A 54,549-nucleotide genomic window follows, 5' to 3' on the forward strand; every position below is an offset into this window, starting at 1 on the left:
CTTGTCGTCAATTTCTTACAGACCGCCCTAAGGCAGACTTTCTTTCCACCCAATGTAGTCGGTTTGATCACGCTCGCAACTGAGGATCGCGTGGAAATCACCGGCAAGTGAGGTCAATGGGTCAAAACCCCAGCTGATAGGCGCCCCAAAGCAGCACAAGACCGCTAACAACACAGAGCAGCCCTGCCAAACGCCGCGCCTGTTCTGGCAGCGTGCGCAAAGCTTCAAGCATACGTTCAATAAGCGAAGGGGCCAGCGCATAGGCCAGCCCCTCGACAATCAGCACCAGCCCGAAGGCCAGAAGGATCATGCCCATTACTGGGTCGCCTGCCCGGTGGGCGATTTCAGGTAGTTGAAGAACTCCGAATCCGGGCTGAGGACCATCGAGCTGTTCCCGCCCTGCAACGCGCGCTCATATGCTGACAGCGAGCGGTAGAATTCAAAGAACTCTGGGTCTTTGCCAAAGGCGTCGGCGAAGATAGCGTTGCGTTCGGCGTCTGCCTCACCGCGAATGATCTCGGCCTCGCGGTTGGCGTCCGAAACCAATTCAACCACGGTCCGGTCGGCCTGCGCGCGGACACGCTGCGCGGCTTCGTTACCACGGGCACGTTCGTCGGTTGCTTCACGTTCCCGCTCGGCTTTCATCCGATCAAAGGTCGCCTCAAGGTTCGCCTGCGGCAGGTCGGTGGCTTTCAGGCGCACGTCGATGACATTGACGCCCAGCGCCCGCGCTTCGGCAATTGCGCTGTTGCGGATCCGCAGCATCAGGGCCGCACGGTCAGAGCTGAGGATATCCCGCGAGGAGACCGAACCCAGAACTTCCCGAGTTTCCGCACGAAGGATACGGTCCAGACGGTCCTCGGCCACCGGAATACCGCCAACACCGACGGCCTGACGGAACTGCTCTAGATCCGAAATCCGGTAGCGTGCGAAGGCATCAACCACCAGACGACGGTCATCAAGAGGCGTCACCTCAAGCGGCTGCACGTCGATCGACAGGATGCGGTCATCATAGCGCACAACCTCTTGAATCAGAGGGATTTTAAACGCCAACCCGGGCTCTTCCTTGACCGCGACAACGCGACCAAACTGCAGAACCAGAGCGCGTTCACGCTCATCCACGATGAAGATCGAGGACAGAACACCGACAATCGCGAGGAAGACGACGGGTAGGATAAATGTCGTTTTACGCATCAGTTGCTCTCCGCTGCAGGGGTACGACGCAGTTCATTCAACGGCAGGTACGGCACAACGCCCTGCCCCGAGCCGCCGGTATTTTCGTCAAGGATGATCTTGTCCACGTCACCCAGAACCTGCTCCATACGCTCCAGGTACAAACGCTTGCGGGTCACATCTGGTGCTTTGGAGTATTCCTCCAGAACCGCGCTGAAGCGGCTGGCCTCACCCTGTGCACTGTTGATCTGCTGGGCGCGATAGGCTTCGGCCTCTTCCAGAACCTGAGCAGCTTCACCACGCGCTTCCGCTAGAACACGGTTGGCGTAGGCATCAGCGACGTTCTGCAGACGATCCCTTTCCTGCGCAGCGGCCTGAACGTCACGGAACGCGGCAATAACGTCCTGCGGCGGGTCAGCCTTGTCGAAGTTCACGCGGACTATGTTCACACCCGAATCGTAGCTGTCCATTGTCGCCTGAATCAGTTCTTGCAGACGTTCTGCGATAATGCCGCGGTCTCTGTTCAGGATCGGAGCAAGTTCGCTTTGCGCGATAATCTCACGCATCGCCGACTCTGACACAGCCTGAATCGTTTGACGCGGGTCGCGCAGGTTAAAGAGGAACTTGGCGGGGTCGTTGATATTCCAAACGACCTGATAGTCGATATCGACCACGTTTTCGTCACCGGTCAGCATCAGACCATCGTCGCTGCCACGCGCGCCGCCCATGTCTTCGTTCTGTTCCCGTGTAACGGGGATGACTTCAGCAGTTACGAACGGCCAAGGTGCAAAGTTCAGACCGGGGTTTCCAACGGCCGAGAATTCGCCAAGGAACAGTTCAACCGACTGTTCTTCCGGTTTGACGGTGTAAAAGCTGGCCGCAGCCCAGAGGCCGATCGCTACCAATGCGCCAATCGCCACGGTGCCCTTGGTAAAGATCGGACCACCGCCGCCACCGCCTGAACCGTTGCTGCCACGGCCGCCGCCACGACCGCCCATGAGGACGCGCAGCTGCTCTTGCCCTTTTTTCATCAGCTCATCGATTTCGGGGATCTGCGGGCTCTCCCCTTCGGGAGGCTTGCGCCCGTCACCGTTGTTACCCCGATTTCCTCCACCACCAGAGGAGCCTCCGCCCCCCCAGGGGCCACCGCTGTTGCCCGCCATATGTGTCTATTCCCTTGTGTTTGACCGTGTGATCACGGTGTTCCTTGTAACTTGGTTGCGCGCAGTTGCAAATCAAGCCGTGCGTACAGGTTGCCGCATTGTCACCAGTTCTTCGGCCATGACCGGGTGAACTGCAACCGTGCGATCGAAATCTTCCTTGGTCGCGCCCATTTTGACGGCAATGCCAGCCAACTGGATCATCTCACCCGCGCCCGGCGCCACGATGTGGCAACCCAACACCTTGCGCGTCGCCTGAGACACGATCAGCTTCATCAGAACCCGCTGAGTGCCACCAGCAAAAGACTTCTGCATCGGCTTGAACGAGGTCGCATAGACCTCAATCGGTTCCTGCGCAGCCGCCTCTTCCTCGCTGAGGCCCACGGTGCCGAATTCGGGCTGGGTGAAAATCGCGGTCGGGATCAGCTCATGATCCACTGGGGTCGGGTTGCCTTTGAAGACGGTCTCGACAAAAGCCATGCCTTCGCGGATCGCAACCGGGGTCAGATTCACTCGGTCGGTCACATCACCAATCGCATAGATCGAAGGCACGCGGGTCTGACTGTATTCATCCACAACGATTTCACCCTTGCGACCCCGTTCGACGCCCACGTCCTCAAGCCCCAGATTGTCCGCGTTCGGAGTGCGCCCGGTGGCATACATGACCACGTCGAAATGATCCTCGGTCCCGTCGGTGGCTTTGACCCGGATCTTGTCGCCCTCTTTCGTCATCTCAAGCACATTGGTGCCCAGACGCACGTCGATACCGTTCTGGCGCATCTCTTCGCAGATCAGGCCACGCGCTTCTTCGTCAAAGCCACGCAGGATCTGCGCACCGCGGTAGAACTGAGTGGTCTTGACGCCCAGCCCGTTCATGATCCCGGCGAATTCACTGGCGATGTAACCGCCGCCGACGATCAGAATGCTTTCGGGCAGTTTCTCAAGGTGGAAGATTTCATTCGAGGTAATCGCCAGATCCGAGCCGGGGAAGTTCGGCACAACCGGACGGCCACCCGTCGCAATCAGGATATGCTTTGCGGTCTTGCGTGTGCCATCGGCCAGTTCAACCGTATGCGGATCAACCACATGGGCACGCTGATCAAAGTTCTCGACACCGTTGTTTTTCAGGATGTTGCGGTAGATGCCTTCCAGCCGATCCAGTTCCGTCACCAGCTTGTCGTGGAAGGTGTTCCAGTTGAACGCTCCGGGCTGAATGTCCCAGCCATAAGCCTGCGCGTCACCGACCATCCCCGAATATTCGCTGGCGAAGACCATAAGTTTCTTTGGAACGCAGCCACGGATAACGCAAGTGCCGCCGTACCGATCCTCTTCCGCCAGAGCCACTTTAGCACCGTTTTCACCCGCCGCTACGCGCGCCGCGCGGACCCCACCCGAGCCTCCGCCGATTACGAAGAGGTCATAGTCAAAGCTCATGCTGGGTTCCTTCATTCAGCTTGCAAAATTCTTTGGATATCTGGGCGCGAAAACCGCCCTGCCAACCCCCAAAGGCGTAAATTTCCAGTATATTCCAACACGTCCTTGGGATGGCGCCTTCCACTCAGTCCGAAAAATCCGAAAACAGGTTGTCCTTGGCGCCCCCGAGGAGCTGGTCCAGTTCAACGGTTCCGGCATTGATGTCGCGCAGCTCGACCCGGCCATCGCCGTAGCCCACAACGACCTTGTCGCAGATGTCTATGAACAGCCCGTTCTCGACGACACCCGGCACCTGGTTCAAAACCAGCGCCATCTGCCGCGCATTGCCGATCCTTTGCAGATGCAGGTCGAGGATATGGTTACCCTCATCGGTCACAAATGGGGCCTCACCATTCATGCGAAGGGCTGAATTGGTGCCAAGCACATCCATCGTATCCAGAACTTCTTCGATCAGCGTTCGAGTGGTCTGCCAGCCAAATGGGATCACCTCGACCGGCAGCGGGAATGCGCCGAGCGTTTCGACCTCTTTCCCGGCATCAGCGATCACCACCATCTGATCGCTGGCCGTTGCCACGATTTTTTCCTGCAGATGCGCCCCGCCACCGCCTTTGATGAGGTTCAGATCACCGTCGAACTCATCCGCGCCGTCAATCGTCAGGTCCAACCATCCGGCCTGATCCAGCGACACGACCTCGATCCCGACTTCACGCGCCAGTTGCGCGGTTCGGGTTGAGGTTGGTACGCCCTTGATGCGCAGGCCTTCTTGTTGGACACGCTCGCCCAGACGGCGAACAAGCCAGGCGGCAGTCGAGCCGGTGCCCAGCCCCACCCGCATTCCGTCTTCGACCATGTCGGCCGCGCGGTACGCCGCAACGTATTTGGCTGTGTCGATTGGCGACAAATCCGCGGTCATTGGCAGTCTTCCCCAAATAGTCTGCAAGACTTATATGCAATGCTCCACCCAACTTCGAGACCCAATTCACGTCGCCCGGATGCGAAAGATGTCGCTCAATTGCGCGTTTCCTATCGGAAACGTCGCAAACAAGGCTTTTCAGGTTTCGGTTGCTGTATATCTAGTCCGTATGATGACGCCCTATCACCTGCACTATGCCCCTGACAACGCCTCGCTGGTGATCCGGCTGGTGCTGGACGAAATGAGCCAGCCCTATGAGACGGTGCTGGTTGATCGTCGTCAGAACGCGCAAGACAGCGCAGCCTACCGAGCGTTGAACCCGAACGGGCTGATCCCGGTTCTCGAAACCCCTCAGGGGCCGATATTCGAGACGGCAGCCATTCTGCTGTGGCTGGCCGACAGCCATGAGCAACTTGCGCCCGCGTCAAACAGCCCTGATCGGGCCGCTTTTCTGAAATGGCTGTTTTTCGCGTCCAACACGCTCCATGCCGATCTGCGTATCCTTTTCTATGCCGCGAAATACATAGACCCAGAACAGGCCGAGACCCTGCGGGCCGGAATACGCCCAAGGCTGCGCACTCATCTGCAAAATCTGGACGCGGTCGCCGCGCAGGCACCGGAATGGCTAAGCGCAAATCAGCCGTCAGTTCTGACATACTATATCGCCTGCATGATGCGATGGATGGCGCTTTACCCATCCAATGCTGACCGCAGCTGGTACCAACTGGCCGATACGCCCTATCTTCAGCGCATCCTGACACAGCTAGAGATGCGCCCCGCAACGCGAACGGCCATAGCCGCCGAAGGTCTTGGGGCCACGCCGTTCACATCACCCATCTATGCCAACCCTCCTGAAGGCTCAGCTATCTGACATGTTCCTCTCTGTCTTCGATATGTTCAAAGTGGGCATCGGCCCGTCCTCATCCCACACCATGGGCCCCATGGTGGCCGCCGCGCGTTTTCTGGACATGATGCGTGCATCGCCGTTTGAATTTGCCGGGCTGCGCGGCTCACTACACGGCTCGCTGGCCTTTACCGGAGTGGGTCATGCCACCGACCGCGCCACCATCCTTGGCCTCGCCGGATTCGTGCCGGACACATATGACAACGACAAGGCCGAGGCCGCGCTGGCCGCAATTGCTGAGACGCACACGGTAACGCCTGAAGGGCTACCGACGCTGACCTTCAACCCAAAGACCGATCTGGTCTTTGACTACGACCACAACCTGCCCGGCCACGCCAACGGTATGATCCTGATGGCAACCGACGCGCAGGGCGATGTGATCCTGCGACAGGTGTTCTACTCAATCGGTGGCGGCTTTGTTCTGACCGAAGAGGAACTGGCCGCTGGCAAGGCCACCGACGAAGGCGCCCCGGTGCCCTTCCCCTTCAAATCCGCCGTCGAGATGTTGGAGATGGCAAAGTCCAGCGGCAAATCCATTGCTGAAATGAAACGCGCCAACGAAATCGCACGTGGCTGTGCGGATAGCTTCGCCAAAGGCTCTGCCCGGCTGTGGCAGGTGATGAACGACTGTATCGAGCGCGGTCTGACCACAGATGGCATCCTGCCCGGCGGCCTCAGCGTGCGTCGCCGTGCCAAGGGTATCTATGATGCGCTGATGGCCGAGCGCGGTATGAACCTGACCGCGCCGCACACCATCAACGATTGGATGAGCGTCTACGCCATGGCCGTGAACGAGGAAAACGCGGCCGGAGGCCAGGTGGTCACCGCACCAACCAACGGCGCGGCGGGCGTTCTGCCTGCAGTGCTGCGCTACTACCTCGACCACGTGCCTGGCGCGGCGGAAAGCCATATCGAGGATTTCCTTCTGACCGCAGCCGCCATTGGGGGTCTGGTGAAGTTCAACGCCTCGATCTCAGGGGCCGAAGCCGGATGTCAGGCCGAAGTGGGCAGCGCGTCAGCGATGGCGGCGGCTGGTCTTTGCGCCGTCATGGGCGGCACGCCTGAGCAGGTCGAGAACGCCGCCGAAATCGCGCTGGAGCATCATCTGGGTATGACCTGCGATCCGGTTGCCGGGTTGGTTCAGGTGCCGTGCATCGAGCGCAATGGCCTTGGCGCGATCAAGGCCGTTTCGGCCGCGTCACTTGCTTTGCGCGGGGATGGTCAACATTTTGTGCCCCTAGATGCGGTGATCGAGACCATGCGTCAGACCGGGCATGATATGCATGAGAAGTACAAAGAAACCTCATTGGGTGGTTTGGCCGTAAACGTCCCGAACTGCTGAGGTCAGAGAGGAGGTGGCGTGATGCGCGGACATTGTTTGTGTGGCAAGGTTGCGTATAAAGTTAATCCTCCGGTCTTGTCCTGTGTCTCCTGTCATTGCGACAGTTGCCGCCGCCAGTGTGCCGCTCCGATGACGACCTATTTCGGGGTGCGCGACGGCCAGTGGCGCTGGACCGGAGAAGAACCGAAGCGCTTCAACTCTTCGCCTGGGGTCGAGCGGAGCTTCTGTCCACATTGTGGAACTCCGATCTCGTTTCGGTCGACCAAGATGTCGGACGTTCTTCACCTTTACGTAGCGACTCTAGAGTGCCCCGAAGTCTTGCAGCCAACACTTCATGTCTCACATGAAGAGAAGTTGGAGTGGCTGAAACTGAGCGATGATTTGCCCACCTGCATCGGCCCGGACTACACCAAGGTCCAACCACTTCCGAACGCTTGAGAACAGAGCTTTTCTCGGCCTTGGGAAACCGCTAGCGTCGCGGCCATGACTCAGGATCGTCCCGTATTCGGCATCGTACTGATGCTTGGTTTCTGTGTGCTCGCCCCGATGGGGGATGCGCTGGCAAAGCTGTTGGGGGAAACAACCCCACTGGCGCTGTTGGTCTTCGTGCGTTTTGCCATTCAGGCGGCGATCCTTGTGCCCTTGGTCGCGATGACCGGCAGGCCATGGCGCATGCGAGGCCGTATTCTGCGACTGACCGTGATCCGCACACTTTTGCACATCGCGGGCATCACCGCGATGTTCTCGGCGTTGCAATTCCTACCCCTGGCTGATGCGGTCGCCATCGCCTTCGTGATGCCCTTCATCATGCTGCTGCTCGGGAAATACATACTGAACGAAGAGGTCGGGCATCGCCGCCTTGCGGCCTGTATCGTCGGGTTCGCCGGAACGCTTCTGGTCATTCAACCCAGCTTTGCCGAAGTTGGTCTACCCGCGCTTTTGCCGCTGATCGTTGCAGTTGTTTTTGCCTTGTTCATGCTGGTAACGCGCCAGATCGCCAAAGAGACCGACCCGATGTCGCTGCAGGCCGTCTCGGGCGTGTTTGCCACAATCCTGCTGCTGCCCCTTCTGATCTGGGGAACGCAGTTTGATATCTGGGAGCTGTCATTCGCCCTCCCCTCGGGCAACGAACACTGGCTGCTTCTGTCGATCGGAGTGCTTGGGACCGTCGCCCATCTGTTTATGACATGGTCGCTGCGCTATGCGCCTTCGGCCACGCTGGCACCGATGCAGTATCTTGAAATCCCCGTCGCCACCCTGATCGGCTGGCTGATCTTTCACGACCTGCCGAACGGTCTGGCCGCGCTTGGCATCCTGATCACGATCGCCGCCGGGCTCTATGTCATTCTGCGTGAGAGGGCCACGGCGCGCTCTGCCCCGACAGAAACGCCTGCATGACCTGATCCAGAGCGCTACGCGGCACCATCACCAGCATGCCCGGGCCGTCCATCTGAAGCTCAATCTTTGAAATGACACGGTTCGAGGTGCCCACCTGCCCGCTCGGATCGAATTGAAGCCCCTCGATCGGCCACTCCAACCCGCGGCTGCGCCCGGTGACGTGTTTCAGCGGAAAGAGAGAGACGACCTCACCCGGCGTCAGATCCAGCGCGATGTTGGGCGGTGCGTGGAATAAGACCTCATTCGAGCCGATCAGAACGCAGGCCTTGTCCGGATATCGGACAAGAGTGTTCAAGACCGCCAATTGATGGTCCAGCCGCCCGCCAAGGAAACCGGCCCCCAACACCAAAGGGGCCTGCACGTTCCGCAGCGCCTTGTCGAAATCCGTGCTGTCCTGTTCCGCAATCGGAAAAAGGCGATCCTGGGGAATACGAGCTCTGATTTCAGGGGACAACGAATCGAAATCACCAATCACGGCATCCGGAATGCGCCCCGAATCGACCAGAACCGAGGCTCCACCGTCGGCCGCGACCGCAAAACTGACGCGATTCAGCATCAAATTCAGGTCTTCAGGGCCGATCTGCCCCCCTCCAAACAACCCGATTGGGCCATTTGAACGTACAATTGCCCCATTTTTTCTAAGATTGATCATTTTTCCCGGATTTGGACACATTGAGACCACAAAATGATAGGTTCATGCAGTTAGTTCCGAGTCGATCGGGTTGCCCCTGTCCGGGCGGATCGGCTCAGTTAGTTTGTAAAGGACGCATGTCTGATGGTACAGAACAACAAGGTATTGACCGTTTCCTATGGGACTTTCTCGTGCACTTTGGAAGGGTTCGACGACTCTTTCGAGACTATGAAAGCCATAGCCGAATACTTCCGCGATCTTGCGGCAGAAGACAGATACTTTGGTTCTGAACCCCCGCAACCTGACGCCGAAATGCTGACACGGATTGCACAGCGCGACAACGCGCAACAAGTCGAAGCGCGCCCGAGCGATACCGGCCTGCTTCTGCGCGCGACGGAAACACCCCCCCGTACTAAAACGCCCCCCGCCCCTGAAGCGACCCTGCCACAGGATAACGCCATGCCCCAATCCCCCGATCTGAATGTTGTCCAGCCGACCCCCTCTGCGACACCTGAAACAGACAGTGCCGCGTCGTTCTTTTCCAAGACTGCGCCGGTCGATGCCGACGCGGACCCGGCGCCCGATAGCCTGGCTGCCAAGCTGCAACGCATCCGCGCGGTTGTTTCCCATTCGGATGTGGACACGGACAACTATGCCGAGGAAGAGGTCGCCCCCCTAACGGCCGACACCCCGGCGCCGATGGACGCTGTCTCAGCCGCCTTTGCAGCAGGTTCGCTGAGCCCCGACGATCTGACCGCTCAGGCCCCGGCCCCTACCGAGGCACCTGCCGTCGAAGCCGTTGAAGAGGCACACGCGCCGGAACTGCCGGATGCGCCAGCCATGGAATCGGCGCCGCTTGATTTGCAAGATGAGACCCCAATGCAGATCGAGTTTAAAGACGCAGAGGAAGAAGAGGCCCAAGAGGTGATCTTCGACGAAGACGTTGAGACGGAAACCGATGACAGCGATGCGGTTGAGAATATCCTTAGCCCGGCAGACAAAGCAGAAGACGACCAGAAAGGTGTTCTGACCGCTGAGGATGAAGAAAGCCTGTTCCTCGAGATTGACGAGATCGAAGAGGAAATGGATGCTCAAGCGACCGTGGCGTCCTCGGATCTGGATCAGGATGTCTCGCGCCTGATGGCAAAAGCAGATGAGCAAATGGACGACCCGGCCGCTAGCGGCACGCGTGAGGCCTATTCCCATCTGCGTACGGCCGTTGCTGCAACCTCGGCGGAAGATGTGGCCCAGCAGGCCGCGACTGATGAAGAGTATCGTGGCGATTTGGCCTCGGTCGTCAGCCCTCGCCGCCCAGACGATGTTCAGGTCACCAGCAAACGCCCTGATACAGACACGGCTGCCCCTCTGAAACTGGTCGCCGAGCAGCGTATTGATGCCCCCAACGCGGATACAGGCCCGGTGACCCCCCGCCGTGTCACCTCGGATCAGTCCGAGGACGCGTCAGAAGAAAGCGGGTTTGCACAATTTGCACAGGATCAGGGCGCGCAGTCTCTGTCCGACCTTCTCGAAGCGGCTGCGGCGTACTTGTCCTTCATCGAAGGGCAGGAACAATTCTCGCGCCCGCAATTGATGAACAAGGTCCGCTCGCTGAAACAGGATGAGTTCAATCGCGAAGAAAGCCTGAAGTCCTTCGGGCAGCTTCTGCGCGACGGCAAAATCGAAAAAGCTGGCGGAGGGCGCTTTGCGGCCTCAAGTGACATCGGTTTTCGCCCGGAAGGTGAGCGCGCCGTAGGCTGATATCCTTCATTTCGCTATCGAGAGTGGGTCGGAGATTTCTTCGACCCATTTTCTTTTTGCACTTACCCTACGGAATCTCGATGCGGACATGATGTCGCTATGCTGCACTGCAGAAAAATGATATCGTCTGAGTAAAGGTAACAGATCTTTCAGTTCGTGTTCAAATCAAGGCTCCGCCATGTATGAACTACCTATTCGACGCCTCAGAGCATTCGACAAACCCAAAATAGAAAGCCATTTCAAGAGTCTCGATGCAGAAGCACTGACATCTCGATTTGGCGTACCGGTCAGCCCGGCCTTTGTTGAGAATTATCTCTCAGGCATATTCAAAAATTCTGCGCTGGTATTTGGCGCATTCCCCGATTCCTGCCTGCGTGGTGTCGGAGAGTTGCGGGCTGTTCCTGACAGCCACAACCATGTGGCTGAACTGGCCTTTACCGTTGAAACAGTCTGGCAGGACCTAGGGATCGGCGATGCACTGCTGTCGCGGATAGTCACTGCAGCCCGCAATCGTGGATTTCGCGAAGTCCACATGTTGTGCCTTGCCACCAATCAAAAAATGCGCCGTCTGGCTGCAAAACACGAGGCCGAGCTGAAACTGACGACAGGACAGATCGAGGCGACCCTGACAGCGCCCTGGCCCACCCCCTTCAGTGTCGCCGAAGAAATCTCGGGCGAGTATCATGCCATGGCCCGAGCGATCCTAAGTTGGTCGGGAAACGATCGGCGAACCGGCTAGGGTCAGACATAGACGCGCAGCGCCTTTGACGACCAAATGCGTTCTTAGAACCGGACCATCCAAAGCTGAAACTTCGGACTTGCCCTCATCTCACTATCTCGGTGGTGCGCAGGGAAATGACGCAAGCCTGTGACCCAAGCAGAGATACTGATCAGTCTGGCTTTTGGTCCGGGTCTTCTTTCCCAACACCCTTGAACACGAACTTGAAGGGCAAAGCCCACAGAATGCCCAGCGCCACGTAAACCAACAGCTCAAGCCAGATCGGAGGACGATCCAGCCAGTTCACCACCGTGACTACGGCGACAATATAGACAGGCAGGCCGATCACCAGAATGAACAGAGACCAACGCCTGCGCGCCTTGTAGCTGAGGCCGGGTGTCTTGTCGTCCGACATCAGTCTGCAAACGGGTCGGTCACCAGAATGGTGTCGTCCCGCTCCGGGCTGGTAGACAGCAGCGCCACAGGGCATTCGATTAACTCTTCGACCCGGCGCACGTATTTGATCGCGTTTGCGGGCAGATCCGCCCAGCTGCGCGCGCCTTCGGTGGATTCGCTCCAACCGGGCATCTCTTCGTAGATGGGCGTGCAGCGCGCCTGCTGATCGGCGGCGGTCGGAAGATAATCCAGACGCTCGCCATCCAACTCGTAGCCGGTGCAGATCTTCAGCGTTTCGAACCCGTCCAACACATCCAGCTTGGTCAGAGAGATCCCATTCACCCCGCTCGTCGCGCAGGTCTGGCGCACCAGACAGGCATCAAACCAGCCGCAGCGACGCTGACGGCCTGTGGTCGTGCCGAACTCATGCCCACGCTCGCCCAGTCGCTGACCATCGGCGTCCTCAAGCTCGGTCGGGAACGGCCCCTCACCCACGCGGGTTGTGTAGGCTTTGACGATTCCCAGCACGAAGTCGATCGAGCCCGGCCCGATCCCCACGCCCGTCGCCGCTTGACCAGCGATCACGTTCGAGGACGTCACGAAAGGATAGGTGCCAAAGTCGATATCCAGCAGCGCACCCTGCGCGCCTTCGAACAAAATACGTTTGCCCGCCTTGCGCTTTTCGTTGAGAACCTTCCAGACCGGAGCCGCAAAAGGCAGAATTTCCGCTGCAATTTCTTTCAGTTGCGCCAAGAGAGCATCCCGGTCGACAGGTTCAATCCCCAAACCCTTGCGCAATGGGTCGTGGTGCTGCAGCGCACGATCAACACGAGCTTCCAAGGTCGCCTCATCGGCAAGATCGGCAACACGCACCGAACGGCGTCCGACCTTGTCTTCATAAGCCGGGCCAATCCCGCGCCCCGTTGTGCCTATCTTGGTTCCCTTGCTCGCGGCTTCCTCGCGCGCGCGGTCCAGTTCACCATGGATCGGCAGAATCAGAGGGGTGTTCTCGGCAATCATCAGCGTCTCAGGCGTGATCTCAACGCCCTGAGCGCGCACAGTCGCGATTTCTTTGACCAGATGCCATGGGTCCAGAACCACGCCATTGCCGATCACGCTGAGCTTACCGCCGCGTACTACGCCCGAGGGCAACGCATGCAGTTTGTAAACCTCGCCATCAATAACCAGAGTGTGGCCGGCATTGTGCCCGCCCTGAAAACGCGCGATCACGTCTGCCCGCTCGCTGAGCCAGTCGACGATCTTGCCTTTTCCTTCGTCACCCCATTGGGCGCCGACAACAACCACGTTGGCCATATCCGGTCCTTTTCGCGAAAAGATATCAAACTCGGCTGATATAACGAGGCTCAGACGGTAGGGAAACCGATATTTCGCCGCATCTGCAAATCGCGCTGCGCGCAATGCCTCCGGCGGGGATATTTTAAGCCAGATGAAGAACGGATCCCCTGCTTCAGCTGGCCGAAAATATCCCGGGGGAGTCGCCAAAGGCGGCGGGGGCAGCGCCCCCAACTCGTTTTACGGCAAACGGACCGGTTTACCATGAGGCGTGGTCAGATAAGCCTCTTCCCAAGCGCGATGCAGCAAGGTGACCTCATCCGAGCGGGCATCTCCTTGTTCAGCCAACAAGGTCTCAAGGGTTTCTAGCCATGCGTGGAAGTAGTCATCCCCGCCATCCAGCTCTTTGTTCAAACCGTTCCGTTTCAACGTGTTCGAAAACCGGTCTGCCCAGTCGGGCCAGTCAAAACGTCCCGCTTCGTTCAGCGCGACGGTGACCGCAAAGACCTGCGCATGCCAGGGTTCTGAGAACACAGGCTCTGGCGCGGAGGCTGTGATGCAGTTGCTCATGTAGGCTCCAGATAGGATTGCCACAGATCAAGCACCACCTCATCGTTGGCGTGTTCCGGATCGGCCCACAGCTCGGACGCCAGGAAAGATACGGCATAGAGAGGTTCTGGGGCCTCTCCCAGCCCGTGGGCATTGGAATCGGGTAGAACATGCGTTCCGTGCAGGCGTACGATCCGGCCTTGGGCCCCAGCGGCGTAGGTCGGCAAACGTGTATGCCCACCATCAACCAAACGGTTCGCGGAGGGACGCACTGTTTGCACCATCTGTCCGACCTCGAACTGCGCCGCGATGTTCGAATTGCGATCAGCAGGGCCGCCTTTGGCCAATGCAGCTGCGACGGCTTGGGCTTTCAGCGTGCGGTCCGCCAATGGATGATCACCAGCCGTGGTTTCTCTGCGCAAATCGTCGAGGGTCAGCACCCCTTTGGCGACCAACAGATCGGCCAGCCCAGAGATCCATTTCTCATAGTAGGAAAACCGGGTGTAGTCCTTCGGCGACAGCTGCTCACGCGCGTGGCGCGATGTGTCAATGTTCCATTGCCCCAAAAAGCCCGAGGCCAGCGTTACGGCCAAGGCCCGCGCGTGCCAGTCTTCGGCAAAGATGGGAGCGTCTTCAGCTTCCGGGTTGATCGGGCCGTCTCCAAACCGCCCTCCCATATCGTGAACGCGCGTCATGATGCCTCCTTGGGCAGGCCCGCGCCGATCATGCTGTCGCGCGTGACCAAAGCCGCGAGTTCCTCTTCGCCCAACCCTTCAGCCCCCTCGGGACGCATGGGCAACACAAGATAGCGAATCTCGGCCGTGGAGTCCCAGACGCGTACCGCTGTGTCCTCGGCGAGCGTCACACCAAACTCAGCCAGAACCTTGCGCGGTTCGCGCACGGCGCGGGCGCGGTAGGCGTCGGATTTATACCAGCCGGGCGGGATACCAAGCAGCGGCCACGGATAGCAACTGCACAGCGTACAAACGACCATGTTGTGCTGCTCCGGTGTGTTTTCGACCACCACCATATGTTCGCCTTGACGACCATAGTAACCAAGCTCGGCGACAACCGGCGTTGCATCTTCAAGCAATGCGGCTTTGAACGCAGGATCGCTCCAGGCCCTGGCGACAACGCGCGCGCCGTTTTGCGGGCCAATCTTGTTCTGGTAGGTGTCGATGATTTCATCCAGCGCCGCCGGGTCGATCAACCCCTTCCGGGTCAGAATCGTTTCGAGCGCTTTGACGCGCAGCGCGGGTTCGGGGGGCAGCAAGGCGTGCGGGTGGTCAGAATGATCATGAGGCATGGCCGCAGGGTGCGCCAAGCCTGACCGATCTGTCCAGTCCCTTTGGCGTGATGTGCAACATCATCACCTGTGATGCCAACTCGTGACTTGCCCCCAGAACCAAACTTGCATAAGTACCACGCGATACACGCCACGCTGTACAGGACCACCATGGAAAACGTCGTTCTCATCATCCATCTTCTTCTGGCTTTGGGCCTGATCGCCGTCGTTCTGATGCAGCGGTCCGAGGGTGGCGGTCTTGGCATGGGTGGCGGTGGCGGCGGCGCCATGACAGGCCGCGCAGCTGCAACGGCCCTGGGCAAAGTGACCTGGATCCTGGCTGCCTGCTTTATCGTCACCTCGATCACCTTGACGATTCTGGCAGCGCAGAAGTCCTCGGGCAGCTCGGTCATCGACCGTTTGGGCGTTCCGGCTCCGGCCGCAACTGAAGAAAGCGCGCCTGCGGTTCCGTCCGCAGATGACCTGCTACCTCCGGCGCAGGGCGACAATGCCCCGCTGATCCCGCAGGCCGACTAAGCCACAAAACCTAGAAACCTGAAAGAGAACTGCAACAGCATCTTGCGGTTCTCTTGCGCTATTGGCGCGAATCCTTTATACGTGAAGTCCCGTGATGCAGCGGTTTTTCGGAACCGTCGGGCAGCTGATTTTGACGTCTCACGGGAGCAGCCGAAAAAACATGGCGCGTTTTATTTTCATCACTGGTGGTGTGGTTTCGTCCTTGGGTAAAGGACTGGCTTCGGCGGCTCTGGGATCGCTGTTGCAGGCGCGGGGATACTCGGTGCGTCTGCGCAAGCTGGACCCCTATCTGAACGTCGACCCCGGCACCATGTCGCCTTTCGAGCATGGCGAGGTTTTCGTCACCGATGATGGCGCTGAAACTGATCTGGACCTTGGTCACTATGAACGCTTCACCGGCGTGGCCGCACGCAAGACCGACTCGGTTAGCTCGGGGCGTATTTATTCCAACGTGCTGGAGAAAGAGCGCCGCGGAGATTACCTCGGCAAGACCATTCAGGTGATCCCGCACGTCACCAATGAGATTAAGGATTTCATCGCGATCGGTGAGGATGAGGTCGATTTCATGCTGTGTGAGATCGGCGGCACCGTGGGCGATATCGAAGGCCTGCCCTTCTTTGAAGCCATCCGTCAGTTCAGCCAGGACAAGCCGCGCGGTCAGTGTATCTTTATGCACCTGACGCTACTGCCTTACATCAAAGCCTCGGGCGAGCTGAAAACCAAGCCGACCCAACACTCGGTGAAAGAGCTGCGCTCGATCGGCCTTGCCCCCGATATTCTGGTTTGCCGGTCCGAAGGGCCGATCCCCACGAAAGAACGTGAAAAGCTGGCCCTGTTCTGCAATGTACGCCCCGATAGCGTGATCGCAGCGCAGGACCTGTCCACCATCTACGACGCGCCTCTGGCCTATCATAAGGAAGGTTTGGATCAGGCGGTTCTGGACGCGTTCCAGATCAGCCCTGCCCCCAAGCCCGATCTGGCGAAATGGGAAGACGTCAGCGACCGTATCCACAACGCCGAAGGCGAGGTGAAGGTCGCGATTGTGGGTAAATACACCCAGCTGGAAGACGCCTACAAGTCGATTGCCGAGGCGCTGACCCATGGCGGCATGGCGAACCGCGTCAGGGTCAAGATTGAATGGGTCGATGCCGAGGTGTTCGACCACGAAGATGCCGCCCCTTATCTGGAAGGCTACCACGCCATCCTCGTTCCCGGTGGCTTTGGCGAACGTGGCACCGAGGGCAAGATCAAAGCCGCGCAATATGCGCGTGAGCACAAGGTGCCCTATCTGGGCATCTGCCTGGGCATGCAGATGGCCGTGATTGAAGCCGCGCGCAATGCGGCTGGTATCGCCGAGGCGGGCTCGGAAGAGTTCGACCACGAGGCTGGTAAGAAACGGTTTGAACCGGTGGTCTATCACCTCAAGGAATGGGTTCAGGGCAATCACAAGGTCGAACGCAAAGTGGGCGACGACAAGGGCGGCACCATGCGCCTTGGGGCCTATAACGCGGTTCTGGCCGAAGGCTCGAAAGTTGCGAATGTCTACGGCGGCACTCAGATCGAGGAACGCCACCGTCACCGCTATGAGGTCGACATCAAATATCGTGAACAGCTTGAAAAAGCGGGCCTGAACTTCTCGGGCATGTCCCCTGATGGCCGCCTGCCTGAGATTGTCGAATGGTCGGATCACCCGTGGTTCATCGGCGTTCAGTATCACCCCGAGCTGAAATCCAAGCCGTTTGACCCGCATCCCCTATTCCGCGACTTCGTGCGCGCGGCCAAGGACAGCTCTCGACTGGTCTGATGCGGTCGCTGCAACGTGATGTACCGACACAATTAAGCGCTTAGGATTCTGGCGTCCTGGGATTAACTGTTGAACGAGTTTCGACAGGAGATACCCATGACGACCCAAGCCCAACGTGCTGAAACCTTCACGCGCCTGCATGTCAAAGGCGACCCGGTCATCCTGTTCAACATCTGGGACGCTGGCAGCGCCGCTGCCGTGCGCGATGCAGGCGCGCAGGCGATCGCGACGGGTAGCGCTCCGGTAGCGATGGCGCAAGGCTTTGCGGACGGGCAGCACATCCCGCTGGAAGCCGCGCTGGACAACGCAAAGCGCATCGTCAGCGCTGTTGATCTACCCGTCACCCTGGACTTTGAAGGGGCTTATGCCGTCTATCCTGCAGGCATCGCCGACAATACGGCACGGGCGTTGGATTGCGGTGTTGTTGGCTTCAACTTCGAAGATCAGATCGTCGGCGCAGACGGCCTTCACAGCATCCCTGATCAAGCCGCGCGAATCGAAGCGATGCGCAAGGCCTGCGACGCGGCCGGTATTCCCGCCTATATCAACGCCCGCACGGACATCTTCCTGAAAGCACCGGCCGACACGCATGATTCTACGATGCTTGAAGATGCCATAGCCCGCGCTTCGGCCTTCCAATCCGCAGGAGCCAGCGGGTTCTTTGCCCCGGGCCTGAAAGATGAGGCCATGATCCGACGGCTCTGTGAGGCCACCGAGTTACCGGTCAACATCATCGCTCTGCCAGGCACGCCGGATTCAGCGGCTCTCGCCAAGCTCGGCGTGGCGCGTATCAGCTACGGCCCGGTGCCCTATCGCCAGATGATTGCGTGGCTAACTGAACAGGCGCGTCAGGCCATCGACTACGCCGGATAGGCGCAGCTTGCAATTTTTACGCAAACTTCGCACCTTGCCCTAAACCGATACGGGAGATTTGCATGAGCAAAGGCTACTGGGTGGCCCATGTCGATGTCGAAGATATGGAGACATACAAGAACTACATCGCAGCGAATGCTGAACCTTTCTCCGCCTACGGCGCCCGCTTTCTGGTGCGCGGTGGCTCGCGCGAAGTCAGAGAAGGCGCTGCGCGGGCAAGAACGGTTGTGATCGAGTTTCCCAGCTACAAACAGGCCCTCGCCTGTTACGAAAGCGAAGGCTACCAAAAGGCCAAAGCGCTGCGCGATCCTGTCTCGCTCGGCGATCTTGTGATCATTGAGGGCTATGACGGGTAGTCTCAACTTGGCGCGCCACAAAATATGGATTAGATTGGCCTCATGTTGAAAAAATTCTTCCAAGCGTTTCGACCGCCACAGACAGAACACCTGCCCGACCCCGACGCCGAACTGGCGCTGGGTGCATTGATGGTGCGTGTTGCGCAAGCGGACCGGGACTACAAACTGGAAGAGATCAGCCTGATTGATCGCATTCTGGCCCGCCTCTATCAGCACAACGCGATCGAGGCCGCCAAGGTTCGTGCCACCTGCGAGAAACTACATGCGGCAGCGCCGGACACCGACACGTTTGGCAAGCTGATCCGCGAAACCACCGACCTGAACGAACGCCTCGCCGCGCTGGACGCGCTGTGGGAGGTTGTGTTGGCCGATGGTGACACGGATGAGGGTGAGATCAAGATCGTTGAAGAGGCCCGCATGGCGATGGGACTCAGCTTCAACGACAGCAAATCCGCCCGTGAACGGGTGCAAAGCCGCTTGGAAGCTCTTTAACCTAGCTCTATATCTGTTTCATGTTTCGTGATTTTCTGTCCCGGCTGACACAGCCTGACCCCGACCCTCTGGCCGAAGATGACGCCCGACTGGCGCTGACGGCACTTTTGGTGCGCATCGCCCGGTCCGACAATGACTACGCCGACTCGGAAATGGCCCGAATCGACAAGGTCTCGGTCGAACGCTATGGGCTGTCACCCTTTGAGGCCGCAGGCCTGCGCGCCCGCGCCGAAGACCTTGAGGCCGAGGCCCCCGACACCGTCCGCTTCACCCGCGCCATCAAAGAGGCCGTCGCCTACGAGGATCGCCTGGCCGTTGTGCAGGCCATGTGGTCGGTCGCCCTCGCAGATGGGCAAAGGACCGGCGAGGAAGATTCGCTGCTGCGCCTTGTCGTCAGCCTACTGGGTGTCAGCGATGTGGATTCGGCCCTCGCCCGACAGAAGGCAGCCAAAGCGTGACAGCGATGCTGGGCATGTATGACATGCCCGCGTTGCGCGCCTCCAACGATCGCTTCTGGGATCTGATCAGGACGCATTTGGGGTTCGGTCCCGCCAGTCTGGAGCGGTCGCGCGATTTCTGGAAAACCTGGCGCGATCCCGATCTAATATTTGCCCAAACCTGCGGTATGCCCTACAGAACGCAGCTTCATGAAGTTGTGCAACTGATCGGCGCGCCGGACTATGGTCTGCCCGGCTGTCCAGAGGGTTACTACAGATCTGTCTTTGTCGCCCGCGCCGATGATCCGCGCAGTCTGGCGGAGCTGACGGACGGGGTCTTTGCCTATAACGAAGCGCTGTCTCAATCCGGCTGGTCCGCTCCGATCACGCATTTGTCCCAGATGGGGCTTGCACCGAAGCACCTGCAGCAGACCGGAGCGCATGCCAATTCGGCCCAATCCGTGGCCGAAGGCATGAGCGATTTCGCCGCGCTCGACGCGCTGACCTGGGAGCTTCTTAAGAAGCATACCGATCTGGGAGACGCATTGCGCGACGTTGCCGAAACGGAACCGACCCCCGGGCTGCCCTATATCACGTCGAAATCGCAGGATGCGCCTCGGATCGCCCGTGCGGTTCAAGCTGCTATTGATGATCTGACGGATGAGGATCGAGGCAATCTGCGCATCCGTGGGTTGATCAATATTCCCGCAAGCGCGTACCTCGCTATTCCAACTGCGCCTTCGCCCAAAGCACAGTTGCGCAGCAGCTAACCAATTTGATCACGACCTTTGGTCATTTTGATTGATTCCCCGCTCGAATCTGTGTTTTGCGCATTGCATTGCGCCGGATTTTCCGCCCTATTACCGCACCAACACCACTCATGACTGGAGCTTCCGTGACAGACGCCTCTGCCGTAATCGAGATCAAGGACCTTCACAAAAGCTTCGGTAATCTCGAGGTGCTCAAGGGCGTGGATATCACCGCGAAACGCGGCGATGTGGTCTCGCTCATCGGGTCCTCCGGCTCGGGGAAATCCACCTTGCTTCGGTGCTGCAACCTTCTGGAAGACAGCCAGCAGGGGGAAATCACGTTCAAGGGCGAACCCGTCAAATGGAGCGGCTCGGGCAGCGCCCGCCGACCTGCCGATCCCAAACAGGTTCTGCGCATTCGTACCAATCTGTCCATGGTGTTCCAGCAATTCAATTTGTGGGCACATATGACCATTTTGCAAAATGTCATGGAGGCCCCGGTGACCGTTTTGGGCCGTGACAAGGCCGAAGTGGAAGACAGCGCGCGAAAATATCTGGAAAAAGTTGGCATCGGCGACAAATGCGATGTCTACCCTGCGCAACTGTCAGGTGGTCAGCAACAGCGCGCGGCCATCGCGCGCGGCTTGTGCATGGAACCCGAAGCGCTGCTGTTCGACGAACCCACCTCGGCACTCGACCCCGAGCTGGAGCAGGAAGTGATCAAGGTGATCAAGGATCTCGCCGCCGAAGGCCGGACGATGATCATCGTGACCCATGACATGAAGATGGCCGCCGATATCTCAAGCCACGTGGTGTTCCTGCATCAAGGCCGGATCGAAGAGGAAGGCAGCGCCGAAGATATCTTTACCGAACCTGAATCCGAACGGCTTCGGGGCTTTCTTTCCGCCACTCAGGCGGCATAAGTTTCAAAAACAGAACCAAACTGGGGAGTAACCAATGAAAAACCTGATTCTGTCCACCGCAGCACTGGCGCTGACCGCCGGTATCGCAATGGCCGACACCGTCCGCATGGGCACTGAGGGCGCCTACCCTCCGTACAACTTCATCAATGATGCCGGCGAAATCGACGGGTTTGAGCGTGAAGTGGGCGACGAGCTGTGCAAGCGCGCAAACCTGGAATGCGAGTGGGTCAAGAACGACTGGGACTCGATCATTCCGAACCTGGTCTCGGGTAACTACGACACCATCATCGCAGGCATGTCGATCACCGACGAGCGTGATGAAGTTATCGATTTCACTCAAAACTACTTCCCTCCTGCGGCGTCGGCCTATGTTGGCGCATCGGACGGAGTTGACGTAGGCGGCGGCATCGTTGCGGCACAGACTGCAACCATTCAAGCTGGTCACGTAGCTGAATCCGGCGCGACTCTGGTCGAGTTCGCGACCCCCGAAGAAACCATCGCAGCCGTGCGTAACGGCGAAGCAGACGCCGTGTTTGCCGACAAGGACTTCCTTGTGCCAATCGTCGAAGAATCGGGCGGTGAGCTGGTATTCGTAGGGGATGACGTCCCGCTGGGCGGCGGTATCGGCCTGGGCATCCGTGAATCCGACGGCGAACTGCGCGGCAAGTTCGACGAAGCCATCACTTCGATGAAAGCGGATGGTTCGCTGAACGAACTGATCGTCAAATGGTTCGGCGAAGGCGTTCCGACCTACAACGCTGACGGCTCTGTCGTTTCCAACTGATCTGCACTAAAAGGTTCGGCGTCTTGATTGCGCCGAACCTACCCCGGCCTCGCGCCGGAATTGACGTTCGAAAGACGCCACATGTTTTCCTATTGCGCTGATCCCGACATGCTGGGCACGTTCCGCTGGTTTTCGTGCTATTTAACCAACGGCGTGCATTGGTCGTTCTACCTGTCCTTCCTCAAGGTGCTTGGCTTGCTTGCCGTGACCGCTCCGGTCGCGCTGAGTTTTGGCTTTGCGGGCGCGATGGCAGCCAGGTCACATGTCGCGCCGCTCAGCTGGCTGGGCAAAGGGTACATCGCCATCGTGCGCGGCGTCCCGGACATCGCGTTTTTCCTGTTTTTTGTCATCGCCCTTGACCAGGCCTTTGAGTGGACGCGCCACCAGGTCATGTGTCCCGAATGGACAGATCCGGTCCGTCAAGGCAATGACTTCATCGTCTGTCAGGCTGCCAAACTGCCCTTGGGCAGCGCCCCGGAATGGGTCCATGAGACCTATGGGTTCTTTCTGGCCGTTGTCACCTTTTCCATCGTCTTTGGCGCGTTCGCGGCCAACGTGCTGTTTGGCGGTATGCGCGCCGTGCCGCATGCTCAGCTTGAAACGGCCGAGGCCTATGGCATGACCCGCCGCCAAACGTTCTGGCGCATTCTTGTACCGCAGATGTGGGTCTACGCCCTGCCCGGCCTGTCCAACCTGTGGATGGTGCTGATAAAGGCCACCCCGCTTCTGTTCCTGCTGGGCATCGAAGACATCGTCTACTGGGCGCGTGAATTGGGCGGCACCAAGACGTCACGCTTCACTGATTACCCCCATGGCGACTGGCGCATGTGGTATTTCCTGTTCCTGCTGATCTTCTACCTCGGCATGACCCGCGTATCGGAAATTGTGCTTGAAAAGCTGATGCGCCGCCTGTCCCACGGTCAGGCCACATCCGGCGGAGAGCTGCTGCGCAAGGAGACGACGGCATGAGCTGCATCCAGACGATCCAGGACTACGCCCTGCGCTCTGTCGGGCTTGGCGAACGCCTGCTACCCAAATCAGACTTTACCCTGTGCGAACAGTTCACGCTGATCGGCTCGGGCATGATCTGGAATGTCTATTTCGGCATCATGGCCCTTGCGACTGGCTTCTTCCTGGCCACCGCGCTGGCTGTCGGCAAGGCCTCTCCGAACAGATGGCTGCGCAAACCCTCGGAATGGTTCATCTTTCTGTTCCGAGGTTCTCCGCTGTTCATCCAGTTCTTCTTTGCCTATTTCTTCTTCCTGTCCCTAAAGAAGCCCTATCCGATGTTCGACGCCCTGACGTCGGCCTGGTTGGGGGCATTGATCGTGTTGTTCCTCAACACAGCCGCGTACACGGGAGAGATCTTCTATGGCGCCCTTCGCTCGATCCCCAAGGGTGATATCGAGGCCGCAGATGCCTATGGCATGACCGGCTGGGCCCGCTTCCGCAGGATCGTCTGGCCGACCATGCTGCGACTGGCATGGCCCGCCTACACCAACGAGGCGATCTTTCTGTTTCACGCGACAACGCTGGTCTTTTTCTCGGCCTTCCCGGCCTGGCAGCAGCGCGGAGACGCACTGTATTACGCCAGCTATTTCGCGGACAAGACCTTCAACCCGTTCATCCCCTATCCGATTCTGGCCTTCTATTTCATCCTGCTGACGCTGGTCATCATCTGGGGCTTTGGACTGGTCAACAAGCGACTGAACCGGCACCTACCCGCTGCTCGGAAAAGCAAGATGAAGTTGCGGCTGAACCTGGCGCGCTGATCTCCAGCGCGCCTGAGCATCAAAACCAAACGCACTACGCCGCGCTTACAGCGCGGTTTTTCTGTTCGAAACTTAGTTAGATTGAGGTGAAATGGTACCGCCTCCCTGGCTTGAACAGGGGACCTCTGGATCCACAATCCAGCGCTCTAACCAACTGAGCTAAGGCGGCACTTGTGAGGGGCGATGTACCGAACACGCCACGGGAATGCAAGAGGATTAAAGCCGAATTTTCCAGCTTTGTTCGACAAGATCGACACCAAAAGAATGCACTGGCTTGCTGTCCACCAGCTGCCATCCGGTGGACTGGTACAAGGCGCAGGCGGCCTTGTGGCTTTCATGCGTCCATAGCTGCATTTGCTGGTACCCAGCCGTCTTGGCAAAGCCCATGCAGGTGCCAAGAAGCCGCTTTCCCAGCCCCAGACCGCGTGCCTCGGGTACCAGAAGAAACAGGCGCAGTTTTGCGGTCTGCGCGTCCAGTTTGACGCAAAAGATACTCCCCAGTCTTTGGCCTTCTGCCTCGGCGATCCAGCCCTTCTCACACGCTGGGTCATGATCGGCGATAAATCCATCCAGAATACGCGCGACCAGCGGGGCGAAGCTGTCATCAAACCCCTCATCGCGGGCATAGAGGGTTCCGTGACGCTCAACCAGCCAAGGCGCATCTTGGGGCTGAAAGGGTCTGATGCTCACATTCTCCATACCATATCAGAGCGCAAAGGCGGCTTGATTCTCAACCCCGTGCGCGCTAGCAGGAACGCTCAGTCCCCGGAGGCGAGTATGGGTATCAACACCGAACGCGACATTCAGGCCAACCTTCAGATCGGCCCTACCGATCAGGGTATGGTGCGTCTGTTTATCGAGGCCGACGGCCTTGAGATTCCGATGGATTTCGATCCCGAGGAAGCCGAAGAGATCGCAGACGAGCTGCGTGCCGCCGCACAAGCTGCCCTGGCCGTCAAAGGCTGATCTGCGTCACAGCCGCGGGTCGCGCAACCCCTGCAATCGACGTGCAGCATCTGTGGCGAATTTCTGGATCATCTTTTTACGCCGGGCCGGAGGCAGCTTGTCCTCGGGTGCCATGCGAATGATCTCAGCATCGTAGGCGTCTGCGATAATCAGACCGGTTTCCTGAGGCAAGAGGTCCGTTGGGAACTCGGTATCGACAGCCCAAAAGAATCGATCGCACCACTCCAGATAGCCTTGCCACTTCGAATCTGACTGATAGTCGGCACGGCTGGATTTGCACTCGATCACCCAAAGCTCGCCCTTTGGACCTAGCCCCATCACATCAACGCGTAGCCCTCGCGCCGGCACAAATTCTTCAACGGAAACAAAACCGTGGGCGGTTAGATGGCGCGCGACGCCGCGCGCAAGTTTCTGTCCAGGCTGTAAATCCAGTGTCATGCTGAGAATGTGAACAATTAGTGAACAAAAGTAAAGCCTTCGCTCAACACTTGACATGATACCATATGGTATCTCATTAATATGATACCAAATGGTATCTTTACCGGGGAGACGAATGCAGACCCTAACCCAAAACGCGTTCCGTGCGCTGGCAGACCCAACCCGTCGGGACATCATCAAATTACTTGCCTCTCAAGACATGACGATTGGGCAGCTGACGAACCGGTTCGACATGACGAGGGCTGCCGTCAAAAAGCACCTGACGGTCTTGTCTGATGGTGGGCTGATTACGGTGGAAGCCCGCGGCAGAGAGCGCATCAACCGAATTGAACCTCAGGGCATGGCCCCGATCTTGGATTGGCTCAGCTACTTTGACCAGTTCTGGGATGAACGCCTCAACTCCCTTAAGGAAGCTATTGAAAGGAAAAAAGAATGACGAATGCCGTATTGCAAAAAACGATCTTTCTACGGGCCGATCCAGATACCGTCTGGGCCTATCTAACTGAGCCCGAACGGCTGGCAGAGTGGTTTCACAAGCCGGAGCGCACGTTGACCAAGGGAAGCAAACTGCAAATGTTCGGGACCAACAGCGGCGACCTGCTGATCTGGGGCGAGGTACGGGAAGCACGTGCCCCTGAATATCTTGAGTACACATTCACTGTGAAGCCGATGGGAGACGCGGTCAGTCTAGTCAAATGGACGCTGACCCCTGTGGCAGGCGGTACGAAGCTTAGCCTTCAACATGAAGGCCTGCCTCAGGGCGCGGATGCGTTCGGCCTGATCCTTGCGCTCGACAATGGCTGGGATGAGCATTTCGGCAAGATGCGCACAGCGCTGCACGAAACTGTTGATGCCTGACCCCTTGTGTAAACCCGCCGGACGCCCTACGTAGGCGCTTGGCGGGTTCTGCCCTTCTTGTGACTGGTAGCATTCTGGTGGCCTTAAGCAATTCCGAGGGGGCTGGCTCTGTTCAGGTCCTGGCCTGATTACCTGGCGCCCACCTGTACATACAGGTCCTCGGGAATCACACCGCACGGTTGACTGGTGGTCCCGCCACATTTTCCATGAAATTCAGCGCTCTGCGCGCGCTTCCTGCTTGGCCAATGCCGGCTTGAAGCTGTCCACCACAGGCGAGCCGCGACGTGGGCCGCCGGTTTTTTCTGCCATGCTCATGATCTTGTAGCCGAACTGCACACCGGCAAACACGATCCCGTTCATGAACCAGATCATCGCAAGGGCGACCAAACCGATCTCCGAACTGGTGATCAAATGCCGAAGGTTTGCCACGTTAAATGCCAGAAGCACCCCGACAAACACGGCCGAGATAACGAAACCCCAGGCGACTTGCGTGATATACAGGCGGATCAGTTTGGGCATGGCGAACCTCATTGCGCTATGACATTCAGGTTAGCGCATGTTTGATTCGAGTAAAGGCGTCAGAATGCCTCGGGCTGGGCCTCGCGGGCCATGTGATCCAGCACGGCGTTGACGAATTTCGGCTCTTTACCTTCAGGGAAGAAGGCACGCGCGACGTCGACGAACTCGGTGATGACCACTTTGGGCGGCGTGTCGCTTTGCGTCAGCTCGGCCCCGGCGGCACGGAACAGCGCCCGCAGGGTTGGGTCGATACGTGAGATTGGCCATTTGGCGACCAGAGCACGGTCGGTCATCTGGTCGATCGGCGCCTGATAGTTCACCGCATTGTCGACCAGCGACCGGAAGACGCTGATGTCGCCGTCCAGCATTTCTTCGCCCTCGTAGACGGCACCGAACCGGTGATCCAGAAACTCATTCACGACCGCTTCGGTCGTCTGCCCCGATTGCTCCATTTGGAACAGTGCCTGCACGGCATAAAGCCGAGCGGCGGATTTCATCAGGCGTTTCTGGTTGGCCGGTTTCGGCGCGTCTGTCTGGGTCATGCTGTCGTGGATCCGTTGCTGTCGCCCGCCACAAGGATGGACTCGGACGGCGGCTTGAAACCCACGCCCTTTTTGGAAGAGCCCCACTTACGGCTGAGTGCGATCAGATGCAAGGCCGCAGCGGCTGCTCCGCCACCTTTATTCATCTTTTCAGGATTTGCGCGGACTTCGGCCTGATCGTCATTCTCGACGGTCAGGATGCCGTTGCCGATGCAAAGACCTTGCAGACCCATCAGCTGGATCGCACGGCTGGAGTCGTTGCAGACGGTTTCATAGTGCGTGGTCTCGCCGCGAATGACACAGCCCAGCGCGACATAGCCGTCGAAGTCACACTGACGGTCGGCCATGGCGATGGCGGTCGGAATCTCAAGCGCCCCGGGAACTTCGACAATCTCATAGGTGCCGCCCGTCGCTTCGATCTCGGCCTTCGCGCCTGCGATCAGATTGTCGGCAATCGCGCGGTAGAAAGGGGCCGCGACGATCAGCAGCTTCACCGGCTTGTCGAAGCTGGGTGTCGGCAGAATGCCATGTTTGTCTTGCTCAGCCATGATCAGTCTTCCTTCAGGATCGGACGGGTGCCAACGATGGACAGCCCAAAGGCGTCCAGCCCCAGATATACGGTTTCGGGCGAGTCGGTCAGCAGGACCAGCTCTTGAATGCCCAGTTTGGAAAGAATCTGAGACCCCAGACCGGTTTGCTTGATCGTCCGCGGGCCTTCATCTTCAGCCGCGTAGAGCGAGTTGCGCGGCTGGCGGAACAGACAGACGACCCCCCGACCCTCTTCCGCGATCTTCTCCATCGCGCGCGGCAATTCACGAGAAGATTTCGGACCGAGGCCCAAGATATCCGGCGCTTCGTGCAGCGCGTGGGTGCGGGTCAGGACAGGCTTGGGCGTCGTGATGTCGCCTTTGATCATGACGACGTGTTCGATGCCGTGAAGCTGATCGGTGAACAGACGCATTTCCCATTCGCCGCCATATTCCGACAAGACCATCTCGCGCGAGGTTTCGACCACGAGGTTATCGTTGCGCGAGCGGTAGGTGATCAGGTCGCTGATCGTACCGATCTTCATGTCATGGGCTTTGGCGAACTCGACGAGATCGGGCAGGCGCGCCATGGTGCCGTCGGGCTTCATGATCTCACAGATCACGCCTGAGGGGTTCAGCCCGGCCAGACGCGAGATATCCACCGCAGCCTCGGTGTGGCCTGCACGGACCAGCACCCCACCCCGCTTGGCGCGCAAGGGGAAGATGTGACCCGGTGTTGCGATATGAGCCATCGTGTTCTGTTCATTGATCGCCGTTGCCACGGTCAGCGCGCGATCAGCGGCGGAAATACCGGTCGACACGCCCTCACGCGCTTCGATGGAAACCGTAAACGCCGTCTCATGACGGGACGAGTTGTTCACCGCCATCATCGGAAGCGCCAGCGCCTCGACCCGTTCAGCTGTCATTGGCAGGCAGATCAAACCGCGCCCATGGGTTGCCATGAAGTTGATTGCCTCGGCATCGGCAAATTCTGCGGCAATGACCAGATCGCCTTCGTTTTCGCGATCTTCGTGATCAACGAGGATATACATCCGGCCTGCTCGGGCCTCTTCGATGATGTCCTCGATCGGGCTGATCGCATCGCGCAGCTGGGCCTCGACCGGGCCGGGGGTTTCAAAGCTCATGGGGCAGCCTTTCACAAGAGCATTTCTGCAAGGCGGGATAGACCACCCCGCATCCAAAAGCCAGAGCACAAACGGCCTGAGCGGGCTCAGACGCGACGTATTCTAACGCTCAGACGGTCTCGGCCAGACGGGCGACGTAGCGGGCAAGAGTGTCGATTTCCAGATTCACCCGATCCCCAACGGCGACATCACCCCACGTGGTGACCTCTTTTGTGTGAGGGATGAAGTTGATGCCGAAATCGCAGCCCTCTACATCATTCACGGTCAGAGACGTCCCGTTCAACGCAACCGAGCCTTTGGGAGCAATGAAGCGCGCCAAATCCTTGGGCGCGCGCAAGGTCACGCGGGTGCTGTCGCCTTCGTCGCGCACATCGACAACTTCGGCGACGCCATCCACATGTCCCGATACGATGTGACCGCCCAGTTCGTCACCAACTTTCAACGCCCGCTCAAGGTTGACACGCTTGCCCAACGCCCAGCTGTTCAGGTTGGTTTTCGAGACGGTCTCGGCGCTGATCTGAACGTCATACCAATCATCGCCCAGCGCAATCACGGTCAGACAGACACCATCGCTTGCTATCGAGGCGCCAATATCAATCGAGGCCGTGTCATAGCCCGTCTGGATGCGCGCACGCAGGTCGCCTTGCTGGTCCAGCTCGGTCACTGTTCCGATATCGGTCACGATTCCTGTAAACATTCCGTCAACCCTCGCGTTCTACCCTGTCTCAGACTATCAGGGCCGAGGTAAGCTGATCCGCGCCGCCCGGCAAGCCCAACCTTGCGGAGAAACCCTCAGGCGGGCATAGTTTCGACAAGAATATTGGCTAAATCGCGCAGATGCACCACCAAGAACAACACGCTGACCCTCGGGTCTTTCTGTTCCTGCAAGGCCCGCATGGCCCGTTTTTCAACGCGTTGGGCCGGATGCTGCGGGCCTCGGGGGCGCAAACATGGCGCGTTGGCTTCAACGCGGGCGATCAGGCGTTCTGGTTCGACAGGAAAAGCTACATCCCCTATCGCGACGCGCCAGAACACTGGCCCGAGGTGATGCAGGCGCTGATTGCCGAGAAACAGGTGACAGACATCGTTCTATACGGTGACACCCGCCCGATTCACGCAAACGCCGTCAGGATCGCCAAGACACGAGGCATCGCCGTGCATGTGTTCGAGGAAGGCTACCTGCGCCCATGGTGGGTCACCTATGAGCGTGGCGGCTCAAACGGCAATTCGCGGCTGATGTCTCTGGATCTGGACCAGATGGCACAGGCACTGTCGCATTCGGGCGCACATTCCCCGCCACCGCCATCCCATTGGGGAGATATGCAACAACACATCTTCTACGGCGCGCTATACCACTGGTTCGTGCTGTTTCTGAACGGGCGATATCGCAATTTCAAACCGCACCGCGCGCTGCCAGTCTCGAAAGAGTTTCGGCTGTATTTCAAGCGCCTTATGCTGATGCCTTTCCACCGACTGCAACGAAGTCTAGCCACGGCACGGGTACGTAGCGGCGCCTTTCCCTATCACCTTGTGCTTTTGCAACTGGGTCATGACAGCTCGGTCCAGTCCCATTCGGAATATTCGGGGATGTGCGCTTTTTTAGAACAAATGATGGAGGGCTTCGCCAAAGGCGCCCCCGCACATCATCATCTGGTCATTAAGGAACATCCGCTTGAGAACCACCGCGAGCCCCTACGTCGACGTGTTCGGGATTTGGCGCTCAAACTCGGGATCAAAGGCCGGGTGCATTACGTCCCCGGCGGCAAACTGGCGAAACTGCTGGACGACGCCAGCTCGGCCGTGACCATCAACTCGACCGCAGGGCAGCAAGTGCTATGGCGCGGCATCCCCTTGCGGATTTTTGGCCGTGCCGTCTATGACAAGCCGGAACTTGTGTCACAACAGGAGGTTAGCCGTTTTTTCGCCGCCCCTGAACTACCCGACATTGAGGCCTACCAGTTGTATCGACGATTTTTGTTGGAAACCAGTCAGGTTCCGGGCGGCTACTATTCACGGCGCGGACGTCGGCAATTGCTGCGCCGTACTGTCGACATGATGCTGAGGGCTGATGATCCCTATCAGGCCCTGCTGTCCGTCGACGCGACCCCAGAGCCACAGTTGAAAATCGTTGAGTAGACCCGGCCATCCTTCTCTGGAAGTTGTAGCGATAAAAGAGTAGTTTGCCGAAAAACAAGTAGAACTGAGGTTATCGGCAGTGCATCGCTTTCCAATCCGTTGGGTACGGGGGGTCGCCCTTGTGACCTCGCTCGTCGTGCTGAGTGCGTGCCAGTTGCCCAAGGCGGGCCCGAACAAGAACGAGATTCTGGCCGGCTCCGTCAATAATGGCGGCAACGCGTTTGTGGTGGAAGTCGATGATCGCGTTTCACGGGCCACGTCATCCGTGCCTCAGTTTGGGTTCTCTTCGTCCTTTACGTCAGCCCCATCGCTGACCGCAGATACTGTGCGCCCAGGTGACGTTTTGGGCCTGACGATCTGGGAGAACGTCGATGACGGTCTGCTGGCTGGCGAAGTCGGTTCCTCGACCGCGCTGGAACAGGTTCAGGTCGATAGTGAAGGCTTCATTTTCGTCCCCTATGCGGGCCGTTTGCGTGCCGCCGGCAACACTCCGGAAGAGTTGCGCGGGTTGATCACGGATGAGTTGGAAGAGCAAACTCCTGACCCTCAGGTCGAAGTACGCCGCCTTGCCGGAGACGGGTCGACCGTTTCGCTGACTGGCACCATCGGCGCTCCTGGTATTTATCCAATCGAAAGACCAACCCGCACTCTGCTTGGCATGCTGTCTCAGGCTGGAGGGGTTTCAGTGGCCTCCGATATCGCGCTGGTCACCCTGATCCGAGGCGATCAACGTGGGACAGTCTGGTACGAAGACCTATTCCGAAATCCCAAGCTGGATGTTGCGCTGCGCGGCGGTGACCGCATTCTGGTCGAGGAAGACAGCCGCTCCTATATCGCGCTTGGCGCAACCGGTGGGCAATCGCGCGTCGCCTTCGACAGTCAGGACCTGTCCGCGCTTGAGGCTCTGGCTCAGGTTGGCGGCTTGGTATCCGTCTCATCTGATCCAACCGGTATCTTCGTCCTACGCCGCGAACGTCAGGACATCGCCCGCCAAGTGATGGGCCGTTCCGATCTGCAGGGCGATCAGCGCATGATCTATCTGCTGAACCTGACCGCGCCCAATGGCCTGTTCATTGCGCGTGATTTCGTAATCCGCGACGACGATACAATCTACGTGACTGAAGCACCGTACGCGCAGTGGACAAAGTCGATCTCTCTGATCGCCGGGGGCCTGACGCCGGTCGCGAATGTCGCCACCCTGACCGGCAACTAAACCATGACCCTTGGGGACCCCACCGCAACTGGCGGGGCGCGGTCCCGGGCATTTGTCTACAATGGCGGGTTTCTGACCAACCGGCGCGTCCGGCGCATTCTATCCCTTTCGGGATATGACATCCGGCTGGGCCTGCCCCGACTCGAGGACACCGTTGCCATCTGGGGTGACAGCCCCACGGCCCATCGAGGGAGACGCATCGCTAAGGACCGGGGTACCCCTTTGCTGCGGGTCGAGGACGCCTTTCTAAGATCTCTCCACCCTGGTCGCCAGGGCGAGCCGCCTTTAGGCCTGCTTCTGGATCGCTCGGGCTTACACTTTGATCCAGCCCAACCGTCAGATCTGGAAACGCTTCTAGCGACACATCCGCTGGATGATACCGCGCTTCTGAACCGGGCGCGTGGCGCGATTGAGCGCTTGAAGGAATTGAACCTCAGCAAGTATTCCGCCTTCGACCCCGACGCGCCAATCCCCGACCCCGGCTATGTGCTGGTAGTTGATCAAACAGTCGGTGATGCTTCGGTCACGGCCAGCGCAGGGGATCGTGCCCGATTTCTTGAGATGCTGGTGATCGCGCAGGAAGAAAATCCAGGGATGCCGGTTCTGATCAAGACCCATCCCGAAACACTGGCTGGTCACCGCAACGGGCACTACACCGAGCAAGACCTCTCGGAACGCGTTTCCTTCGTTGCGGAAAACATCAGTCCTTGGCCGCTGTTGGACGGCGCGGTCAGTGTCTATACGCTCTCGTCGCAAATGGGGTTCGAGGCAATTCTCGCCGGTCACAAACCCCGCGTCTTCGGGCAGCCGTTCTATGCCGGCTGGGGTTTAACGCAGGACGAAAACCCCGTTCAACGCAGACAACGTAACCTGACGCGCGCGCAGCTCTTTGCTGCCGCGATGATGCTCTACCCCGTTTGGTATGATCCCTATCGGGACCAGTTGTGTGATCTAGAGGTCGTGCTGGATACGCTTGAGGCACAGACCCGTGCGTGGCGGCAAGACCGCTTGGGATGGACCGCGTCGGGCATGCGGATGTGGAAGCGCAAGCATCTGCAGGCCATGTTTGGCCAGCACCACAAAATACGGTTTTTGCCGTCGCCTCCGGCCTCATCCACCCGTCCCCACATGGTCTGGGCCAATCAATCCCGCGAAGCCGAGGGCGTCACCCGTATCGAGGATGGCTTTCTCCGCTCACGCGGATTGGGGGCCGATCTTGTGCCGCCCCTGTCGCTGGTCACGGATGATCTGGGGATCTACTACGACCCGACCCAAACCAGCCGCTTGGAAGAATGGATATCCAAGCGCGAGACCCTTCGCCCAGATCAGGAGTACCGAGCCGAGCGGATGATCTCAGCCCTCATGTCCGAAGGGTTGAGCAAATACAACACTGGCGGCGCTGCGCCGCCTCTGCCCAAAGGGCACCGCATTCTGGTGCCGGGGCAGGTCGAGGATGACGCCTCCATCCTGCTGGGCACCAGCAGCATCCGCACCAATCTGGACCTGCTGCGCGAGGTTCGGGCTGCCAATCCCGATGCCGTAGTGATTTACAAACCCCATCCGGATGTCGAGGCTGGCCTGCGTTCGGGCCGGATCGACACCGAGGGGTTGGCGGATGTGATCGCGACTGAAACAGACCCATCGGCCTTGCTGTCTGAGATGCAGGAGGTCTGGACCATGACCTCGCTTATGGGGTTCGAAGCGCTGCTGCGCGGAATTCCGGTGACCACTTTTGGCGCGCCCTTCTACGCAGGTTGGGGCCTGACCACGGATCTGGGCAGCGTCCCGGCCCGTCGCGGCGCGCGTCCGTCGCTGCTGGGTTTGGTGCATGCCAGCCTGATCGACTATCCCCGCTATCTGGACCCGGTAACCGGCGCACCCTGCCCTGTCGAGGTCGCCATCGAACGGCTGGCCCACGGTCAGCCCCCCAAACGCGGGGCGCTGAACCGCGCCTTGTCAAAGCTACAGGGCGCTTTTTCCACCCATGCCCATCTCTGGCGACGCTAATGCGTTGTTCGGGTCCAACGGTGCAATACGTCGCCACCGACCGGGCGCGCCTCGATCAATTCGAACCGAGGGGCACTATCCAGTTTTTCCAGCCCCAATGCGCCAATCGCTGAAAGGCCTTCAGCGCCGATGGTCAAACCGGCAGTGAAACCGACAAGCTCATCAACCAGATCTTGCGCCAGTAGAGACGCCGCCAAAGCCGAGCCGCCTTCGCAGAAAACACTTGTCAGACCTTCCTGGCCCAACTGTTGCAGCAGGTCGCGCGCATCAACCTGATGGTCGTGCAACGCGCATGGTAGCAACTTCGCGCCCAACCCTTCCCACGTGCGGGCGCGCTCGGCGTCGGGATGCGGACCATGACATAGCCAGACAGGTGTTTTTGAGGCCGTGCGTGCCAGTTGCCCCATAAAGGGCAGGTCCAGATGACGCGAGACAACCACGCGCACCGGCTGACGCTCTATCCCTAGATCCCGAACTGTCAGCGAGGGGTCATCCGCGCGCGCTGTGCCAGCGCCAACCATGACCGCATCGTGTCGGGCGCGCATCGCGTGAACCTCGCGTCGCGCAGTTGATCCGGTGATCCACTGGCTATGTCCGGTTGACGTGGCAATCCGCCCGTCAAAACTGTTGGCCAGTTTTAACGTCACAAACGGACGGCCCTGTTCGGTTTTCAGAAAGAACCCGGCCAGATCACGCTCAGCCTCTTGCGCCAGAACGCCGGTTTCAACCTCGATCCCGGCCTCGCGAAGCATGGCGAAGCCCTGCCCGGAAACCCTAGGATCACTATCTTCGATCGCCGCAACAACGCGGGCCACGCCGGCCGAGATCAGCGCCTCGGCGCAAGGAGGTGTCTTGCCGTAGTGGGCGCAGGGTTCCAGCGAAACATAGGCCGTAGCCCCATTTGCCTGCGCGCCCGCTTGCGCCAAAGCCTCAGGCTCTGCATGGGGACGCCCGCCAGGTTGAGTCCACCCTCGCCCGACAATCCGACCGTCGCGCACGATAACGCACCCGACAGCTGGGTTGGGCCAGCACGACCCTTGACCGCGCCGACCCAAAGACAAAGCCAGCGCCATAAATCGCTTATCTGTTTCGCTCACTCGTCCGTCGAAGGCTGCGGCGGGCGCAGTTCGTGGACAAACTCCTCGAAATCATCGGCCGCCTGGAAATTCTTGTACACACTCGCAAAGCGAACATAGGCGACGGTATCGATCCGCGCCAGAGCTTCCATGACGATCTCACCAATTCTGTTGGACGGAATATCGGTGTCGCCCATGCTTTCCAGACGCCGCACAATACCCGAGATCATCTGATCAATCCGTTCAGGATCAACCGGGCGTTTCTGCATCGAGATACGGATCGAACGTTCCAGCTTGTCGCGGTCAAAATCTTCGCGTTTTCCGTTGGTTTTGATCACCACCAGATCGCGCAACTGAACCCGTTCATAGGTCGTAAAACGCCCTCCGCAGGCAGGGCAAAACCGACGTCGGCGTATCGCAACGTGATCCTCTGCCGGGCGTGAATCTTTCACCTGAGTGTCGATATTTCCGCAAAACGGGCAGCGCATCCGCCGTCTCCTCGTCCCTAGCTGGCCTCTTTTGTAAGCACTTTGGCTTACTTATCCACAACTATAGGGCAGCCGCTAGGATTTGGGTAGTCGGAAATTTGCACCCCAAAATAAAGGGTCAGGACAGATGTGCCGCGACCAGCCGTCGATGTGGGGCGCGGCGGTGTTCAAACAGGTAAATCCCCTGCCAAGTTCCCAAAACCATCCGCCCCTGACGGACGGGGATAGACAAGGAAACCGGCATCATCGCCGCCTTGATATGGGCAGGCATGTCATCCGGCCCTTCATAGGTATGGCGCAAGTAAGTCATTGAGGGATGATCGGACGGAGGCACAAGACGCTCAAAAAACGCATACAGATCCGTCTGCACCTCGGGGTCCGCGTTCTCCTGAACCAGTAGAGAACAGGAGGTGTGCCTGACGAACAACGTCAGGACACCATCCCGTTCAATTGGCCTAAGCCATCCAGCAACCTGAGACGTGAATTCGTATAAACCGGGCCCATCGGTCTGGAGCGCGAATTCCGTCTGCATTGCGTTTTGGCCTTTGCTTTCGTTGTTAGAAAATCTGTCGGCGACCGCACCGCGCATTTGCACCCTGCACGGAAATGCTGGAGCCGACAACGAAGGGGCCCGCTACACCACCAGATTGTGTTGGAGCATCAGCCGGAGGCGGTTTCAACGAGAACTGAACCGCTGTTACACGCCCAGTTGTTACACTAGGTCCGTAGCCGCGCAACACATAGATGGGGTCCTGCCAACCTGCCCCAAGACTGCGGCGCGCGAAATCTGCCGCCTCGCACCAATACCCGTCTGTGTCATCCCGTGTACGGGGAATGACTTCAAAGTCGGTGTTATTGATTGCATTGGCTTGAAAACCCAAACGGGCGGCGTCCGCCGTTACCGGAACACTCAGGGCAAACACCGCCAAAGCGGCGCAATATTGTAACTGTTTCATAATACTCTTTCCTCACTTGCTGCTCCCCTTAGTTTAGAGGTCATCGCGTCCGCGGAAAGCAGGTCTCACAATCATTTCAACCAACTTGCGCCTCAACGTGAAGCGGCGTGAGCCAGCCGTGGTAGCGGATCAGCAACCCCAATCCGGGCATCGAGGCCGATACGTCAAACCGAAAGCGCCCCAAATCATCCTGCCATTCACTCGTTGACGATTGCGGTAGCAAAACCCGAGGGACCGGCACGCCGAAAACCGTCAGGCGATGGATGTGAACCTCCAGCCCCCGCTTCGAGGCAACAGGCCGCATCCAGACCGAGAGTGGCCCGAAACGCTCATGAACATGGCCCGTTTTTGCGTCAAACCTCAGCTCTGACGTTGTTTTGTGACCTCCGAAGTCTCGCAGCCAGCTGTGGTCTTTATCCTGAGTTTCGGTCACCAGTCGAACGGGCACATGCCGGCCTGCAGGGGGAAACCGCCCCAATTTAAGCGCGAGTTGCATCAGAATACCCTGGCCACGTTCGATATCGCATTCGCCGACATATTCACCCGGCCCGAGATGCAGGTCTTGCACGGATTGGGGCAGAACACTTGGGTCCGCCAAAGCCTGAAGAAACGGATCCGTCACGCGTCAAACCCCTGCTCGGCAAAACTCTCAAGGAGAGCAGCATCCGGCATCATACAGGTATCGTACCGCCCGAACAGAGCATACCGATTGCGGGCGATCGAGAAATACAGCGGGTCTTTCACACCGCTCGGCAGGAACCGCACGAATGACAACAATGGCCATAACCCCGTCAGCGCACGCATGGCTTCTGCAAAGGCATCAAGCCTCTGAAAAACCTTACCATCTACAATCACGAGGTTGGTCTCAAAATCCGTAACGGGCAGATTCAGCGCCTTGTACATCCTTTGACCAAGCGGAGACTGCGCTGTTGCAAACTCAAAGCGTCGGGCTTTGTCGCGCTTCAGCATGAACCGGAAAAAGCCTGAGCACAGAACGCATTCTCCGTCAAAGACGATCAGGTTGCGTCCGTTGAAAAGATCGGTTGTGTCAATCCCTGCCATGGCGCCGCTAACTACCCAAGCTTGCACAAACAGCGTGACATAGGGCCACTATGTGGACAATGCGACAAGAAGGAAGGTGTGCCGGGGAACCCGGTGACCGGTTGGTAAGACCGGCGGTGGCTCTGACCTCATCCCCAACAAGGTACTGACCCGGCAACGAAAAGGATATAGGCAGGAAAGATTGACCAAGCTTGTTGCCAGCTGCCAAATCCATTCGAATTTCTGACAGAAAAGCAGTATGCTGGAACGGCCCCGGTCCGGAGAAAGGAAGGCTTCGCTGCGATGAATGTGGATATTGACCGCCTTCACTTTCTGCGCGATGCGCTCGACGCGCGATTGGAAAAACGCAACACCTTGGAGGTGCTGGATCGCAGCGGACTTGGCCCGCGGGATCTGCCGGAGGATGCGACCTCCTTTTGCGCCCACAAAGAGGCGCTGTTTGTCCGCTATGCCTGCGACGCTCTGAACGATATCACCTTTGCGGCAAGTGTCGGGCTTGGCGTCACGTCCTCATCGACCTTGACGGCCTACATCAGCAAATACTCACGAGACCTGGAGCAGGTGATTGAAAACACGTCTCATTTCCACGACATGATCGACCCTGCTATCGCCTTCAACCTGCGGGTTTCGGGGAATTTCGCCGCGTTAGAGGCCCGGTGGAAAGACGCCAGCTTTGCTCGCTATCACCGCCGAACTGAGTTCTTGATGTTTGCCGCCGTCGCCCGAATGCGCAACCTGACACAGACCGATTTCCACCCTATTGAAATACGGTTTCAGCATGAGGTTGGGGATCATATCCATGCCTTCCAACAACTGGCAGGTTTTCCGGTTGTTTTCGGCTCTGAAAGCCTCGAAATCGTCCTGTCCCCGTCCTCGCTGAACCTGCCCGTCCCGACCTACGACCCCAGCTTGCGCGCCCACCTACTAGAATACGGGGAACGCGTTCTAGCCGAGCGTCGCTTGCCGAAGCAATTGACTCGCGCCAAAGTCGAAGGGCTGATCACTCGCTCGCTGCCGGGCAAAATCCTCAGCGCAGATGATGTCGCGGCAAAACTCGGCATGAGCGCCCGCACCTTTGCCCGCCGGTTGCAAAGCGAAGGCACCAGCTACCGCGACATCACTGAGGATTTGCGCTGCGATCTGGCCCAGACCTTCATCACCAATGGAATGAACCTATCCGAGATCGCTTATTCACTGGGATACGCCGATCAATCCGCGTTTTCCACGGCATTCAAGCGTTGGACAGGTCAACCGCCGAGCGCCTTCAAAACGCGGGTCAAACATCCGCTGACACTTGGAAGCCGGGGGTCATCAGCTTAGCCGCCTCGCCCCGGCCCGCCCCATGAGTGGACCAGACGGATATAGAAACGGACACGCCACAACGCATGTGAAGTCGCGCCAATGTGTTTGGCACATCTGCCAATGTGAACGGTGAAACGAAAAAAGGCGCCTCCGTCCGGGGCGCCTTTGATCTTACTGATCCAGGAAGGACCGCAGTTTCCGCGATCTGCTTGGGTGTTTCAGCTTCCGCAGGGCTTTCGCCTCGATCTGACGGATACGTTCGCGGGTCACGCTGAACTGCTGACCAACCTCTTCCAAAGTATGGTCGGTGTTCATGCCGATGCCAAAGCGCATCCGCAGAACCCGCTCCTCACGCGGGGTGAGCGAGGCCAGAACCCGGGTCGTGGTTTCCTTGAGGTTCTCCTGAATGGCGCTGTCCAACGGCAGCACGGCATTTTTGTCCTCAATGAAATCACCCAGCTGGCTGTCTTCCTCGTCACCGATTGGCGTCTCAAGGCTGATCGGCTCCTTGGCGATTTTCATCACCTTGCGCACTTTCTCAAGCGGCATCTGCAGCTTTTCGGCCAGTTCCTCCGGCGTCGGCTCGCGGCCAATCTCGTGCAGCATCTGACGACCGGTCCGGACCAGCTTGTTGATCGTTTCGATCATATGCACCGGAATACGGATCGTCCGCGCCTGATCCGCGATAGACCGCGTGATCGCCTGACGTATCCACCAGGTCGCATAGGTCGAGAATTTGTAACCGCGGCGGTATTCGAACTTGTCCACCGCCTTCATCAGGCCGATGTTACCTTCTTGAATAAGATCAAGGAATTGCAGGCCACGGTTCGTGTACTTTTTGGCGATCGAGATTACCAGACGCAAGTTCGCTTCGACCATTTCCTTTTTGGCCTGACGGGCTTCTTTCTCGCCCTTCTGAACCTGTTGCACGATGCGACGGAATTCGCTGATATCCAGACCGACATATTGACCGACCTGAGCCATATCACTGCGCAGTTCCTCAACCTTGTCGGTCGAGCGTTCAATGAACATCTGCCAGCCCCGGCCTGGCTTTTCAGCCATATCGGTCAGCCAGTTCGGGTCCAGTTCACGCCCGCGATAGGCGTCAATGAACTCCCGACGGTTGATCCGGGCTTGGTCGGCCAGTTTCACCATCGAGCTGTCCAGAGACATGACGCGGCGGTTGATGCCATAGAGCTGGTCGATCAGCGCCTCAATCCGGTTGTTGTGCAGGTGAAGACCGTTCACCAGTTCAACAATCTCAGCGCGCAGCTTCTGATAGGTCTCTTCGTCTTTTTCACTGAACGAGCCATCTTCGTTCAAAGTGGCCGAAATCCGGCTGTCCTGCATCTCGGACAGCATCGAGAAATCGGTCGAGATCCGTTCAAGCGTGGTTAGAACCTGATCCTTGAGGGCGGCTTCCATCGCGGCCAGCGACATGTTGGCCTGATCGTCCTCGTCATCATCATCGTCATTGCTCAGCGGGTTGCCATCGGCATCCAACTCGGGGCCGGTGTCTTTGGCGGGTTTGGCCGATTGCACGGCCGAGGTATCGACGACCGGCTCTTGCACGTCACCATCTTCGTCCATCTGGTTGCCAAAGGTGGTTTCCAGATCAATGACGTCGCGCAGAAGAATGTCTTCAGACAGAAGTTCGTCATGCCAGATGGTGATCGCCTGGAAGGTCAGAGGGCTTTCGCACAGACCCGCAATCATAGTGTTCCGGCCCGCTTCGATCCGCTTGGCGATGGCGATCTCGCCCTCGCGGCTCAGCAGTTCGACCGAACCCATCTCACGCAGATACATGCGTACGGGGTCGTCGGTACGGTCCAGCTTTTCGGTTGCGGCACCGGCCAGAGCCACCTCACGGTTGTTGTCCGTGGTGGTCAGTTCGGTGGAGCCTTTGTTTTCTTCTTCCTCGGCCTCTTCATCTTCGATGATGTTGATGCCCATTTCGGACAGCATCGACATAACGTCTTCGATCTGTTCCGAGCTGACCTGATCAGGCGGCAGAACCTGATTGAGCTGGTCGTAAGTGATGTAACCTTTCTCGCGGGCCTCGGCGATCATCTTCTTGACCTGGGCCTGGCTCATGTCCAGCGAGATTTCCTGTTCCTGCTCGTCTGACTTGCGATCTTCTGACGTGTCTTTGGCGGCCATTCAATGCTCCTGCAGGGATGGGTGATTCGTTTGATCCGAATCATTAGCGCGTGAAACTGATTCGGCCACCCGTTTACCTGTTTTTCTTTTCCAGTGCTTTACGAAAACATCACTTCAGCGACGTTTCCGTTCGAAATTGATCCCGGACATGATTGCCTTGAACGCATCCTTTTCGTCGCGATTGATTCGCGCGCCATTGTCGGCAATGTCGAAAACGGCCCTGTCCTCATTCTGACTGCGGCTTGTGCGGTTACGCTCTTCGGCGGCTTGCGCCAGCCGATATGTCAACGCCTCATCGGCCAGATCAGACAGTTCCTCTGCGGCTTCGGCAATCTCAGCATCCAAACCCCGGAGCGCTTTGATTTTCGCGAGTTCCTCGGCCAGTGTCATCTCGGCCTTTTCAACGTCGCCTGGTTTGAACACACAGGGGATGACTACGACATGGCGAAGGCTCAGCAGGTTTTCAAGGGGTTCGGCCCCCAAAGTTTCAACGATGTGGTCCCGAAGGTTTTCAGGATCATCAATCGCATGGCGCAGAATGGCATGACGCAAGGCCGCATGATCAGGGTCGTGACAATCCATCTCTTCCAGCTGCGCCTCAAATTGCACCACGACCTGAGGGTTCAGAATCGCAATGGCCAGAATCGCGGCTTCGCGCAGATGGATGTCCGCATTGTCCGAGGACGCCAGGAACGAGGCCCGCGCGCCCGCGGTCGCAGGCTGTTTCTGCGGCTGCCACTTCCCTTTTGGTTGCCACGCACGGTTTTGTGACTGTCTCTGCGGCCGAAACAATTGCCAGCGCAGATCTTTGATCTCTTGCCCGTAGTGGGACCGGATCGAGGGGTCACGGATCAGCTTGATCTTGTCCCGCAGAACCTTGTCGAGTGCGGCTTTGCGTTCGGGGCTGTCAAAGACCTTGCCCTCAGTCTCGCGCTGCCACAGCAGCTTCACCATCGGGATGGCCCCGTCCAGCACGGCCTGAACCGCCCCTGCACCGTCGGCCCGTAGCAGATCATCCGGGTCTTTTCCTTCGGGCATCAGCGCAAAGCGTAGGGACTTTCCGGCCTCAAGTAGCGGCAAGGCCAGATCAACGGCCCGCATCGCCGCGCGCAGGCCCGCGGTGTCGCCGTCCAGCGCGATGATCGGCTCGTTCGAAATCCGCCAGAGCAGCTGTAACTGATTTTCGGTTATCGCCGTGCCCAAAGGGGCGACCGACGCGCCGAACCCGGCCTCGGCCAGCGCGATGACGTCCATGTAACCCTCGGCCACGATCAGCGGCTGCCCCTTCCCGGTCGCCTGCCGCGCAGGCCCGTGGTTATAAAGGCTGCGGCCCTTGTCGAACAACTCGGTCTCGGGTGAGTTCAGATACTTGGCATTATCATTCGGGTCCATCGCCCGACCGCCGAATGCAATACACCGACCGCGCGAATCACGGATCGGGAACATGATCCGGTTGCGGAACGTGTCATATGGTTTCTTGCCCTTGTTCGACGGCTTAGCCAGACCCGCCCCGAGGATCAGATCATCGGCCACGTTCTTTCCGGTCAGATGATCCCACAAAGCCTGCCAGCCGTCCGGGGCAAAGCCGATCTCCCATCGCTCCAACGCCTTGGCGTCCAAGCCTCGACGGGCCAGATAGTCGCGCGCTGCATTGCCCGCCCCGGTCTTGAGTTGCAGGCGAAAAAACTGAACCGCTTGCTCCATCACCTCGGCCAGTTGCGTTCGACGGTCCTGTTTTTCCTGCGCTTTCGGGTCGCGCGCAGGCATCGGCATGCCAGCTTCACGCGCCAGAATTTCAACGGCCTCAATGAACGAGACGTTCTCGGTCTCTTTCACGAAGGTGATCGCGTCCCCTTTGGCATGACAGCCAAAGCAGTAGTAGAAGCCCTTTTGGTCATCCACATGAAAAGACGCCGTTTTTTCGTGGTGAAACGGGCACGGCGCCCACATGTCCCCCTTGCCCTGATTGGATTTTCGCTGATCCCACATGACTTTACGCCCAACAACCTGAGACAGGCTCAGCCGGGTGCGCAGCTCATCGAGAAATCCGGGGGGCAATGACATTGCTCAAACCTGCCAGAAATGAAAATGCGCGCCAAGGGGATGACGCGCGGTTGTCCACAGGGAAATTGCTGAGCTGTGGATTATTGCTGCAAACACAGCTCAAGCCACGCCGCACCCAGATCCTTTTTGCGCACGTCGCGCATCTTTTGCTCATAAACCCAGGGCGTGATCAACGGAATCGCTGCGTTGTAGTTCTCGGGCCATGTCGGGCTGGTTTTTGTCACGGCCTCCACAACGTCGCGCTCTTTCACCTTGTCCAGACGCGCTTTCTGGATCGCGGCCACGACATCGGCCTGATACTGGCAGCTTTGTTCCTTGGTTTCGGCGGCGGCCAGAGGCGTTGCAAGCAAGGCTGCAGCGATGGCGATACGCAACATTGAGGTCTCCTGGATTCGTTTGTCTGAACGCAGCTTACCCGCCAGCACCGTTTTCGCAATCGAAGCGCTGCATTCAGTTTGCGCACGGGGCAGAAAAGCCACCCCGTGCGCCGGATGTCACAGGCCTTTGGCCCGGTAGCTTTTGGCCACGCGATCAATTGCAACGATATAGGCCGCGGTGCGCAGATCCTCGACATCGTCGCGGCTGTGCCAGACCTCGCGCATGGACTGGTAAGCGATCCGCATCGTGTCATCGAGGCCCGAGCGTACCAGCTCCAGCTCATCCGCACCTTTGAGGTACTTGGCCTTGAAGTCCGGCGACATTGACCAGGCATCGCCCAGATAACGATCCAGCCGTTCAAGCTCGCTTACGATCAACTCATGCCGTGCCTCTTCTTGACGGCGCTGCATGCGACCAAATCGAATGTGGCTGAGGTTCTTCACCCATTCGAAATACGAGACCGTCACACCGCCCGCATTGGCATACATGTCAGGAATGATGACGGTGCCCTTCTTGCGCAGAATTTCATCTGCACCCGCGGTCACCGGACCATTCGCGGCCTCGATGATCAGCGGGGCCTTGATCCTGTCGGCGTTGTCCAGATTGATGACGCCTTCCAGAGCCGCCGGGATCAGGATGTCGCAATCCGCCTCAAGCACCGAGGCACCATCGGTTGAATGGGTCGCGTCCGGGAAATCCTTTACGCCACCATGTTTGACGATCCAGTTGCGCACCGCCTCAACGTCGATACCGTCCGGGTTATAAAGCGCACCGTCCCATTCGATGATCCCGATAATACGCGATCCGTCTTCCTCAGCGAGGAACTTGGCCGCGTGGTAGCCCACGTTGCCCAATCCCTGTACAACGACACGCTTGCCGTCCAACTTGCCGGACAAACCGGCCTTGGCGATGTCCTCAGGGTGGCGGAAGAACTCGCGCAGTGCATATTGGATGCCCCGCCCTGTCGCCTCGACCCGCCCGGCAATGCCGCCTGCGTTCAACGGTTTGCCCGTCACACAAGCGCGTGCGTTGATGTCGGTGGTGTTCATCCGTGCGTATTGGTCAGCCATCCAGGCCATCTCGCGCTCACCCGTACCCATGTCAGGGGCCGGAACGTTTTGCGATGGATTGATCAGATCGCGCTTCGCCAGCTCATAGGCAAAGCGTCGAGTGATCTGCTCCATCTCGTGTTCTTCGTATTTGCGCGGATCAATGCACAGCCCGCCTTTCGAGCCGCCAAAAGGCGTCTCAACCAAGGCGCATTTGTAGGTCATCAGCGCAGCAAGCGCCTCAACCTCGTCCTGGTTCACCGCCAAGGCATAACGGATACCGCCCTTGACCGGCTCCATATGCTCGGAATGGACGGAACGGTAGCCGGTGAAAGTGTGAATCTCACCGCGCAAACGCACCCCGAAGCGAACCGTGTAGGTGGCGTTGCAGACCCGGATTTTCTGCTCAAGACCAGGCGGCAGATCCATCAGGGACGCCGCCCTGTTGAACATCAGATCCACACTTTCACGAAAGCTCGGTTCCTTGGTGCTGGTCATTAATCCCTCCGTACCGGTGAATGACGAACGTTATGGCGTTTTGTCGCACCACTGGCCCGAAGCTGCAATCTTTTATGATGAAAATTTCATCACTTTATAAACGGGTGATAAAAACCCTCTGCTGAGTCGCCTTGGAAATTTTTGTGGCGATCATTGTCGACACAACAGAAACAAAGCGACCGTCATCCCGTCAAATGCAGCGGTTTGCCGTTCAATCCCAGCAGCATAGTGGCAAAGTCGCCCAAATCTCGCCACGTTCGCCGACTACATTCTTTAAGTTGATATGACCCGCCTTCCGTGCGCCGGATTACCTGCAGGGATTAGATATGAGAAAAGTGTTTAGGAATTCTGAACCCAGACGAACTGAGCAATTCAACCGCTCCGACAAAGGTGCTGCGTCGTTCCTGCGCTCCGAGCGCGGGACCATGACCATCCTGACGCTGAGCTTGATCCTTATCATCTTCACGGTGGGTGGATTTGCCGTCGACATGATGCGCTATGACCACGAACGCGCGCGCCTTCAGTATTCGCTGGACCGCGCAGTTCTGGCCGCCGCTGACCTCCAGCAGAATCTTTGCCCAAAAGACGTCGTGCAGGACTATCTGGTCAAAGAAAACCTAGACACATTCCTAGATGGAGAAGTCGTAGTCTCCCCAAGATCCTGCGATGATGACGGAAACAAGTTAATCGTCGGACAGCGCCGCGTTGAGGCAAGTGCCACGATGCCGGTCCGCATGCATTTCATGAAATGGTGGGACGTCGACTCGATCAACGTGAACGTTGTCAGCGTCGCCGAAGAGTCCATCGGCAACGTCGAAATCGCGATGGTTCTGGATGTTTCAGGTTCCATGAGAGGGTCGCGCCTGACCAATCTGCAAGGTGCAGCCAAGAGCTTTGTCACCAAAATGTATGAGAACACAAGTTCCGACAAGCTCTCGATCTCGATTATTCCCTATGCAACGCAGGTGGGTGTCCCTTCTGCCGTCATGAACCAGCTTACGACTGCCGGCTCCAATAGATTTGCGAACTGCATCGATTTTGAAACCTCGGATCTGGCGGCAGGCGCGTTCGATCTGACGAAAACCTACAACCAATCGCTATACTATTCACGCTATGGCGGCGATCAGCGTCCGTCCGGCGGGTTCAGCTCACCGCGCATTGACGAACGGTGCCGTTCTGAAGCCAGCCGTCAACTTGTTGTTCACCAGAACAACGAGACGAACCTACACAATTACATCGACTCGTTTTACGCGCGCGACAACACGTCGATCAACGTCGGTATGAAATGGGCACTGACGGTGCTAGACGAAAACTTCCGCCCCGTAGTCACCAACATGATCGCAAACGGCCAGGTACCAGCCGATTTCGCGGGCCGTCCTGCCGATAGCGTCGGCAGTGACACGATGAAAGTCATCGTTCTGATGACCGACGGTGAAAACACTTCTCGCACTTGGGTGAAACCGCCATACAACGATGGCCAATCAGGCATCTGGTGGAACGGAGACGAAGACATCTATTCCGTCAATGTGAACCACTATGACGAGAACGAAGACAGCTTCAGATATGCGTGGCTGGGCGTAGACAGGGCATATTGGGACAGCAGTCGCGGTAAATACTGGGTGCGCGACGAGTATCAGGACCACGCATTTGGCAACAGCGATTTCGATGTCTACCTTTGCAGAGGAACCTACTACAGCAGCGGCTATTGCGACAACCTCGACAGGGACGAGGTTCGCCAGATCGATGAAAATGGGACCGCCTTTTCTCTAACATGGCCTGCCTTGTGGGAGCGCACCTCGCGATATGAAATCTATAAGTTGCTGTATGATTCCGTGGGTTCGACCTATGCATACAACTGGTACTATGCGGCAACTGAGACCGAAAACCGTTCCACAAAAGACGATCAGGTCGAAGCGATGTGCGACTATGCGAAATCGGGCGCAAGAAACATCTTGATCTTCTCGGTCGCTTACGAGGCCACCACCAACGGTCGAAACCTCCTATGGTACTGCAAATCGGATGAAAACGCATATTTCGCACCGACAGGATCCGAGATTGGCGAAGTCTTCGACGATATCGCGGCGAGCATCCAGAATCTGAGGCTGACCCAATGATCCGACATCTGAAAAAAGTGCTGCGAAGGTTTCGCCGCGAAGAAAAGGGAATGGCCACAATCGAATTTGTGATGTGGTTTCCGATTTTCATAATGACCACCTATTCCGGGGTCGAGATGGGGATCGTGGCGTGGAACCATGCCAACCTGGAGCGCGCCTTGGATTCAACGATCCAAGATGTGCGGATGAACCGGATTGATCTCTATGAAGGCGAAACTGCTTGGACGCATGATCTGATCAAACAGATCATCTGCGATGAAGCAGGTGGCATTCCGGACTGCATGAATAGCCTTGCCGTTGAGATGACGAGGGTCAATCAATTCGACAGTAGTACGGTCCTTACTGGCGATTTTGATCGTCCGTTTTGCGTGGATACCCCTGAAGAAATTCGCGGCAAAGACGACCAGATCTTTTCACCCGGAACGGCAAACGAACTGATGATCATTCGGGCGTGTGTCGAAATCTCTCCTTTGTTCTTCGGCACTACTCTTGGCCAGCTAGCTCGACAAGATCCCGACGGACAGTATGAACTTCATGCAACAACGGTGTTTGTCCATGAACCTTAAGTCATTTATCAAACGGCACCTTGGCAATGCTACTGCGCGTTTTTTTCAGAAAGAAGACGGCGTCGTCAGCATTGAAGCCATTATGGTGTTTCCCCTACTCTTCTGGTCCGTCTGGACAACGTATACCTATTTCGACGGATATCGTCAGGGCGCCAGCAACCTGAAAGCGGCCTACGCCGTTGCCGATATCCTGTCCCGAGAAAAAAACACGGTGACAGATCAGTACATCACATCAATGTACGATCTTCAGAAGTACATGATTGAGGAAGGCAACGGGTTGGCGCTGCGGATTTCTTTCGTGCGTTGGGACACTGGCGACGAAGGCACGGACAGTGATGATCGTCACTTCGTAGAGTGGTCCTGTACGCGCGGTGAAGGGCTAGTGCGGTGGTCGAACGAAACAGTTAATCAGGTTTCGGATCGCATTCCGATCATGGCAGACAATGCCACGATGATTTTGGTCGAGACAAGGCACCACTACGTGCGTCCGTTCAAACTCGGGTTCGGCAGCAACGACTTCTTCATTGACAAGTTCATCTTCACACAACCCCGCGGATACACCTTCATCGAAGGGCCGGACTCGTGCAAGGACGCCAACAACGTGGGTGACGGCGGGGGTGATAGCGGACATGACGACAGTACTCCCGAAGATAACACCACTGTGGAGCCGTCAACGCTGTAACACCATAGCCGAGAGTATCTCTGACATGAACTTGGCCTCGGCGGACGCTGTCATGCCGCCGACGCCAACCCGGCGGCCCAGCCGCCACCACAGACCGGGGGCCCAGACATTGCTGGCCTTTTCGCGCGTTCGCACCAGAAACCCATTGGACGGTTTGAACGCGAAAACACCTCGGTCCACAGCTTCAATCTCATCGACCCGCGCAATCACCTGCCCCGATCCGGTGCGCAGCTCTGATGCAGTCAGCTCGATCCTGTCCTGAGTGGCCATCCAAACGCGATAGGCCAACCACAAGGACGACGCGCCAACCGCCAACAAAAACACCTGCCAGACGAGTTCGGGCGGAGAAGCCAGCGCCACGTAAATCACCAAAACACCTACGCTGCCCAGCATGGCAACACCGGCCACCCGTCTAGGGGATGATGCCTCGATCATTGCCAGCACTTCGTCCTGCATGACTGCCTCCTGTCTGTCTGCTGTCTCGTGTATCCGCTTTGCGCAGAAATAAACAGGCCCTCCCCTGCCCTACATTTGCGCACATTCATGGTGCCTCTGCGCAAATTGACCAGTCCTCGGCTGGGCATACATCCTGCAAACAAATGAAGGAGGTTGCCATGTCCCTCAGACCCACATTGGAAACACGCAAGGCCGTACCGACGATGGAAGGTGCGGGCGTCAAGCTGCATCGCGCCTTCGGGTTTCAAGACCCGTCCGAATTGGACCCGTTTCTGTTGTTCGACGACTTTCGCAATGAGAGCCCGCAGGACTATCAGGCCGGCTTTCCCTGGCATCCTCATCGCGGGATCGAGACGATCACCTATGTGCTGTCCGGTACGGTCGAGCATTCGGATTCGCTGGGCAACAGCGGGACGCTTGGCGCGGGTGATGTGCAATGGATGACGGCGGGGTCGGGCATTCTGCATCAGGAAATGCCGCACGGCAATGCTTCGGGCCAGATGCACGGGTTTCAGCTCTGGGGCAACCTGCCCTCGGATCAGAAAATGACCGCTCCGCGCTATCAGGACGTTCAGGCAAAAGAGATTCCCGAGGTCATCGACGATGACGGCACAACAGTGCGTGTTATCGTGGGTGAGTTCTGGGGAAAAACCGGCCCGGTGGACGGTATTGCTGCAGATCCCCAGTATCTGGACGTGCAAATACCGGCTGGTGTCAAAAAGACCTTCAAGATCGATACCTACCGCCGCGCTTTTGCCTATGTGTTCCAAGGTCAGGCGGCCTTTGCCGATGCGTCCCAGCCGACCGGAGTTTTGTTGGAAAAGGAAGTCGCCGGGCAAGAGGTCAATATCCGCGACATGTCCGGAGACCGCACTCTGGTACGGTTCGGCACCGGGGATGAGATCACGGTTCAGGCCGGGCCTGAAGGCGTTCGATTTCTGCTGATCTCGGGTGCTCCGATTGATGAGCCTGTGGCATGGCACGGACCCATCGTCATGAACACGCGTGCCGAACTGGAACAGGCGTTTCGTGAGCTGCGCAATGGAACCTTCATTCGCCCTGCCCACTAAGGCTAAGCCTGACCCGAATATGGGTCAGGCCGTCACTGCGCGGCGAACCATGTCCCAATAAATCTGCTCAACCTCGTCCAACGACAATCGCCCACCCGAGCGATACCAGGTCATCACACCATTCAGCATCGCAATCACCGCCAGCGTGGCGATCTTGGTGTCCGAGATCGCGAAGTGACCGGCTTTTTGGCCCTCACTCAATATCCGCTCCAGAGAGTCCTCGTAGGCGCGGCGCAGATCCTCGATCTCTGCGAAGTTGTCCGGAGTCAGGTTGCGCAACTCCATATAGGCGATGAAAACCTCGTCGGGGCGTTCCAGATGAAACCGGATGTGGAACCCGACAAAGCGGCGCAGAGCCTCTTGCGCGTCGCCGGTTTCACCAAGCGCATCATAGGCTTGCTGCAGCTCCTGCATGTGGTCGCGCATCAGGCGGAACAACAGGCTTTGCTTGTCGGGCGTGTAGTTATACAGCGCCCCGGCCTGAACGCCGACCTCCTTGGCGATCTGGCGCATCGAAACTGCGGCGTAGCCATGGCGGGCAAAAAGACCCAACGCTGCCTTGCGGATGCGCGGGCCGGTTATGTCCGAATGTGATCCCTGTGTACGAGCCATGGACCGACACTATCTGAACGCACGTTCAGATAGAACCCCGCTTGAACAGATCGGGTAAAAGAGGCATCACAAGACCAGTCCTTTGTGAAAGCACCCGTTATGAAGCGCCTGCACATTCTGGTTCTGATCCTGACCCTTGCCGGATGCACAAACTTCCCCGAGTTGGAAGGCAGCGAATCCCGCGCGGTCAAGACGGCGCCTTACCCCAAGCTTTTGCCTCTACCTAACGTTCTGGGCGCGCCTGCCGATCCGGTCAGCGAAGCCTCAGCCGTTGAGCAGGACCTGACTGCCCGGAGCGAGGCTTTGGCGAAGAAAGCCGAAGCGCTGCAAAACGCGCAGATCAACTAAAGATCGGCTTTTCCCAGCCCCGGCCAACGCGTGACGGATTGCGCCCGTGCCCTGAACCGGCTAAGGCAGCGCTGAATGGGCAAAAGGCCCGAAATCAGACTGGTACGAGCGAAAGGAACCCACGGGATGACACAGGCGCTGCGGCTTGGAATTGCGGGCTTGGGAACTGTTGGCGTGGGTGTTGTCCGGATTGTCCGGCGTCATGCCGATCTGTTGCAGGCACGCACCGGACGCCCGATTGAAATCGTCGCCGTCTCAGCCCGTGATTCAAGCAAGGATCGGGGCGTGAACCTGTCGGACTATGCGTGGGAAACCGATCCCGTAGCCTTGGCAAAACGCGATGACGTGGACGTGTTTGTCGAGTTGATGGGCGGTGAAAACGGCCCAGCCAAAGCCTCTGTCGAGGCGGCGCTGGCCAGCGGAAAGGATGTTGTTACGGCCAACAAAGCCCTGCTGGCCATCCATGGTCAGGAACTGGCCGAGAAGGCCGAAGCCGCAAGCCGCGTGATCCGGTTCGAGGCCGCCGTTGCCGGAGGCATCCCGGTGATCAAATCCCTCACCGAAGGTCTGGCTGGAAACGAGATCACCCGCGTGATGGGCGTGATGAACGGCACATGCAACTACATCCTGACCCGCATGCAATCGCAGGAAAAAGGCTATAACGCGCTATTCGATGAATGCGCTGAACTGGGTTACCTCGAAGCGGATCCGAACCTGGATGTCGGTGGTATTGACGCGGCGCATAAACTGGCCCTGCTGTCCTCGATCGCGTTTGGCACGAAGCCGAATTTCGACGGGATCGAGATTGAAGGCATCCAGCACATCAGCCTCGACGATATCCATCAGGCACATGACATGGGCTACCGGATCAAGCTGCTGGGTCTGGCCCAACGCACCGCACGCGGTCTGGAACAGCGTATGCAGCCCTGCCTCGTGCCCAGCGACTCGCCGCTTGGTCAACTCGAAGGCGGCACCAATATGGTGGTCATCGAAGGCGACGCAGTTGAACAAGTGGTACTGCGCGGCCCCGGAGCGGGCGAAGGACCAACCGCAAGCGCAGTGATGGGCGATGTTTGCGATCTGGCACGGGGTCTGAAAATCTCGACCTTCGGGCGCCCTGCGTCCAGCCTTCAAGACGCCACCCCAGCCATCACAGGCCTGCCTGCGCCGTATTACCTGCGTCTGGGCTTGCTGGACAAACCCGGAGCGCTGGCCAAGGTTGCGGCCATTCTGGGAGATGCGGGCGTGTCGATTGACCGGATGCGGCAGTACGGCCACAGCGACAGCACAGCCCCCGTTTTGATTGTCACGCACAAAACCACGCGGGCCACTCTGGATGTGGCGCTGGACGGGTTCCGGACGACCGATGTTGTCGCGGGCGAGCCTGTCGCGCTGCGCATCGAACAGGTCTGAACCCTTGCAGCCTGCGCCATCCGCAGGCTATGCCAGACGAAACGCCATTGCCTGCCAAAGGAATACAACGCATGAACCCTGCCAAAATCGATTTTAACGACCGCCTGCTGTCTTTGGGCCTAGCACGGGTCGCGGAACAGGCCGCGCTTGCCTCGGCCTCGCTGGTGGGGCGTGGTGACGAGAAAGCTGCCGACCAGGCCGCCGTGAACGCGATGCGCGAGCAGTTGAACCTGCTGGATATCGCGGGTGTCGTGGTCATCGGCGAAGGCGAGCGTGACGAAGCGCCGATGCTCTATATCGGTGAAGAGGTCGGTACCGGCGAAGGCCCCGGCGTGGATATCGCGCTGGACCCGCTGGAAGGCACTACGCTGACCGCAAAGGACATGCCAAACGCACTGACCGTGATTGCCATGGGCCCGCGCGGCTCGATGCTGCATGCGCCGGACGTGTATATGGACAAGCTGGCCGTTGGCCCCGGCTACCCTGAAGGCGTTGTCTCGCTCGACATGAGTCCGCGCGAACGTGTTGAGGCATTGGCCAAGGCCAAGGGGTGCGAACCAGCCGATATTACCGTTTGCATCCTGGAGCGTCCACGCCATGAGGCGATGATCGCCGAGGTGCGCGAAACCGGTGCCTCGATCCGTCTGATCACTGACGGCGATGTGGCAGGTGTTATGCATTGCGCCGAAAGCGAAACCACCGGCATCGACATGTATATGGGCCAGGGTGGCGCGCCCGAAGGCGTCCTGGCTGCCGCTGCTCTGAAATGCATGGGTGGTCAGATTTTTGGCCGCTTGCTGTTCCGCAACGATGACGAACGTGGTCGCGCCGCCAAGGCAGGCATCACCGATCTTGACCGTGTCTATGCACGTGACGAGATGGTGACGGCGGATGTGATCTTTGCCGCAACTGGCGTAACAGGTGGCTCTCTGCTGCCGCGCATCAAGCGTGAGCCGGGCTGGGTTGAAACCACCACCCTTCTGATGCGCTCGAAAACCGGGTCGGTTCGCCGCATGTCCTACCGCACGCCGATGTGGTCGCACGACGAAGCCTAAGCGGCTTGCGCCGATACCTTCGGCGAGAGTATCTGTGAAAAGATGAAGAGGCCGGGTCCAAATGGGTCCGGCCTTGGCACATGAGAGGCGCGATGAGTTTTCTTGGGGTTGAGCAATCTTTGACAGGTCGGCGCTGGGTGGGGCCCTCGCCCGAAGTTGAGCGCGCGACTGAAATGCTGGTGCAGCAGGCCGGTTTGCCGCGTGCCGTTTGCCAAGTGCTGGCGCGGCGGGGCGTCCCTCCGATGGAGGCTGCTGGTTTTCTGGAGCCAAAGCTGAAAGAGCTTTTGCCCGACCCGCGCAGCATGAAAGATATGGAAGCCGCTGCGACCCGGTTTCTGAAAGCGGTGCGCGAAAAGCAGCGGATCGCAGTCTTTGCGGATTATGATGTGGATGGAGGCAGTTCGGCGGCGTTGCTGCTGGTCTGGCTGCGACAGATGGGTCTGCAGGCGACGCTCTATGTGCCGGACCGTATTGACGAAGGCTATGGGCCGAACGTTCCCGCGATGCAATCGCTGGCAGCAGCGCACGACCTGATCATCTGCGTGGATTGCGGCACGCTGAGCCATGATCCGATCGCTGCAGTAAAAGGGGCTGATGTGATCGTGCTGGATCATCATCTCGGCGGTGAAATCCTGCCGGATTGCGCGGCCGTGGTGAACCCGAACCGGCAGGATGAAAGCGGCGATCTGGGCTATCTCTGTGCGGCAGGCGTTGTCTTTCTGATGCTGGTCGAGGTTGGGCGGCAAATGCGGGAGGCTGGGGCCAAGGGACCGGATTTGATGCCTCTGCTAGATCTGGTCGCGCTGGCGACTGTCGCCGATGTTGCCCCGTTGATCGAGGCGAACCGCGCTTTGGTCCGACAAGGTTTGAAGGTCATGGCAGGCCGTCAGCGCCCCGGCCTTGTGGCCCTGTCGGATGTCGCTCGGATGGATGCGGCGCCCAATAGCTATCACTTGGGGTTTCTTCTGGGGCCGCGGGTGAACGCTGGGGGACGCATTGGACAGGCCGACCTTGGAGCGCGGCTGCTCAGCACCGACTCTTTGCACGAAGCGCAGGCCTTGTCTGAGCGGTTAGATGCGCTGAACTCTGAACGGCGCGATATCGAAAATGCTGTACGCGCTGCGGCGCTTGAGCAAGCTGAGGAACGCGGTTTGGACGCGCCGCTTGT

Annotated in this window: 62 protein-coding genes and 1 tRNA gene (1 of these 63 only partly in view); 32 read left to right on the forward strand and 31 right to left on the reverse strand. The window is 58.4% G+C overall.

Annotation, left to right across the window (positions count from 1 at the left end):
- Positions 1-121: 121 nt before the first annotated feature.
- The 5 genes from ACR0IP_RS06775 to rpiA all read right to left on the reverse strand — a co-directional run bounded on the left by ACR0IP_RS06775 (position 122) and on the right by rpiA (position 4,680).
- The gene (locus ACR0IP_RS06775; protein ID WP_170381551.1) at positions 122-316 is read right to left on the reverse strand and encodes a DUF2065 domain-containing protein; all 195 of its coding nucleotides are present in this window, start codon (positions 314-316) and stop codon (positions 122-124) included.
- A complete protein-coding gene (hflC, locus tag ACR0IP_RS06780; protein ID WP_170376326.1) occupies positions 316-1,194 on the reverse strand; it encodes a protease modulator HflC in 879 nt (292 codons plus the stop codon). The genes ACR0IP_RS06775 and hflC overlap by 1 nt, the downstream gene beginning before the upstream one ends.
- The gene (gene hflK, locus ACR0IP_RS06785) at positions 1,194-2,336 is read right to left on the reverse strand and encodes an FtsH protease activity modulator HflK (RefSeq protein WP_170765684.1); all 1,143 of its coding nucleotides are present in this window, start codon (positions 2,334-2,336) and stop codon (positions 1,194-1,196) included. The genes hflC and hflK overlap by 1 nt, the downstream gene beginning before the upstream one ends.
- A gap of 72 nt (positions 2,337-2,408) precedes the next feature.
- On the reverse strand, positions 2,409-3,767 hold the full coding sequence (gor, locus tag ACR0IP_RS06790; protein ID WP_480524582.1) for a glutathione-disulfide reductase: 1,359 nt from the start codon (positions 3,765-3,767) through the stop codon (positions 2,409-2,411).
- 124 nt (positions 3,768-3,891) lie between these two features.
- A complete protein-coding gene (gene rpiA, locus ACR0IP_RS06795) occupies positions 3,892-4,680 on the reverse strand; it encodes a ribose-5-phosphate isomerase RpiA (protein ID WP_170376321.1) in 789 nt (262 codons plus the stop codon).
- A 169-nt stretch (positions 4,681-4,849) separates the two neighbouring features.
- Here rpiA and ACR0IP_RS06800 point away from each other — a divergent pair, with 169 nt between their 5' ends.
- Genes ACR0IP_RS06800 through ACR0IP_RS06815 form a run of 4 tightly spaced genes read left to right on the forward strand, consistent with a single transcriptional unit; the run spans position 4,850 to position 8,324 of the window.
- Positions 4,850-5,551 carry a glutathione S-transferase family protein gene (locus ACR0IP_RS06800; RefSeq protein ID WP_480524748.1) on the forward strand — a complete coding sequence of 234 codons (702 nt, stop codon included), beginning with the start codon at positions 4,850-4,852 and terminating at the stop codon, positions 5,549-5,551.
- A gap of 1 nt (position 5,552) precedes the next feature.
- A complete protein-coding gene (locus ACR0IP_RS06805) occupies positions 5,553-6,926 on the forward strand; it encodes an L-serine ammonia-lyase (RefSeq protein WP_170376858.1) in 1,374 nt (457 codons plus the stop codon).
- A gap of 21 nt (positions 6,927-6,947) precedes the next feature.
- Positions 6,948-7,364: a GFA family protein gene (locus ACR0IP_RS06810; protein WP_480524585.1), complete on the forward strand. Its 417-nt coding sequence runs from the start codon at positions 6,948-6,950 to the stop codon at positions 7,362-7,364.
- A gap of 45 nt (positions 7,365-7,409) precedes the next feature.
- On the forward strand, positions 7,410-8,324 hold the full coding sequence (locus ACR0IP_RS06815; protein WP_170376317.1) for a DMT family transporter: 915 nt from the start codon (positions 7,410-7,412) through the stop codon (positions 8,322-8,324).
- Here ACR0IP_RS06815 and ACR0IP_RS06820 read toward each other — a convergent pair.
- Positions 8,269-8,880, reverse strand: coding sequence for a thiamine diphosphokinase (locus ACR0IP_RS06820; RefSeq protein WP_480524587.1), 612 nt, complete (start codon positions 8,878-8,880; stop codon positions 8,269-8,271). The genes ACR0IP_RS06815 and ACR0IP_RS06820 overlap by 56 nt on opposite strands.
- 219 nt (positions 8,881-9,099) lie before the next feature.
- Between ACR0IP_RS06820 and ACR0IP_RS06825 the strand changes: the two genes are divergently transcribed.
- Both ACR0IP_RS06825 and ACR0IP_RS06830 read left to right on the forward strand, forming a co-directional pair.
- Complete coding sequence (locus tag ACR0IP_RS06825; RefSeq protein ID WP_480524589.1) at positions 9,100-10,713, forward strand: hypothetical protein; 1,614 nt, start codon at positions 9,100-9,102, stop codon at positions 10,711-10,713.
- A gap of 178 nt (positions 10,714-10,891) precedes the next feature.
- Complete coding sequence (locus ACR0IP_RS06830; RefSeq protein ID WP_170765697.1) at positions 10,892-11,452, forward strand: GNAT family N-acetyltransferase; 561 nt, start codon at positions 10,892-10,894, stop codon at positions 11,450-11,452.
- A gap of 151 nt (positions 11,453-11,603) precedes the next feature.
- Here the strand turns inward: ACR0IP_RS06830 and ACR0IP_RS06835 are convergent, their stop codons facing one another.
- The 5 genes from ACR0IP_RS06835 to nthA form a co-directional block, all read right to left on the reverse strand.
- Positions 11,604-11,846 (reverse strand): DUF2842 domain-containing protein, encoded by a 243-nt coding sequence (locus ACR0IP_RS06835; RefSeq protein ID WP_170642268.1) that lies wholly within the window; start codon positions 11,844-11,846, stop codon positions 11,604-11,606.
- Complete coding sequence (locus ACR0IP_RS06840; protein WP_170487726.1) at positions 11,846-13,141, reverse strand: adenylosuccinate synthase; 1,296 nt, start codon at positions 13,139-13,141, stop codon at positions 11,846-11,848. Before ACR0IP_RS06840 ends, ACR0IP_RS06835 begins: the two co-directional genes overlap by 1 nt.
- Before the next feature lie 219 nt (positions 13,142-13,360).
- Positions 13,361-13,690 carry a nitrile hydratase accessory protein gene (locus ACR0IP_RS06845; RefSeq protein WP_170642271.1) on the reverse strand — a complete coding sequence of 110 codons (330 nt, stop codon included), beginning with the start codon at positions 13,688-13,690 and terminating at the stop codon, positions 13,361-13,363.
- Positions 13,687-14,364, reverse strand: a complete 678-nt coding sequence (nthB, locus tag ACR0IP_RS06850; protein ID WP_170642273.1) for a nitrile hydratase subunit beta — start codon at positions 14,362-14,364, stop codon at positions 13,687-13,689. The genes ACR0IP_RS06845 and nthB overlap by 4 nt, the downstream gene beginning before the upstream one ends.
- Positions 14,361-14,975 (reverse strand): nitrile hydratase subunit alpha, encoded by a 615-nt coding sequence (gene nthA, locus ACR0IP_RS06855; protein ID WP_170689869.1) that lies wholly within the window; start codon positions 14,973-14,975, stop codon positions 14,361-14,363. Before nthA ends, nthB begins: the two co-directional genes overlap by 4 nt.
- Positions 14,976-15,125: 150 nt before the next feature.
- Between nthA and secG the strand changes: the two genes are divergently transcribed.
- The 11 genes from secG to ACR0IP_RS06910 all read left to right on the forward strand — a co-directional run bounded on the left by secG (position 15,126) and on the right by ACR0IP_RS06910 (position 23,681).
- Entirely contained in the window at positions 15,126-15,491 is a 366-nt protein-coding gene (secG, locus tag ACR0IP_RS06860) for a preprotein translocase subunit SecG (RefSeq protein WP_170376300.1), read from the forward strand.
- Between the two features lie 160 nt (positions 15,492-15,651).
- Positions 15,652-17,295 carry a CTP synthase gene (locus ACR0IP_RS06865; RefSeq protein ID WP_170376297.1) on the forward strand — a complete coding sequence of 548 codons (1,644 nt, stop codon included), beginning with the start codon at positions 15,652-15,654 and terminating at the stop codon, positions 17,293-17,295.
- Between the two features lie 96 nt (positions 17,296-17,391).
- Positions 17,392-18,168 (forward strand): isocitrate lyase/PEP mutase family protein, encoded by a 777-nt coding sequence (locus ACR0IP_RS06870; protein WP_480524593.1) that lies wholly within the window; start codon positions 17,392-17,394, stop codon positions 18,166-18,168.
- Between the two features lie 62 nt (positions 18,169-18,230).
- Entirely contained in the window at positions 18,231-18,524 is a 294-nt protein-coding gene (locus ACR0IP_RS06875) for a DUF1330 domain-containing protein (protein WP_170376293.1), read from the forward strand.
- 42 nt (positions 18,525-18,566) lie between these two features.
- Complete coding sequence (locus tag ACR0IP_RS06880; protein WP_170376291.1) at positions 18,567-19,016, forward strand: tellurite resistance TerB family protein; 450 nt, start codon at positions 18,567-18,569, stop codon at positions 19,014-19,016.
- 20 nt (positions 19,017-19,036) lie between these two features.
- Entirely contained in the window at positions 19,037-19,474 is a 438-nt protein-coding gene (locus tag ACR0IP_RS06885; RefSeq protein WP_170376289.1) for a tellurite resistance TerB family protein, read from the forward strand.
- Positions 19,475-19,479: 5 nt separating this feature from the next.
- On the forward strand, positions 19,480-20,223 hold the full coding sequence (locus tag ACR0IP_RS06890; protein ID WP_170376854.1) for a PhnD/SsuA/transferrin family substrate-binding protein: 744 nt from the start codon (positions 19,480-19,482) through the stop codon (positions 20,221-20,223).
- A 125-nt stretch (positions 20,224-20,348) separates the two neighbouring features.
- On the forward strand, positions 20,349-21,125 hold the full coding sequence (locus ACR0IP_RS06895; RefSeq protein WP_480524596.1) for an ABC transporter ATP-binding protein: 777 nt from the start codon (positions 20,349-20,351) through the stop codon (positions 21,123-21,125).
- A 34-nt stretch (positions 21,126-21,159) separates the two neighbouring features.
- Positions 21,160-21,909 (forward strand): transporter substrate-binding domain-containing protein, encoded by a 750-nt coding sequence (locus tag ACR0IP_RS06900; RefSeq protein WP_170376286.1) that lies wholly within the window; start codon positions 21,160-21,162, stop codon positions 21,907-21,909.
- An 81-nt stretch (positions 21,910-21,990) separates the two neighbouring features.
- Positions 21,991-22,878: an ABC transporter permease subunit gene (locus tag ACR0IP_RS06905; protein WP_170689861.1), complete on the forward strand. Its 888-nt coding sequence runs from the start codon at positions 21,991-21,993 to the stop codon at positions 22,876-22,878.
- A complete protein-coding gene (locus ACR0IP_RS06910) occupies positions 22,875-23,681 on the forward strand; it encodes an ABC transporter permease (protein ID WP_480524599.1) in 807 nt (268 codons plus the stop codon). Before ACR0IP_RS06905 ends, ACR0IP_RS06910 begins: the two co-directional genes overlap by 4 nt.
- A 92-nt stretch (positions 23,682-23,773) precedes the next feature.
- On the opposite strand, the gene ACR0IP_RS06915 is transcribed toward ACR0IP_RS06910, so the two are convergent.
- Both ACR0IP_RS06915 and ACR0IP_RS06920 read right to left on the reverse strand, forming a co-directional pair.
- Positions 23,774-23,850, reverse strand: a tRNA-His gene (locus tag ACR0IP_RS06915).
- Between the two features lie 47 nt (positions 23,851-23,897).
- Positions 23,898-24,380 carry an N-acetyltransferase family protein gene (locus ACR0IP_RS06920; protein WP_480524601.1) on the reverse strand — a complete coding sequence of 161 codons (483 nt, stop codon included), beginning with the start codon at positions 24,378-24,380 and terminating at the stop codon, positions 23,898-23,900.
- Between the two features lie 78 nt (positions 24,381-24,458).
- On the opposite strand from ACR0IP_RS06920, the gene ACR0IP_RS06925 reads away from it, so the two are divergent.
- Complete coding sequence (locus tag ACR0IP_RS06925; RefSeq protein ID WP_170376278.1) at positions 24,459-24,647, forward strand: DUF6324 family protein; 189 nt, start codon at positions 24,459-24,461, stop codon at positions 24,645-24,647.
- Positions 24,648-24,653: 6 nt separating this feature from the next.
- On the opposite strand, the gene ACR0IP_RS06930 is transcribed toward ACR0IP_RS06925, so the two are convergent.
- Entirely contained in the window at positions 24,654-25,085 is a 432-nt protein-coding gene (locus ACR0IP_RS06930) for an MmcB family DNA repair protein (RefSeq protein WP_170376276.1), read from the reverse strand.
- Positions 25,086-25,200: 115 nt separating this feature from the next.
- Between ACR0IP_RS06930 and ACR0IP_RS06935 the strand changes: the two genes are divergently transcribed.
- Complete coding sequence (locus ACR0IP_RS06935; RefSeq protein WP_170376274.1) at positions 25,201-25,521, forward strand: ArsR/SmtB family transcription factor; 321 nt, start codon at positions 25,201-25,203, stop codon at positions 25,519-25,521.
- A complete protein-coding gene (locus tag ACR0IP_RS06940; RefSeq protein ID WP_170376273.1) occupies positions 25,518-25,943 on the forward strand; it encodes an SRPBCC family protein in 426 nt (141 codons plus the stop codon). The genes ACR0IP_RS06935 and ACR0IP_RS06940 overlap by 4 nt, the downstream gene beginning before the upstream one ends.
- Positions 25,944-26,156: 213 nt before the next feature.
- On the opposite strand, the gene ACR0IP_RS06945 is transcribed toward ACR0IP_RS06940, so the two are convergent.
- The 5 genes from ACR0IP_RS06945 to ACR0IP_RS06965 form a co-directional block, all read right to left on the reverse strand.
- Positions 26,157-26,462: a hypothetical protein gene (locus ACR0IP_RS06945; protein ID WP_480524604.1), complete on the reverse strand. Its 306-nt coding sequence runs from the start codon at positions 26,460-26,462 to the stop codon at positions 26,157-26,159.
- Between the two features lie 59 nt (positions 26,463-26,521).
- Positions 26,522-27,004: a transcription antitermination factor NusB gene (nusB, locus tag ACR0IP_RS06950; RefSeq protein ID WP_170478264.1), complete on the reverse strand. Its 483-nt coding sequence runs from the start codon at positions 27,002-27,004 to the stop codon at positions 26,522-26,524.
- On the reverse strand, positions 27,001-27,552 hold the full coding sequence (locus ACR0IP_RS06955) for a 6,7-dimethyl-8-ribityllumazine synthase (protein WP_480524606.1): 552 nt from the start codon (positions 27,550-27,552) through the stop codon (positions 27,001-27,003). The genes nusB and ACR0IP_RS06955 overlap by 4 nt, the downstream gene beginning before the upstream one ends.
- 2 nt (positions 27,553-27,554) lie before the next feature.
- Complete coding sequence (gene ribB, locus ACR0IP_RS06960; protein WP_480524608.1) at positions 27,555-28,676, reverse strand: 3,4-dihydroxy-2-butanone-4-phosphate synthase; 1,122 nt, start codon at positions 28,674-28,676, stop codon at positions 27,555-27,557.
- A 109-nt stretch (positions 28,677-28,785) separates the two neighbouring features.
- On the reverse strand, positions 28,786-29,373 hold the full coding sequence (locus tag ACR0IP_RS06965; protein ID WP_480524610.1) for a riboflavin synthase: 588 nt from the start codon (positions 29,371-29,373) through the stop codon (positions 28,786-28,788).
- Between the two features lie 140 nt (positions 29,374-29,513).
- Between ACR0IP_RS06965 and ACR0IP_RS06970 the strand changes: the two genes are divergently transcribed.
- The 3 genes from ACR0IP_RS06970 (at position 29,514) to ACR0IP_RS06980 (ending at position 34,032) form a co-directional block, all read left to right on the forward strand.
- Positions 29,514-30,812, forward strand: a complete 1,299-nt coding sequence (locus ACR0IP_RS06970; RefSeq protein WP_480524612.1) for a capsule biosynthesis protein — start codon at positions 29,514-29,516, stop codon at positions 30,810-30,812.
- 79 nt (positions 30,813-30,891) lie between these two features.
- Positions 30,892-32,025: a polysaccharide biosynthesis/export family protein gene (locus tag ACR0IP_RS06975; protein ID WP_170470238.1), complete on the forward strand. Its 1,134-nt coding sequence runs from the start codon at positions 30,892-30,894 to the stop codon at positions 32,023-32,025.
- Positions 32,026-32,028: 3 nt separating this feature from the next.
- Positions 32,029-34,032, forward strand: coding sequence for a capsular polysaccharide biosynthesis protein (locus ACR0IP_RS06980; protein ID WP_480524614.1), 2,004 nt, complete (start codon positions 32,029-32,031; stop codon positions 34,030-34,032).
- Here ACR0IP_RS06980 and ribD read toward each other — a convergent pair.
- From ribD to ACR0IP_RS07010, 6 genes are all read right to left on the reverse strand, one after another.
- Complete coding sequence (ribD, locus tag ACR0IP_RS06985; protein WP_480524615.1) at positions 34,029-35,129, reverse strand: bifunctional diaminohydroxyphosphoribosylaminopyrimidine deaminase/5-amino-6-(5-phosphoribosylamino)uracil reductase RibD; 1,101 nt, start codon at positions 35,127-35,129, stop codon at positions 34,029-34,031. The genes ACR0IP_RS06980 and ribD overlap by 4 nt on opposite strands.
- The gene (gene nrdR / locus ACR0IP_RS06990) at positions 35,126-35,596 is read right to left on the reverse strand and encodes a transcriptional regulator NrdR (protein ID WP_170376254.1); all 471 of its coding nucleotides are present in this window, start codon (positions 35,594-35,596) and stop codon (positions 35,126-35,128) included. Before nrdR ends, ribD begins: the two co-directional genes overlap by 4 nt.
- 118 nt (positions 35,597-35,714) lie before the next feature.
- On the reverse strand, positions 35,715-36,128 hold the full coding sequence (locus tag ACR0IP_RS06995) for a secondary thiamine-phosphate synthase enzyme YjbQ (RefSeq protein ID WP_480524617.1): 414 nt from the start codon (positions 36,126-36,128) through the stop codon (positions 35,715-35,717).
- A gap of 25 nt (positions 36,129-36,153) precedes the next feature.
- Positions 36,154-36,552: a hypothetical protein gene (locus ACR0IP_RS07000; protein ID WP_480524619.1), complete on the reverse strand. Its 399-nt coding sequence runs from the start codon at positions 36,550-36,552 to the stop codon at positions 36,154-36,156.
- A 76-nt stretch (positions 36,553-36,628) separates the two neighbouring features.
- Entirely contained in the window at positions 36,629-37,174 is a 546-nt protein-coding gene (locus ACR0IP_RS07005) for a DUF4166 domain-containing protein (RefSeq protein ID WP_480524621.1), read from the reverse strand.
- Positions 37,171-37,614: a thiol-disulfide oxidoreductase DCC family protein gene (locus tag ACR0IP_RS07010; protein ID WP_480524623.1), complete on the reverse strand. Its 444-nt coding sequence runs from the start codon at positions 37,612-37,614 to the stop codon at positions 37,171-37,173. The genes ACR0IP_RS07005 and ACR0IP_RS07010 overlap by 4 nt, the downstream gene beginning before the upstream one ends.
- Positions 37,615-37,896: 282 nt before the next feature.
- Here ACR0IP_RS07010 and ACR0IP_RS07015 point away from each other — a divergent pair, with 282 nt between their 5' ends.
- Positions 37,897-38,934: a helix-turn-helix domain-containing protein gene (locus ACR0IP_RS07015; RefSeq protein WP_480524625.1), complete on the forward strand. Its 1,038-nt coding sequence runs from the start codon at positions 37,897-37,899 to the stop codon at positions 38,932-38,934.
- A 153-nt stretch (positions 38,935-39,087) separates the two neighbouring features.
- Here the strand turns inward: ACR0IP_RS07015 and rpoD are convergent, their stop codons facing one another.
- The 4 genes from rpoD to ACR0IP_RS07035 all read right to left on the reverse strand — a co-directional run bounded on the left by rpoD (position 39,088) and on the right by ACR0IP_RS07035 (position 45,065).
- Positions 39,088-41,076, reverse strand: coding sequence for an RNA polymerase sigma factor RpoD (gene rpoD, locus ACR0IP_RS07020; RefSeq protein WP_170470263.1), 1,989 nt, complete (start codon positions 41,074-41,076; stop codon positions 39,088-39,090).
- Between the two features lie 114 nt (positions 41,077-41,190).
- Complete coding sequence (gene dnaG / locus ACR0IP_RS07025) at positions 41,191-43,140, reverse strand: DNA primase (protein WP_480524627.1); 1,950 nt, start codon at positions 43,138-43,140, stop codon at positions 41,191-41,193.
- A gap of 80 nt (positions 43,141-43,220) precedes the next feature.
- The gene (locus tag ACR0IP_RS07030; RefSeq protein WP_480524629.1) at positions 43,221-43,517 is read right to left on the reverse strand and encodes a hypothetical protein; all 297 of its coding nucleotides are present in this window, start codon (positions 43,515-43,517) and stop codon (positions 43,221-43,223) included.
- 117 nt (positions 43,518-43,634) lie between these two features.
- Positions 43,635-45,065, reverse strand: coding sequence for a Glu/Leu/Phe/Val family dehydrogenase (locus tag ACR0IP_RS07035; protein WP_170376235.1), 1,431 nt, complete (start codon positions 45,063-45,065; stop codon positions 43,635-43,637).
- A 326-nt stretch (positions 45,066-45,391) separates the two neighbouring features.
- Here ACR0IP_RS07035 and ACR0IP_RS07040 point away from each other — a divergent pair, with 326 nt between their 5' ends.
- Genes ACR0IP_RS07040 through ACR0IP_RS07050 form a run of 3 tightly spaced genes read left to right on the forward strand, consistent with a single transcriptional unit; the run spans position 45,392 to position 48,427 of the window.
- The gene (locus tag ACR0IP_RS07040; protein ID WP_480524631.1) at positions 45,392-47,179 is read left to right on the forward strand and encodes a Tad domain-containing protein; all 1,788 of its coding nucleotides are present in this window, start codon (positions 45,392-45,394) and stop codon (positions 47,177-47,179) included.
- On the forward strand, positions 47,176-47,745 hold the full coding sequence (locus ACR0IP_RS07045) for a TadE/TadG family type IV pilus assembly protein (RefSeq protein ID WP_480524633.1): 570 nt from the start codon (positions 47,176-47,178) through the stop codon (positions 47,743-47,745). The genes ACR0IP_RS07040 and ACR0IP_RS07045 overlap by 4 nt, the downstream gene beginning before the upstream one ends.
- Positions 47,735-48,427, forward strand: a complete 693-nt coding sequence (locus ACR0IP_RS07050) for a hypothetical protein (protein WP_170718248.1) — start codon at positions 47,735-47,737, stop codon at positions 48,425-48,427. The genes ACR0IP_RS07045 and ACR0IP_RS07050 overlap by 11 nt, the downstream gene beginning before the upstream one ends.
- On the opposite strand, the gene ACR0IP_RS07055 is transcribed toward ACR0IP_RS07050, so the two are convergent.
- Positions 48,416-48,883, reverse strand: coding sequence for a hypothetical protein (locus ACR0IP_RS07055; protein WP_480524635.1), 468 nt, complete (start codon positions 48,881-48,883; stop codon positions 48,416-48,418). The genes ACR0IP_RS07050 and ACR0IP_RS07055 overlap by 12 nt on opposite strands.
- Before the next feature lie 158 nt (positions 48,884-49,041).
- Here ACR0IP_RS07055 and ACR0IP_RS07060 point away from each other — a divergent pair, with 158 nt between their 5' ends.
- Entirely contained in the window at positions 49,042-49,953 is a 912-nt protein-coding gene (locus ACR0IP_RS07060) for a pirin family protein (RefSeq protein ID WP_170376225.1), read from the forward strand.
- Between the two features lie 24 nt (positions 49,954-49,977).
- Here ACR0IP_RS07060 and ACR0IP_RS07065 read toward each other — a convergent pair whose 3' ends face one another.
- Positions 49,978-50,565, reverse strand: coding sequence for a TetR/AcrR family transcriptional regulator (locus tag ACR0IP_RS07065; protein WP_170660497.1), 588 nt, complete (start codon positions 50,563-50,565; stop codon positions 49,978-49,980).
- An 84-nt stretch (positions 50,566-50,649) separates the two neighbouring features.
- Between ACR0IP_RS07065 and ACR0IP_RS07070 the strand changes: the two genes are divergently transcribed.
- The 4 genes from ACR0IP_RS07070 to recJ all read left to right on the forward strand — a co-directional run.
- The gene (locus tag ACR0IP_RS07070; protein WP_480524637.1) at positions 50,650-50,913 is read left to right on the forward strand and encodes a hypothetical protein; all 264 of its coding nucleotides are present in this window, start codon (positions 50,650-50,652) and stop codon (positions 50,911-50,913) included.
- Positions 50,914-51,039: 126 nt separating this feature from the next.
- Positions 51,040-52,326, forward strand: coding sequence for a homoserine dehydrogenase (locus tag ACR0IP_RS07075; protein WP_480524639.1), 1,287 nt, complete (start codon positions 51,040-51,042; stop codon positions 52,324-52,326).
- Positions 52,327-52,397: 71 nt separating this feature from the next.
- Positions 52,398-53,381 (forward strand): class II fructose-bisphosphatase, encoded by a 984-nt coding sequence (gene glpX / locus ACR0IP_RS07080; protein ID WP_170376218.1) that lies wholly within the window; start codon positions 52,398-52,400, stop codon positions 53,379-53,381.
- Between the two features lie 92 nt (positions 53,382-53,473).
- Positions 53,474-54,549: the 5' portion of a single-stranded-DNA-specific exonuclease RecJ gene (gene recJ, locus ACR0IP_RS07085; protein WP_480524641.1), read on the forward strand. 667 nt of this gene lie beyond the right edge of the window; only the first 1,076 of its 1,743 coding nucleotides appear in the window; its start codon is at positions 53,474-53,476; its stop codon lies off the right edge, out of view.

It is taken from the genome of Ruegeria sp. AL11, assembly GCF_056540865.1.

Excerpts from the sequence above, each read along its gene's own strand:
- ACR0IP_RS06775 (WP_170381551.1), bottom strand. The coding sequence starts at position 316 with ATGGGCATGATCCTTCTGGCCTTCGGGCTGGTGCTGATTGTCGAGGGG.
- hflC (WP_170376326.1), bottom strand. The coding sequence starts at position 1,194 with ATGCGTAAAACGACATTTATCCTACCCGTCGTCTTCCTCGCGATTGTC.
- hflK (WP_170765684.1), bottom strand. The coding sequence starts at position 2,336 with ATGGCGGGCAACAGCGGTGGCCCCTGGGGGGGCGGAGGCTCCTCTGGT.
- gor (WP_480524582.1), bottom strand. The coding sequence starts at position 3,767 with ATGAGCTTTGACTATGACCTCTTCGTAATCGGCGGAGGCTCGGGTGGG.
- rpiA (WP_170376321.1), bottom strand. The coding sequence starts at position 4,680 with ATGACCGCGGATTTGTCGCCAATCGACACAGCCAAATACGTTGCGGCG.
- ACR0IP_RS06800 (WP_480524748.1), top strand. The coding sequence starts at position 4,850 with ATGATGACGCCCTATCACCTGCACTATGCCCCTGACAACGCCTCGCTG.
- ACR0IP_RS06805 (WP_170376858.1), top strand. The coding sequence starts at position 5,553 with ATGTTCCTCTCTGTCTTCGATATGTTCAAAGTGGGCATCGGCCCGTCC.
- ACR0IP_RS06810 (WP_480524585.1), top strand. The coding sequence starts at position 6,948 with ATGCGCGGACATTGTTTGTGTGGCAAGGTTGCGTATAAAGTTAATCCT.
- ACR0IP_RS06815 (WP_170376317.1), top strand. The coding sequence starts at position 7,410 with ATGACTCAGGATCGTCCCGTATTCGGCATCGTACTGATGCTTGGTTTC.
- ACR0IP_RS06820 (WP_480524587.1), bottom strand. The coding sequence starts at position 8,880 with ATGCTGAATCGCGTCAGTTTTGCGGTCGCGGCCGACGGTGGAGCCTCG.
- ACR0IP_RS06825 (WP_480524589.1), top strand. The coding sequence starts at position 9,100 with ATGGTACAGAACAACAAGGTATTGACCGTTTCCTATGGGACTTTCTCG.
- ACR0IP_RS06830 (WP_170765697.1), top strand. The coding sequence starts at position 10,892 with ATGTATGAACTACCTATTCGACGCCTCAGAGCATTCGACAAACCCAAA.
- ACR0IP_RS06835 (WP_170642268.1), bottom strand. The coding sequence starts at position 11,846 with ATGTCGGACGACAAGACACCCGGCCTCAGCTACAAGGCGCGCAGGCGT.
- ACR0IP_RS06840 (WP_170487726.1), bottom strand. The coding sequence starts at position 13,141 with ATGGCCAACGTGGTTGTTGTCGGCGCCCAATGGGGTGACGAAGGAAAA.
- ACR0IP_RS06845 (WP_170642271.1), bottom strand. The coding sequence starts at position 13,690 with ATGAGCAACTGCATCACAGCCTCCGCGCCAGAGCCTGTGTTCTCAGAA.
- nthB (WP_170642273.1), bottom strand. The coding sequence starts at position 14,364 with ATGACGCGCGTTCACGATATGGGAGGGCGGTTTGGAGACGGCCCGATC.
- nthA (WP_170689869.1), bottom strand. The coding sequence starts at position 14,975 with ATGCCTCATGATCATTCTGACCACCCGCACGCCTTGCTGCCCCCCGAA.
- secG (WP_170376300.1), top strand. The coding sequence starts at position 15,126 with ATGGAAAACGTCGTTCTCATCATCCATCTTCTTCTGGCTTTGGGCCTG.
- ACR0IP_RS06865 (WP_170376297.1), top strand. The coding sequence starts at position 15,652 with ATGGCGCGTTTTATTTTCATCACTGGTGGTGTGGTTTCGTCCTTGGGT.
- ACR0IP_RS06870 (WP_480524593.1), top strand. The coding sequence starts at position 17,392 with ATGACGACCCAAGCCCAACGTGCTGAAACCTTCACGCGCCTGCATGTC.
- ACR0IP_RS06875 (WP_170376293.1), top strand. The coding sequence starts at position 18,231 with ATGAGCAAAGGCTACTGGGTGGCCCATGTCGATGTCGAAGATATGGAG.
- ACR0IP_RS06880 (WP_170376291.1), top strand. The coding sequence starts at position 18,567 with ATGTTGAAAAAATTCTTCCAAGCGTTTCGACCGCCACAGACAGAACAC.
- ACR0IP_RS06885 (WP_170376289.1), top strand. The coding sequence starts at position 19,037 with ATGTTTCGTGATTTTCTGTCCCGGCTGACACAGCCTGACCCCGACCCT.
- ACR0IP_RS06890 (WP_170376854.1), top strand. The coding sequence starts at position 19,480 with ATGCTGGGCATGTATGACATGCCCGCGTTGCGCGCCTCCAACGATCGC.
- ACR0IP_RS06900 (WP_170376286.1), top strand. The coding sequence starts at position 21,160 with ATGAAAAACCTGATTCTGTCCACCGCAGCACTGGCGCTGACCGCCGGT.
- ACR0IP_RS06905 (WP_170689861.1), top strand. The coding sequence starts at position 21,991 with ATGTTTTCCTATTGCGCTGATCCCGACATGCTGGGCACGTTCCGCTGG.
- ACR0IP_RS06910 (WP_480524599.1), top strand. The coding sequence starts at position 22,875 with ATGAGCTGCATCCAGACGATCCAGGACTACGCCCTGCGCTCTGTCGGG.
- ACR0IP_RS06920 (WP_480524601.1), bottom strand. The coding sequence starts at position 24,380 with ATGGAGAATGTGAGCATCAGACCCTTTCAGCCCCAAGATGCGCCTTGG.
- ACR0IP_RS06925 (WP_170376278.1), top strand. The coding sequence starts at position 24,459 with ATGGGTATCAACACCGAACGCGACATTCAGGCCAACCTTCAGATCGGC.
- ACR0IP_RS06930 (WP_170376276.1), bottom strand. The coding sequence starts at position 25,085 with ATGACACTGGATTTACAGCCTGGACAGAAACTTGCGCGCGGCGTCGCG.
- ACR0IP_RS06935 (WP_170376274.1), top strand. The coding sequence starts at position 25,201 with ATGCAGACCCTAACCCAAAACGCGTTCCGTGCGCTGGCAGACCCAACC.
- ACR0IP_RS06940 (WP_170376273.1), top strand. The coding sequence starts at position 25,518 with ATGACGAATGCCGTATTGCAAAAAACGATCTTTCTACGGGCCGATCCA.
- ACR0IP_RS06945 (WP_480524604.1), bottom strand. The coding sequence starts at position 26,462 with ATGCCCAAACTGATCCGCCTGTATATCACGCAAGTCGCCTGGGGTTTC.
- nusB (WP_170478264.1), bottom strand. The coding sequence starts at position 27,004 with ATGACCCAGACAGACGCGCCGAAACCGGCCAACCAGAAACGCCTGATG.
- ACR0IP_RS06955 (WP_480524606.1), bottom strand. The coding sequence starts at position 27,552 with ATGGCTGAGCAAGACAAACATGGCATTCTGCCGACACCCAGCTTCGAC.
- ribB (WP_480524608.1), bottom strand. The coding sequence starts at position 28,676 with ATGAGCTTTGAAACCCCCGGCCCGGTCGAGGCCCAGCTGCGCGATGCG.
- ACR0IP_RS06965 (WP_480524610.1), bottom strand. The coding sequence starts at position 29,373 with ATGTTTACAGGAATCGTGACCGATATCGGAACAGTGACCGAGCTGGAC.
- ACR0IP_RS06970 (WP_480524612.1), top strand. The coding sequence starts at position 29,514 with ATGCACCACCAAGAACAACACGCTGACCCTCGGGTCTTTCTGTTCCTG.
- ACR0IP_RS06980 (WP_480524614.1), top strand. The coding sequence starts at position 32,029 with ATGACCCTTGGGGACCCCACCGCAACTGGCGGGGCGCGGTCCCGGGCA.
- nrdR (WP_170376254.1), bottom strand. The coding sequence starts at position 35,596 with ATGCGCTGCCCGTTTTGCGGAAATATCGACACTCAGGTGAAAGATTCA.
- ACR0IP_RS06995 (WP_480524617.1), bottom strand. The coding sequence starts at position 36,128 with ATGCAGACGGAATTCGCGCTCCAGACCGATGGGCCCGGTTTATACGAA.
- ACR0IP_RS07000 (WP_480524619.1), bottom strand. The coding sequence starts at position 36,552 with ATGAAACAGTTACAATATTGCGCCGCTTTGGCGGTGTTTGCCCTGAGT.
- ACR0IP_RS07010 (WP_480524623.1), bottom strand. The coding sequence starts at position 37,614 with ATGGCAGGGATTGACACAACCGATCTTTTCAACGGACGCAACCTGATC.
- ACR0IP_RS07015 (WP_480524625.1), top strand. The coding sequence starts at position 37,897 with ATGAATGTGGATATTGACCGCCTTCACTTTCTGCGCGATGCGCTCGAC.
- rpoD (WP_170470263.1), bottom strand. The coding sequence starts at position 41,076 with ATGGCCGCCAAAGACACGTCAGAAGATCGCAAGTCAGACGAGCAGGAA.
- dnaG (WP_480524627.1), bottom strand. The coding sequence starts at position 43,140 with ATGTCATTGCCCCCCGGATTTCTCGATGAGCTGCGCACCCGGCTGAGC.
- ACR0IP_RS07030 (WP_480524629.1), bottom strand. The coding sequence starts at position 43,517 with ATGTTGCGTATCGCCATCGCTGCAGCCTTGCTTGCAACGCCTCTGGCC.
- ACR0IP_RS07035 (WP_170376235.1), bottom strand. The coding sequence starts at position 45,065 with ATGACCAGCACCAAGGAACCGAGCTTTCGTGAAAGTGTGGATCTGATG.
- ACR0IP_RS07040 (WP_480524631.1), top strand. The coding sequence starts at position 45,392 with ATGAGAAAAGTGTTTAGGAATTCTGAACCCAGACGAACTGAGCAATTC.
- ACR0IP_RS07045 (WP_480524633.1), top strand. The coding sequence starts at position 47,176 with ATGATCCGACATCTGAAAAAAGTGCTGCGAAGGTTTCGCCGCGAAGAA.
- ACR0IP_RS07050 (WP_170718248.1), top strand. The coding sequence starts at position 47,735 with ATGAACCTTAAGTCATTTATCAAACGGCACCTTGGCAATGCTACTGCG.
- ACR0IP_RS07055 (WP_480524635.1), bottom strand. The coding sequence starts at position 48,883 with ATGCAGGACGAAGTGCTGGCAATGATCGAGGCATCATCCCCTAGACGG.
- ACR0IP_RS07060 (WP_170376225.1), top strand. The coding sequence starts at position 49,042 with ATGTCCCTCAGACCCACATTGGAAACACGCAAGGCCGTACCGACGATG.
- ACR0IP_RS07065 (WP_170660497.1), bottom strand. The coding sequence starts at position 50,565 with ATGGCTCGTACACAGGGATCACATTCGGACATAACCGGCCCGCGCATC.
- ACR0IP_RS07075 (WP_480524639.1), top strand. The coding sequence starts at position 51,040 with ATGACACAGGCGCTGCGGCTTGGAATTGCGGGCTTGGGAACTGTTGGC.
- glpX (WP_170376218.1), top strand. The coding sequence starts at position 52,398 with ATGAACCCTGCCAAAATCGATTTTAACGACCGCCTGCTGTCTTTGGGC.